At 69.5% G+C, this 57671-nt stretch carries 51 protein-coding genes (1 of these 51 only partly in view); 44 read left to right on the plus strand and 7 right to left on the minus strand.

Translation table 11 applies throughout. The features are described 5' to 3' along the window. The first annotated feature begins 124 nt into the window (after positions 1-124). From ACWF82_RS21350 to ACWF82_RS21450, 21 genes are all read left to right on the plus strand, one after another. On the plus strand, positions 125-1603 hold the full coding sequence (locus tag ACWF82_RS21350; protein WP_452503611.1) for a glyceraldehyde-3-phosphate dehydrogenase: 1479 nt from the start codon (positions 125-127) through the stop codon (positions 1601-1603). Between the two features lie 234 nt (positions 1604-1837). Next, positions 1838-3205, plus strand: a complete 1368-nt coding sequence (locus ACWF82_RS21355) for a hypothetical protein (protein ID WP_452503613.1) — start codon at positions 1838-1840, stop codon at positions 3203-3205. Positions 3206-3281: 76 nt separating this feature from the next. After that, positions 3282-4520, plus strand: a complete 1239-nt coding sequence (locus ACWF82_RS21360; protein ID WP_452503615.1) for an AAA family ATPase — start codon at positions 3282-3284, stop codon at positions 4518-4520. After that, positions 4517-5740, plus strand: coding sequence for a vWA domain-containing protein (locus ACWF82_RS21365; protein WP_452503617.1), 1224 nt, complete (start codon positions 4517-4519; stop codon positions 5738-5740). The genes ACWF82_RS21360 and ACWF82_RS21365 overlap by 4 nt, the downstream gene beginning before the upstream one ends. Before the next feature lie 256 nt (positions 5741-5996). Beyond that, positions 5997-8219, plus strand: coding sequence for a SulP family inorganic anion transporter (locus tag ACWF82_RS21370; protein ID WP_452503618.1), 2223 nt, complete (start codon positions 5997-5999; stop codon positions 8217-8219). 240 nt (positions 8220-8459) lie between these two features. Beyond that, positions 8460-10694 carry a SulP family inorganic anion transporter gene (locus ACWF82_RS21375; protein WP_452503620.1) on the plus strand — a complete coding sequence of 745 codons (2235 nt, stop codon included), beginning with the start codon at positions 8460-8462 and terminating at the stop codon, positions 10692-10694. Between the two features lie 31 nt (positions 10695-10725). Beyond that, a complete protein-coding gene (locus ACWF82_RS21380; protein WP_452503622.1) occupies positions 10726-11202 on the plus strand; it encodes a TIGR02611 family protein in 477 nt (158 codons plus the stop codon). After that, positions 11199-11810 carry a (2Fe-2S)-binding protein gene (locus tag ACWF82_RS21385; protein WP_452503624.1) on the plus strand — a complete coding sequence of 204 codons (612 nt, stop codon included), beginning with the start codon at positions 11199-11201 and terminating at the stop codon, positions 11808-11810. Before ACWF82_RS21380 ends, ACWF82_RS21385 begins: the two co-directional genes overlap by 4 nt. Positions 11811-12021: 211 nt before the next feature. After that, the gene (gene thrS, locus ACWF82_RS21390) at positions 12022-14088 is read left to right on the plus strand and encodes a threonine--tRNA ligase (protein ID WP_452503626.1); all 2067 of its coding nucleotides are present in this window, start codon (positions 12022-12024) and stop codon (positions 14086-14088) included. Further along, the gene (locus ACWF82_RS21395) at positions 14085-14687 is read left to right on the plus strand and encodes an HIT family protein (protein WP_452503628.1); all 603 of its coding nucleotides are present in this window, start codon (positions 14085-14087) and stop codon (positions 14685-14687) included. Before thrS ends, ACWF82_RS21395 begins: the two co-directional genes overlap by 4 nt. 5 nt (positions 14688-14692) lie before the next feature. After that, positions 14693-15373, plus strand: coding sequence for a phosphatidylinositol phosphate synthase (gene pgsA, locus ACWF82_RS21400; protein ID WP_452503630.1), 681 nt, complete (start codon positions 14693-14695; stop codon positions 15371-15373). Further along, on the plus strand, positions 15370-16293 hold the full coding sequence (locus ACWF82_RS21405; protein ID WP_452503631.1) for a phosphatidylinositol mannoside acyltransferase: 924 nt from the start codon (positions 15370-15372) through the stop codon (positions 16291-16293). Before pgsA ends, ACWF82_RS21405 begins: the two co-directional genes overlap by 4 nt. Next, on the plus strand, positions 16290-17414 hold the full coding sequence (locus tag ACWF82_RS21410; protein ID WP_379308790.1) for a glycosyltransferase family 4 protein: 1125 nt from the start codon (positions 16290-16292) through the stop codon (positions 17412-17414). Before ACWF82_RS21405 ends, ACWF82_RS21410 begins: the two co-directional genes overlap by 4 nt. After that, on the plus strand, positions 17414-18460 hold the full coding sequence (locus ACWF82_RS21415) for an NUDIX hydrolase (protein WP_452503711.1): 1047 nt from the start codon (positions 17414-17416) through the stop codon (positions 18458-18460). The genes ACWF82_RS21410 and ACWF82_RS21415 overlap by 1 nt, the downstream gene beginning before the upstream one ends. A 56-nt stretch (positions 18461-18516) precedes the next feature. After that, positions 18517-18642 (plus strand): hypothetical protein, encoded by a 126-nt coding sequence (locus ACWF82_RS21420; protein ID WP_452503633.1) that lies wholly within the window; start codon positions 18517-18519, stop codon positions 18640-18642. 21 nt (positions 18643-18663) lie between these two features. Beyond that, positions 18664-19473 (plus strand): winged helix DNA-binding domain-containing protein, encoded by an 810-nt coding sequence (locus tag ACWF82_RS21425; protein ID WP_452503635.1) that lies wholly within the window; start codon positions 18664-18666, stop codon positions 19471-19473. Positions 19474-19623: 150 nt separating this feature from the next. Beyond that, positions 19624-20544, plus strand: a complete 921-nt coding sequence (gene pdxS, locus ACWF82_RS21430) for a pyridoxal 5'-phosphate synthase lyase subunit PdxS (protein WP_378847483.1) — start codon at positions 19624-19626, stop codon at positions 20542-20544. Between the two features lie 134 nt (positions 20545-20678). Further along, positions 20679-21413 (plus strand): sulfite exporter TauE/SafE family protein, encoded by a 735-nt coding sequence (locus ACWF82_RS21435; protein ID WP_452503637.1) that lies wholly within the window; start codon positions 20679-20681, stop codon positions 21411-21413. A gap of 77 nt (positions 21414-21490) precedes the next feature. Continuing rightward, the gene (locus ACWF82_RS21440; protein WP_452503639.1) at positions 21491-22273 is read left to right on the plus strand and encodes an inositol monophosphatase family protein; all 783 of its coding nucleotides are present in this window, start codon (positions 21491-21493) and stop codon (positions 22271-22273) included. A 27-nt stretch (positions 22274-22300) separates the two neighbouring features. Continuing rightward, the gene (locus ACWF82_RS21445; RefSeq protein ID WP_452503641.1) at positions 22301-24250 is read left to right on the plus strand and encodes a nucleotidyl transferase AbiEii/AbiGii toxin family protein; all 1950 of its coding nucleotides are present in this window, start codon (positions 22301-22303) and stop codon (positions 24248-24250) included. A gap of 160 nt (positions 24251-24410) precedes the next feature. Further along, on the plus strand, positions 24411-24908 hold the full coding sequence (locus ACWF82_RS21450; protein WP_452503643.1) for a hypothetical protein: 498 nt from the start codon (positions 24411-24413) through the stop codon (positions 24906-24908). Positions 24909-24982: 74 nt separating this feature from the next. Here ACWF82_RS21450 and ACWF82_RS21455 read toward each other — a convergent pair whose 3' ends face one another. Beyond that, a complete protein-coding gene (locus tag ACWF82_RS21455; RefSeq protein ID WP_452503645.1) occupies positions 24983-25597 on the minus strand; it encodes a hypothetical protein in 615 nt (204 codons plus the stop codon). Between the two features lie 79 nt (positions 25598-25676). Between ACWF82_RS21455 and ACWF82_RS21460 the strand changes: the two genes are divergently transcribed. The 3 genes from ACWF82_RS21460 (at position 25677) to ACWF82_RS21470 (ending at position 28411) form a co-directional block, all read left to right on the plus strand. Beyond that, positions 25677-26498, plus strand: a complete 822-nt coding sequence (locus tag ACWF82_RS21460) for an acyl-CoA thioesterase (RefSeq protein ID WP_452503647.1) — start codon at positions 25677-25679, stop codon at positions 26496-26498. Positions 26499-26942: 444 nt separating this feature from the next. Beyond that, positions 26943-27563, plus strand: coding sequence for a pyridoxal 5'-phosphate synthase glutaminase subunit PdxT (gene pdxT / locus ACWF82_RS21465; protein ID WP_452503649.1), 621 nt, complete (start codon positions 26943-26945; stop codon positions 27561-27563). Positions 27564-27655: 92 nt separating this feature from the next. After that, positions 27656-28411, plus strand: a complete 756-nt coding sequence (locus ACWF82_RS21470; protein ID WP_452503651.1) for a YebC/PmpR family DNA-binding transcriptional regulator — start codon at positions 27656-27658, stop codon at positions 28409-28411. A gap of 61 nt (positions 28412-28472) precedes the next feature. Here ACWF82_RS21470 and ACWF82_RS21475 read toward each other — a convergent pair whose 3' ends face one another. Then, complete coding sequence (locus ACWF82_RS21475) at positions 28473-28973, minus strand: SRPBCC domain-containing protein (protein WP_452503653.1); 501 nt, start codon at positions 28971-28973, stop codon at positions 28473-28475. 105 nt (positions 28974-29078) lie between these two features. Here ACWF82_RS21475 and ACWF82_RS21480 point away from each other — a divergent pair, with 105 nt between their 5' ends. The 5 genes from ACWF82_RS21480 (at position 29079) to ACWF82_RS21500 (ending at position 32591) form a co-directional block, all read left to right on the plus strand. Continuing rightward, positions 29079-29588, plus strand: coding sequence for an O-acetyl-ADP-ribose deacetylase (locus ACWF82_RS21480; protein ID WP_452503656.1), 510 nt, complete (start codon positions 29079-29081; stop codon positions 29586-29588). A gap of 173 nt (positions 29589-29761) precedes the next feature. Continuing rightward, entirely contained in the window at positions 29762-30331 is a 570-nt protein-coding gene (gene ruvC / locus ACWF82_RS21485; RefSeq protein WP_189024891.1) for a crossover junction endodeoxyribonuclease RuvC, read from the plus strand. Then, complete coding sequence (gene ruvA / locus ACWF82_RS21490; protein WP_379032241.1) at positions 30328-30927, plus strand: Holliday junction branch migration protein RuvA; 600 nt, start codon at positions 30328-30330, stop codon at positions 30925-30927. The genes ruvC and ruvA overlap by 4 nt, the downstream gene beginning before the upstream one ends. Positions 30928-30930: 3 nt before the next feature. Continuing rightward, positions 30931-32025 (plus strand): Holliday junction branch migration DNA helicase RuvB, encoded by a 1095-nt coding sequence (gene ruvB / locus ACWF82_RS21495; RefSeq protein ID WP_452503658.1) that lies wholly within the window; start codon positions 30931-30933, stop codon positions 32023-32025. A 53-nt stretch (positions 32026-32078) separates the two neighbouring features. Then, positions 32079-32591 carry a GtrA family protein gene (locus ACWF82_RS21500; protein WP_379311299.1) on the plus strand — a complete coding sequence of 171 codons (513 nt, stop codon included), beginning with the start codon at positions 32079-32081 and terminating at the stop codon, positions 32589-32591. Positions 32592-32710: 119 nt separating this feature from the next. Here the strand turns inward: ACWF82_RS21500 and ACWF82_RS21505 are convergent, their stop codons facing one another. Continuing rightward, a complete protein-coding gene (locus tag ACWF82_RS21505) occupies positions 32711-33289 on the minus strand; it encodes a DivIVA domain-containing protein (RefSeq protein WP_452503660.1) in 579 nt (192 codons plus the stop codon). A 221-nt stretch (positions 33290-33510) separates the two neighbouring features. Here ACWF82_RS21505 and ACWF82_RS21510 point away from each other — a divergent pair, with 221 nt between their 5' ends. The 6 genes from ACWF82_RS21510 (at position 33511) to ACWF82_RS21535 (ending at position 40821) form a co-directional block, all read left to right on the plus strand. Beyond that, positions 33511-34998 (plus strand): flavin-containing monooxygenase, encoded by a 1488-nt coding sequence (locus ACWF82_RS21510; RefSeq protein ID WP_452503662.1) that lies wholly within the window; start codon positions 33511-33513, stop codon positions 34996-34998. A 156-nt stretch (positions 34999-35154) separates the two neighbouring features. Beyond that, positions 35155-35496, plus strand: a complete 342-nt coding sequence (gene yajC / locus ACWF82_RS21515; protein ID WP_452503664.1) for a preprotein translocase subunit YajC — start codon at positions 35155-35157, stop codon at positions 35494-35496. Between the two features lie 105 nt (positions 35497-35601). Then, a complete protein-coding gene (secD, locus tag ACWF82_RS21520) occupies positions 35602-37290 on the plus strand; it encodes a protein translocase subunit SecD (RefSeq protein WP_452503666.1) in 1689 nt (562 codons plus the stop codon). Further along, complete coding sequence (secF, locus tag ACWF82_RS21525; protein ID WP_452503667.1) at positions 37287-38465, plus strand: protein translocase subunit SecF; 1179 nt, start codon at positions 37287-37289, stop codon at positions 38463-38465. Before secD ends, secF begins: the two co-directional genes overlap by 4 nt. Before the next feature lie 23 nt (positions 38466-38488). Continuing rightward, positions 38489-40201: an ABC transporter substrate-binding protein gene (locus ACWF82_RS21530; protein WP_452503669.1), complete on the plus strand. Its 1713-nt coding sequence runs from the start codon at positions 38489-38491 to the stop codon at positions 40199-40201. Between the two features lie 47 nt (positions 40202-40248). Beyond that, positions 40249-40821 carry an adenine phosphoribosyltransferase gene (locus ACWF82_RS21535; protein WP_378847008.1) on the plus strand — a complete coding sequence of 191 codons (573 nt, stop codon included), beginning with the start codon at positions 40249-40251 and terminating at the stop codon, positions 40819-40821. Positions 40822-40825: 4 nt separating this feature from the next. Here the strand turns inward: ACWF82_RS21535 and ACWF82_RS21540 are convergent, their stop codons facing one another. Next, positions 40826-41437, minus strand: coding sequence for a GNAT family N-acetyltransferase (locus tag ACWF82_RS21540; RefSeq protein ID WP_452503671.1), 612 nt, complete (start codon positions 41435-41437; stop codon positions 40826-40828). Between the two features lie 88 nt (positions 41438-41525). Then, positions 41526-42632, minus strand: coding sequence for an NAD(P)/FAD-dependent oxidoreductase (locus tag ACWF82_RS21545; RefSeq protein WP_452503673.1), 1107 nt, complete (start codon positions 42630-42632; stop codon positions 41526-41528). 237 nt (positions 42633-42869) lie between these two features. On the opposite strand from ACWF82_RS21545, the gene ACWF82_RS21550 reads away from it, so the two are divergent. Next, the gene (locus ACWF82_RS21550; protein WP_452503675.1) at positions 42870-44447 is read left to right on the plus strand and encodes an ABC-F family ATP-binding cassette domain-containing protein; all 1578 of its coding nucleotides are present in this window, start codon (positions 42870-42872) and stop codon (positions 44445-44447) included. 190 nt (positions 44448-44637) lie between these two features. On the opposite strand, the gene ACWF82_RS21555 is transcribed toward ACWF82_RS21550, so the two are convergent. Further along, on the minus strand, positions 44638-45189 hold the full coding sequence (locus tag ACWF82_RS21555; RefSeq protein ID WP_452503677.1) for a hypothetical protein: 552 nt from the start codon (positions 45187-45189) through the stop codon (positions 44638-44640). 113 nt (positions 45190-45302) lie between these two features. Between ACWF82_RS21555 and ACWF82_RS21560 the strand changes: the two genes are divergently transcribed. From ACWF82_RS21560 to ACWF82_RS21570, 3 genes are all read left to right on the plus strand, one after another. Then, complete coding sequence (locus tag ACWF82_RS21560) at positions 45303-46241, plus strand: hypothetical protein (protein WP_452503679.1); 939 nt, start codon at positions 45303-45305, stop codon at positions 46239-46241. Between the two features lie 26 nt (positions 46242-46267). Beyond that, a complete protein-coding gene (locus tag ACWF82_RS21565) occupies positions 46268-47584 on the plus strand; it encodes an adenylosuccinate synthetase (RefSeq protein ID WP_452503680.1) in 1317 nt (438 codons plus the stop codon). A 109-nt stretch (positions 47585-47693) separates the two neighbouring features. After that, the gene (locus ACWF82_RS21570) at positions 47694-48323 is read left to right on the plus strand and encodes an NUDIX domain-containing protein (protein WP_452503682.1); all 630 of its coding nucleotides are present in this window, start codon (positions 47694-47696) and stop codon (positions 48321-48323) included. 44 nt (positions 48324-48367) lie between these two features. Here ACWF82_RS21570 and ACWF82_RS21575 read toward each other — a convergent pair whose 3' ends face one another. Continuing rightward, the gene (locus ACWF82_RS21575; RefSeq protein ID WP_452503684.1) at positions 48368-49096 is read right to left on the minus strand and encodes a metallophosphoesterase family protein; all 729 of its coding nucleotides are present in this window, start codon (positions 49094-49096) and stop codon (positions 48368-48370) included. 183 nt (positions 49097-49279) lie between these two features. On the opposite strand from ACWF82_RS21575, the gene ACWF82_RS21580 reads away from it, so the two are divergent. The 5 genes from ACWF82_RS21580 to ACWF82_RS21600 all read left to right on the plus strand — a co-directional run. After that, on the plus strand, positions 49280-50956 hold the full coding sequence (locus ACWF82_RS21580) for a fatty acyl-AMP ligase (RefSeq protein WP_452503686.1): 1677 nt from the start codon (positions 49280-49282) through the stop codon (positions 50954-50956). Positions 50957-50984: 28 nt separating this feature from the next. Then, a complete protein-coding gene (locus ACWF82_RS21585; RefSeq protein ID WP_452503688.1) occupies positions 50985-51251 on the plus strand; it encodes an acyl carrier protein in 267 nt (88 codons plus the stop codon). A gap of 70 nt (positions 51252-51321) precedes the next feature. Further along, positions 51322-55590, plus strand: a complete 4269-nt coding sequence (locus ACWF82_RS21590; RefSeq protein ID WP_452503690.1) for a type I polyketide synthase — start codon at positions 51322-51324, stop codon at positions 55588-55590. A gap of 119 nt (positions 55591-55709) precedes the next feature. After that, complete coding sequence (locus ACWF82_RS21595) at positions 55710-56720, plus strand: alkaline phosphatase family protein (RefSeq protein WP_452503692.1); 1011 nt, start codon at positions 55710-55712, stop codon at positions 56718-56720. A 162-nt stretch (positions 56721-56882) separates the two neighbouring features. Further along, positions 56883-57671: the beginning of a RelA/SpoT family protein gene (locus tag ACWF82_RS21600; protein WP_452503694.1), read on the plus strand. The gene runs 1581 nt beyond the window's last position; 789 of the gene's 2370 nt are visible here — the first part of the coding sequence; the start codon lies at positions 56883-56885; its stop codon lies beyond the right edge, outside the window.

Genomic DNA, 57671 nt, shown 5'->3' on the forward strand with positions numbered 1-57671 from the left:
ATAGTAGTGCGCGACCCGACCTGACGTGGCCTGCACCTCACCGGTGGGGAGCCGGTCTCGGTGATATCGCGGGCGTCTTTAGCATCGATGGTGACTACCTATCGAGGAAACCTGAGGACGTGTGTTGACCACCGAACAACTTGACCGCTGGAATGCTCAGGAAGCCGCTGCCGAGGCGATGATCCCGATCATCGGCACGCTGTACCGCGCGAAGGGTGTGACAATCCTGCTGCACAGCCGGTCGCTGGTGAACAAGTCGGTGATCAGCATCCTGCGGACGCACCGTTTCGCCAGGCAGATCGCCGGTGAGGAACTGTCCGTCGACGAGACCCTGCCGTTCCTGCAGGTGCTCAGCGAGCTGGATCTGGGGCCGTGCAAGATCGACCTCGGTCAGCTGGTGATGACCTACCGCGCCGACGATCGCGGCCTGTCGATCCCGGAATTCACCGCGGCGGTGCTGGCCGAGGTGATCGGCGGCAACAAGGCCGAGCCGCAGGGCCCGCGCGATGTCGTCCTCTACGGCTTCGGCCGCATCGGGCGCCTGGTCACCCGGCTGCTCATCGAGAAGGCAGGGTCCGGCAACGGGCTGCGACTGCGCGCCGTGGTGGTGCGCAAGGGCGGCGACGACGATCTGGCCAAGCGCGCCTCGCTGCTGCGCCGGGACTCGGTGCACGGCCACTTCAACGGCACCATCAAGGTCGACGCGGACAACAACACGCTCACCGCGAACGGCAACGTCATCAAGTTCATCTACAGCGATGACCCGACGACGATCGACTACACCGACTACGGCATCGACAACGCGATCCTGATCGACAACACCGGTCGGTGGCGTGACCGCGACGGCCTGTCCCAGCACCTGCGCCCCGGCGTCGCGAAGGTCGTGCTGACCGCGCCGGGCAAGGGCGACGTCCCGAACATCGTGCACGGTGTCAACCACCGCGACCAGGACCTGACGCAGCAGATCTTCTCCTGCGCCTCGTGCACCACCAACGCGATCGTGCCGCCGCTCAAGGCCATGGACGACGAATTCGGCATCCTGCGCGGGCATGTGGAGACGGTGCACTCGTTCACCAACGACCAGAACCTGCTCGACAACTACCACAAGGCCGACCGCCGTGGCCGGTCCGCGCCGTTCAACATGGTGCTCACCGAGACCGGCGCCGCGTCCGCCGTGGCGAAGGCGATGCCGGACTTCAAGGCCAAGATCACCGGCAACTCGATCCGCGTGCCAACGCCCGACGTCTCGGTCGCGATCTTGAACCTGCAGCTCGAGCAGGAGACGACGAGGGAGGACGTGCTCGCCTACCTGCGTCAGGTCTCGCTGGCGGGTCCGCTGAGCCGCAACCTCGACTACACCGCCGCCAACGACGTGGTCTCGAGCGACTTCATCGGGTCGCGCGCGGCCTCGATCATCGACGCCAACGCCACGATCGTCGAGGGTGACACCGCGATTCTGTACGTCTGGTACGACAACGAGTTCGGCTACTCGTGCCAGGTGGTGCGGACCGTGCAGTACATCTCGGGCATCGAGTACCCGACGTATCCGCAGGTCGGCGCCCCGTCCGAGGCGCGTGAGCTGGCCGCCGCCGACGCGGGGTAATCAGCACAGCGACACCCGAGCGAGATGGCGCCCGACCTCTGGTCGGGCGCCATCCGCTGTCGTGAGCCGAACCTCGGCGCTTGTCGGGTAGTTGATCATTGTGCATACTTGGCGCATGACATCTCGTCGAAAGGGCGTTCTGCGCCCGGGCCGTTGAGCCCGACGCCGGTCATCGAACCGGCTTCTCTCCCAACACATCACGGGGACCATTCCCGTCTTTCCTTCTGGCTGCGCGTGCGCGAGTTCGCGGTGCCGCCCACCATGATCGACATCGCGACCACCCGGCGCCGGGTGGGGGACTGGGCCGGGGCCTGTGCCGCCGCGCACGTCGATGCCGATATCGATCTGCGGTCGCTGGCGCGTACCCATGGCCGGGAACTCGCCGCGCGGGTGCGGGCTGATCTGCGTCATCTGGCGCCGGACCTCTTGCGCTGGCATCTGCCCAGAATCGCTCCTGACGGATTGCTCAGGCCGGGACTGACGATGGTGCTGGCTCGCTACGATTCCGCCGAATTCCCCAGCGGGGGAACGACTCCCGTGTACTTGGTGGTTCGCACCGCGCCCGCGTGGGCGGATTCGGGCCAGCGGATCGGTCTCGCGCTGTGGGACGGATCGAGGTTGGCGTCCGGCTCGACCATGCACCCGCATCCCCGGCCCGACCGGCGCTTCCGGCTCGACCTCCACCGTCACCTGTGGGACACGCGCAGGACGGGCGAGCTGCGGATGCGCTCGGGTGCAACGCAGTTCGCCGCGCCCGGTGACCGCAACGGTGCCACTGCCACCACCTTGTCGGCTGTGGACCCCGGGCTCCTCGCACGGGTGCCGCAGGATTGTGCCGTCGACAGATGGGCGGCCGAGGCGGCAATTCTGCTGCGTGCCGAGCAGTCCCGGACCGGCCAGGTGCTGGTGCGCTGCGGCGCGCGGCACCGCCTGGTCCTCGATCTGACTGCAGACGGGGACGAACCGCCCGCATTGCGGATCGCGGAGAAATACCCGCGCGGCGGTGTGTCCGCGCTGCCGGTCCTGCCCGACGCGGCGACCTGGGTGCTGCCCGATCTGGCGTTGATCCGCGCGGGTGCGATCACGGCCGATCGGCTGCATCCCCTGGTCGCCTCGGCGCTCGACCCGGACTGTTCACCGACCGACCCACCTCGGATCAGCGCAGGTGAGCGGCTCGTGGAATGCCGCGGCGAACTCCACCGGATCGGGTTGGTGAACGGGGTGCTCGCCGCACTGGATCACCATCCGGCCGAAATCCGGCGCGAGGAACTACTGGTCGCCCTGACCGGCACCCCGCTGCCCTGCCTACAGGCCATCGACCAGGCGCATCGCCATCCGGATTGGCTCGTCGGCGTGCGTGAACGACTGGACCACGGCGACACCGCCGGTGCGCTCGCTGTCGTCGAAGACCTCCTCGGGCCCGACGCACTGCTGCGCGACGGTCCGCTTCTGCACGCACTGGAAGCGTCCGCGCAGCGGCGGATCACCTACGGCCTGTTCCGGGCCGGGCTACCCGCGCCAGGTCACGGTCTTCTTCGCCACCCTGCCGACCGCGCTCGCCGCGAGCACGGCGCGCACCCCCGCCACGCGACCACGATCTGACGAGCACCGCGGCCTGCCCTGCGCGGCGGGCCTCGCGCATCCATCGAATTCTTCCGAACCCAAAGGTGATTCACGCATGTCTGTTCACACCCTCCGCGCTCCGCTCCCAGCCATCGACTCCCAGCTCGACGTCGCGGGCGACCTGCTGGCTCTGCTGAGCGAGGTAACCACCGAGCCGCGCCCCGATACCCGACTGGAGGCACTGACGCTGGCCGTGGCCGCCGACCTGCCGGTACTCCTGTGGGGCGAGCCCGGAATCGGTAAGACCGCCGCCCTGACCCAGCTCGCCGACTCCCTCGACCTGCCGCTGACCACGGTGATCGCGAGTGTGCATGAGCCGTCGGACTTCTCGGGCCTGCCCATCATCGGCGACGATCCCGCGGCCCATGGTGTCCCGATGGCCCCACCGGACTGGGCCGTTCGGCTCGCCCGTACCGGTCGCGGACTGCTGTTCCTCGACGAACTGTCGACCGCGCCGCCCGCCGTCCAAGCCGCCCTGCTGCGCGTGGTCCTCGAGCGCAGGATCGGCGCGCTGCAACTGCCTCCCGGTGTCCGCATCGTCGCCGCCGCCAACCCACGCTCCTCGGCCGCCGACGGCTGGGAGCTGAGCCCACCGCTGGCGAACCGTTTCGTGCACCTGCAGTGGACCCACGACCACGATGTCGTCGTCCGCGGCCTCGGCGGCACATGGCCACGGGCGACACTGCCCCGGCTCGCGCCCGAAAAGCTGCCGGAGGCAGTCGCTTTCGCCCGGCGCGCGGTGTGCGGGCTGCTCGCGGCCCGGCCGAAACTGGTGCATCAGATGCCCACCACCGAAACCCGAAGGGGCGGTGCCTGGCCGTCGCCGCGCAGCTGGGAGATGACCCTGCGGCTGATCGCCTTCGCGACCGCGGCCGGCGCGAGTCGCGATGTGCTGTCGATACTGGTCCGGGGCACAGTCGGCGACGGTCCCGGCTTCGAATTGCTGACCAGTATCGACCGGATGGATCTCCCCGACCCGGAGGCACTGCTCGCCGATCCGGACGCCGCCGAGCTGCCCGAGCGGGGAGATCTGCGCCAAGCCGTGCTCGACGCCGTGGTGGCCGCTGTCCGCAAGCGCCCGGAGAAGTCCCGCTGGGACGCCGCGTGGGAACTCCTCGTCAAGGCGGTGGACACCGGAGCCCCCGACCTGGTGGTGGTGCCCGCGACCACCCTCGCCACCTTGCGCCGGGACAACTGGGAGGTTCCGGCATCGATCGAACAGCTGGCCGCCATGGTGTCGGTGTCCCAGCGCGCCGATCGCGCCGCGGCCCGTGTCGCCGAGGTTCGCCGATGACAGCCGAGATCACCGGTCTGGACTACGACAAGCTGTATGCCGCTCGGCTGCACGCGGTCTCGGCCCGTCCGTACCTGGCGACGGCCCTGTACGCACTGCACATCGTCGAGTCACAGCGGGTACCGACGATGGCGGTGGACAAGCACTGGCGGTGCTACGTGTCGCCCGCGTTCGTCGACTGCACGCCGGAGGAGGAGCTCGCCTCGGTGCTGGTGCACGAGGTCTCGCATCTGCTGCGCGACCATCACGGGCGCAGCGATCGATATGCCCGCGCGCACGACCTGACCGGTCCCGCGGAGCGTCTGCGGATGAACATCGCGGCGGACGCCGAGATCAACGACGACGCGTTCGGTGCCGGGTTGGTCTGGCCGACAGGGGCGGTCATGCCGGCGACCCTCGGTCTGTCCGCGGGCAAACTCATGGAGGACTACCTGCGCGAGTTCAGCCTGGGGCACCTCACCCAGGACTTCGCCTGGCTCGACTGCGGCAGCGGCGCGGACGGCCTCGACCGCGAATGGGAACTGGGGCCAGAGGGTGCGGACGGGCTCAGCGAACAGGAACGCGCCGCGGTCCGATTCCGGGTGGCGCAGGGCATCGTCGGCCGCCCGGGGAACACGCCCCAGGGGTGGCAACGGTGGGCGGAGAAAGCGTTGCACCCGCCCCAGCCATGGCGGGACCTGCTGGGAGCGGCACTGCGCTCCGCCGCGTCGGCACCCGGCGTCGGCGCGGACTACACCTACGGGCGCCCGGCACGCCGCTCGGCCGCGCTGCCCGGCGTCGTGCTGCCGAGCCTGCGCCGCATGCCACCCCGGGTCGCCGTCGTCATCGACACCTCGGCATCGGTCAGCGATACCGAACTCGGCAGCGCGCTGCTCGAAGTAGCCGCCATCACCCACGCCGTCGGCGGCCGCCGCGACCTTGTCACCGTCTTCTCGTGCGACACCGCGGCCCGCATCGCCGTCCCGCTGTGCCGCGCCGAGGGCATGGCGCTGATCGGCGGCGGCGGCACCGACCTGCGAACCGGTTTCACCCGAGCCCTGCGCACCCGCCCCGACGTGATCGTCGCCCTGACCGACGGCCAAACCCCATGGCCGGCAACACGTCCCACCTGCCGCACCGTGGTCGGCCTGTTTCGCCGGGAGGACTCGTGGCGCGAGGACAACCCGGACTATGTCCCGGACACCCCACCCGCCTGGGCGAGGGTGGTCGACATCGGCTGAGGACCGGATCGACTCCGCCTACACACGGGTGGGCGCGCGACGTATTGCGTGTGGCGCACGTCACAGTTGAGTCGCGATTCGTCCCATTCGCCTCGAGAGCTTTCCCTACGCTTGGGTAATTCTTTACTATTGGCGCGACCCTGTGTCTCGGGTCGGTTCTCTTCGAGCAGTGCCGCCGTTCGCTCGCAGCTCAGCATCAATTGCCAGTGCATGTTCGACCGATGAACCGGGCGCCAGTCCGCCCCGGCGAAGGAGAATGATGACCGACAATGATCCTGCTACCGCGGCGGCAGCGCGCCCGCTGTCGCGCGATGCGCTGAAACTTGTTCTCCAGCATGATCTTCCGGCATCCGTCGTGGTCTTTCTCGTCGCGTTGCCGTTGTCGCTTGGTGTGGCGCTCGCCTCCGGGGCACCCGTCGTCTCCGGGCTCATCGCCGCGGCCGTCGGTGGCGTCGTCGCCGGGTTGCTAGGCGGTTCGGCGGTGCAGGTCAGCGGGCCGACCGCCAGCCTCGCCGTCGTCGTCGCGGCCGCCGTCCAGCAATTCGGCTGGGCCGCCATGTGTTTCATCACCGTCGGAGCGGGCGTGCTGCAGATCCTGTTCGGGCTCAGCCGGATCGCGCGCGCCGCGCTGGGTATCGCGCCGGTTGTGGTGCACGCCATGCTCGCTGGGATCGGCGTGATCATCGCGCTGCAGCAGGTGCACGTGCTCCTCGGCGGGGCGACGGTGAGCTCGCCGTGGGCGAGTATCGCCGCACTGCCGCAGCAGGTGATGTCGGTGCAGAAGGGTGACCTGTTCGTCGGACTGCTGGTGATCGCCGTGCTGATCGGGTGGCAGTATTTGCCGCGCCGGGTGCGGGTGGTGCCCGGCCCGCTGGTCGCGGTGGTCGTGGCGACGGTGGTCTCGCTGGTGCTGCCGTTGACGGTGGAACGGGTGCGCCTGGACGGCTCGCTCCTCGACGGCATCGGCCTGCCCGCGCTGCCGCACGGCGGCTGGCTGCCCATCGCGCTCACCATGCTCACCGTCGCGCTCATCGCCAGTGTGGAGACCCTGCTCTCGGCCGTCGCGGTCGACAAGATGCGACCCGATCAGCGCACCGACTTCGACCGGGAACTCCTCGGCCAGGGTGCGGCCAACATGGCCTCGGGCGCGCTCGGCGGCCTGCCGATCGCGGCGGTCATCGTGCGCAGCATCACCAACGCCAACGCCGGGGCGCGCAGCAGAGCCGCCACCGTGATGCATGGCTGCTGGGTGCTGGTGTTCGCGATCGCGCTGGTCGGCCTGGTCCGGCAGATCCCGACGGCGGCGCTGGCCGGGCTGCTGGTGCTGATCGGGGTGCAGCTGGTGAAGCTGGCCCACATCCGGCGGGCCCGCCGCACCGGCGACATCTACGTCTACCTGGTCACCGTGATCGCGGTGGTCTCGCTGAACCTGTTGCAGGGCATGGTGATCGGCCTGATCGCCTCGTTCGCGCTGCTGCTGTGGCGGGTCGTGAAATTCACCATCGCCGCGACGCCGCGCACCGACGGGACCTGGCTGGTGCGCATCGCGGGCACCTGCACCTTCCTGGCCGCGCCCCGGCTCACGGCCGAACTGGCGAAGGTGCCCGCAGGCGTGGACGTGACAGTGGAACTCAGCGTCGACTTCCTCGACCACGCCGCCTGCGAACTGCTCTCCGAATGGGCTGACGCTCGCGAATCCGGCGGCGGCACAGTCGACTTCGTTGAACTCGGCACCGCGCGCATGGCCCGCGCCAACGACGGACCGCCCGAACACGGGCACGCGCGCAAAGCGGTCGACGAGGCCATCCGGCCATGGCGGCGCAGCGGCGGCGTCGACCCGATCGCGGCGGGCATCGCGGCCTACCACCGCGGGCACGCGCATCTGATGCGTCCGCACCTGGCCGGGCTGCGGCACCGGCCCGACGCCGACACCTTCTTCCTCACCTGCGCCGACGCCCGCGTCGTGCCCAACGTCATCACCAACAGCGGCCCCGGCGACCTGTTCACCGTCCGCAATGTCGGCAATCTGGTGCCGGTCGGCGGCAGTGACGTCTCGGTGGAGGCGGCGCTGATCTACGCACTCGACAAGCTCGACGTGCGCTCGGTGGTGGTGTGCGGGCACAGTGGCTGCGGCGCGATGGAAGCGCTGTACGCGCAGGTGCAGGCCGGGCCTGGACTCGACGACTGGCTGGCCAACGCCCAGCCGACGCTGGCGGCGTTCCGCGGCGGCCATCCCGTCGCCGAGGCGGCGCGGCTTGCCGGTTTCGGCCCGATCGACCAGCTGGGCATGGTGAACGTCGCCAGGCAGGTGCAGACGCTGATCGACTACCCGGCGGTGCGCAGCGGCATCGTGGAGCGCGGCGTCGCGGTGTCGGGGCTGTTCTTCGACCTGGCGACCGCGCGGGTGATCGAGATCACCGTCGACGGGATCGCCGAATTCGACGACACCCGAAGCGATGTCGCGGCCGAGCCGGTGTGAGCGGGGTTTGCTGTGGTTCACACCACAGCGGGCCTGCGCTTATGGCGACACCCACTCTTCTTGCGGCACACTGGTTTTGCCAAGTCTTTACCAATACTGTGGTGACACCTTGACCCGGTTCGCCGTCGTACCGGGGTCACCCGTGCTTCATCGCTGGCAGCTACTCGACGGTCCGCGGACCGTCCTCGACACGTTGATCATCCATCGACTACGGCCGCGCCGAGTCGACGAAGGAGAACCATGTCTGTTGCAAACGACCTAGCTCCACCCGCCGCACCGGCGTCGCCGACGCCCGACCCAGCGCCGTCCTACTGGCGCGACACGGTCTTGCGCCACGATCTGCCCGCCTCGATCGTGGTATTTCTGGTCGCTCTGCCGCTCTCGCTCGGCATCGCGGTCGCCTCCGGCGCTCCGGTCGCGGCGGGCCTCGTCGCCGCCGTGATCGGCGGTATCGTCGCCGGGCTGTTCGGCGGATCGATGCTGCAGGTCAGCGGCCCCGCCGCGGGCCTGACCGTCGTCGTCGCCGAATCCATCGCCCAATTCGGCTGGCGTGTCACCTGTTTCATCGTCGTCGGTGCCGGGCTATTACAGATCCTGTTCGGGCTGAGCCGGATCGCGCGCGCCGCGCTGGCGGTCGCCCCCGTGGTGGTGCACGCGATGCTCGCGGGCATCGGCATCACCATCGCCCTGCAGCAGATCCACGTGCTGCTCGGCGGCTCCTCGCACAGCACCGCCTGGCGCAACCTGATCGAGCTGCCGGGACAGCTGATGTCGCTACACGGTGGCGACGTGCTCGTGGGCGCCCTCGTGATCGCGGTGATGCTCGGCTGGAAGTACATGCCGCCGAAGCTGCGCGCGGTGCCCGGCCCGCTGGTCGCCGTCGTCGCGGCCACCGTGCTCTCGCTCGTCCTGCCGGCCGAGGTCGAGCGCATCGTGCTCAGCGGCTCGCTCTTCGACGCGCTGCAGCTGCCCGAACTGCCGTCGGGGAACTGGTCGGCGGTCGCGATGATGGTGCTCACCATCGCGCTCATCGCGAGCGTGGAAAGCCTGCTGTCGGCCGTCGCCGTGGACAAGATGCACACCGGCCCGCGCACCGGGTTCGACCGCGAACTGATCGGTCAGGGCTCGGCGAACGTGCTGTCGGGCCTGGTCGGCGGCCTGCCGATCACCGGCGTGATCGTGCGCAGCGCGACCAATGTGCAGGCGGGCGCGCGCAGCAGGGCCTCGGCGGTCATGCACGGTTGCTGGATCCTGCTGTTCTCGGTGGCGCTGGTCGGCCTGGTCGAGCAGATTCCGAAGGCGGCGCTGGCCGGGCTGCTCATCGTCATCGGCATCCAGCTGGTGAAGCTGGCCCACATCCGGCTGGCCCGGCGCACCGGCGACCTGCTGGTCTACCTGGTCACCGTGCTCGGCGTGGTGTTCCTGAACCTGCTCGAAGGCGTGATCATCGGGCTCGGACTGGCTTTCGGCCTGCTGCTGTGGCGGGTCGTGCGGGTGCAGGTGTCGGCGGCGCCGCTGCCCGACGGCGCGCGCTGGCTGGTCCGGATCGACGGCTCGTGCACCTTCCTGGCCCTGCCGAAGCTGTCGGCCGAGCTCGCGAAGGTGCCCGCCGGCGCCGATGTCACCGTGGAGATGACGGTCGACTTCCTCGACCACGCCGCCTTCGAGGCCATCGAATCCTGGCAGCATCAGCAGGAAAGTGGCGGTGGCCGAGTCGATTTCGTGGAGATCGGCAGCGCCAAGATGGCCGACACCACCGGCGCTCCGCCCGCTCGCGGCTTCGGGCGCGCGACCTGGGACGAGCTGCTCGGCCCGTGGCGGCACCAGAAGTCCGGCAGTGACGCGCTCAACGCGGGCGTCGCGGCCTTCCATCGCAGCCACGCCCACGTCGTGCGCCCGCACCTGGACGGGCTGCGCGACCGGCAGGACCCGGATTCGTTCTTCCTCACCTGCTCGGACTCGCGGATCGTGCCCAATGTGATCACCTCCAGCGGCCCCGGTGACCTGTTCACCGTCCGCAACGTGGGCAATCTGGTGCCGACCAGCGGCGACGACTCCGTCGAGGCGGCGCTGGTGTTCGCGCTCGAGGAATTGGCGGTGCGCTCGGTCGTGGTCTGCGGGCATTCGGCCTGCGGCGCGATGAAGGCGGTGTACTCCGGGGCCGACGCCGACGGCGGGCTGAGCTCCTGGCTGCGTCACGCCGAACCAAGCCTGCACCGGTTCCGGGCCGACCATCCGGTCGCGCGGGCGGCGCGGCTTGCCGGTTTCGACGAGACCGACCAGCTGAGCATGGTCAATGTCGCCGTGCAGCTCGAGACGCTGCATCGCCATCCGTCGGTCCGCCGCGCGGTGGCCGAGCGCGGGGTCGAGGTGTCGGGGCTGTTCTTCGACATCGCGGGTGCGCGGGTGATCGAGGTGACCGTCGACGGCGTGCGCACCATCGCCGACCGGGACGAGGTCCCCGTGACGGTGTGAGCGGGGCGTCGGCGGCTCGTAGGCTGGAACGATGATGAGCAAGCCGACCGCCGCCACCTCCGATGCCCCGGCGGATTCCACCGCCGGGGCATCGGCGGGCAAGCCGGTCTTCGCAGAGCGCTGGCGCGCCTTCCGGGCGAGCATCGAGCACCGCCCTACCCTGAACCTCGGCTACCGCATCGCCGTCGGCGTGTTCGGTGGGCTGGTGCTGCTCGTCGGGATCGTCACGATCCCGTACCCGGGGCCCGGCTGGGCACTGGTGTTCGCGGGGTTCGGCATCCTGGCCACCGAGTTCGTCTGGGCCCATCACACGCTGACGTGGGTGCGCGGCAAGTACCGGATCGTCATGGACTGGTACACCTCGCGCGGGTGGACGATCAAGATCCTCGGCGCGGTGGCCACTTTCGCCCTCGTCGTGGTGACGCTGTGGCTGCTCGGAACCTTCTCGATGGTGGGAGGGTGGATCGGAGTCGATTGGCTATGGTTGCGCAGTCCCCTGATGTCGTGAGCATCGTCGCCGGACACCGGCTCACGGATCCCGCGTGGGTCTCGGCCAGGATCGGCGAGATGAGCCGCTCCTGGGGGACCGAGACGCCGCGCGTCGGCGGCACGCTGTGGTGGTGCATGGCCGCCTCGGCCCTGGTCGACCAGATCACCAGCGCCTACGCGGCCGGAACGCCGGCCCCGATCGCCGCGCTCGACAAGTTCGACTGCGAGGTCAGGCCCGATGGGGGAGTCGAGCATGTGCGCTTCCACTCGACCGTCGTCCCTGACGACGCAGCCGAGGCCGTCGGCACCGCACTGCGCGAGACATTGACGGCAGTGATCCTGCAGGTCGCCGCCGTTTCCGGAGCAGGCGTGCCCGCCCTCTGGGCCGTCGTCACCGACGCGATCGGCAACCGGGCACTCGACGCGGGCGACCAGGCAGCCGGAACCAGGCTGGCAGCCGAAATCGGCGCCCGCCTGCTCGCCCCCCGGTTCGTCACCGTCGGCGAGCGCACCTTCGTCAAACGCCTCTCCTGCTGCCTGGTCTACGAAGTGCCCGGCTGTGCCATGTGCACCAGCTGCCCGAAGCGCCCGGCGGCCGAGCGCATGGCCCTGCTGGCCCAAGCTTGATCCCCACGTAAGCGCCGAGCTCGCGAGCACATGGGTAACCCACCGGGTACGGGCGAACAGATCGTCAATGTGACCGCCTGCCGCCCGCGAAAGGCGACACCCGTCCAGAGTCTGGCCAATAGTCGCGGAGTGGCGGGCCGCCAGTAGGATCGTGGCTGCAACCGGGCGGGGGACAGTCCCGCCGGACCACAACGTCAAGGAGAGCATCCCCGTGACCACCTCTGCACCCCTCAGTCCTGTCGCCCTCGTCCGGGTGCCGGCCGGGACTACCGCGGGCGCGGCGGTGCGGGAAGCGGGCCTGCCGACCAAGGGGCCGGACACGATCGTGGTGGTCCGCGACGCCGAGGGCGCGCTCAAGGACCTGTCCTGGATCCCCACCGAAGATGTCGAGGTCGAGCCCGTCGCCGCCGACACCGAGGACGGTCGCAGCGTGATCCGGCACTCGGCCGCGCACGTGCTGGCCCAGGCCGTGCAGCAGGAGTTCCCCGACGCCAAGCTGGGTATCGGCCCGCCGATCAAGGACGGCTTCTACTACGACTTCCGCGTCGACCGGCCCTTCACCCCCGAGGATCTGGCCAAGCTGGAATCCCGGATGAAGAAGATCATCAAAGGCGCGCAGCGTTTCTCGCGTCGCGTCGTCGAGATCGACGAGGCTCGGGTCGAGCTGGCCAAGGAGCCGTTCAAGCTCGAGCTGATCAGCGACAAGTCCGGCATCGACGACCCGGAGATCATGGAGGTCGGCGGCAACGAGCTGACCATCTACGACAACCTGGACCCGCGTACCGGCGAGAAGATCTGGGGCGACCTGTGCCGCGGCCCGCACATCCCCACCACCAAGTTCATTCCCGCCTTCAAGCTGACCCGCAGCTCGGCCGCCTACTGGCGCGGTGACCAGGACCGCGAGGACCTGCAGCGCGTCTACGGCACCGCCTGGGAATCGACCGAGGCGATGGACGAGTACCTGCACCTGCTGGCCGAGGCCGAGCGCCGCGACCACCGCAAGCTGGGTCTCGAGCTGGACCTGTTCAGCTTCCCCGACGAGCTCGGCTCGGGCCTGCCGGTGTTCCACCCCAAGGGCGGCATCATCCGCAAGGAGATGGAGGAGTACTCGCGTCAGCGTCACATCGACGCGGGCTACGAGTTCGTCAACACCCCGCACATCACCAAGGGGCATCTGTTCGAGGTCTCCGGTCACCTGGACTGGTACAAGGACGGCATGTTCCCGGCCATGCACCTCGACGCCGAACTCAACGAAGACGGCACCGTGCGCAAGCCCGGCCAGGACTACTACGTCAAGCCGATGAACTGCCCGATGCACAACCTGATCTTCCGCGCGCGTGGCCGCTCCTACCGTGAGCTGCCGCTGCGGCTGTTCGAGTTCGGCTCGGTGTACCGCTACGAGAAGTCCGGCGTGATCCACGGCCTGACCCGCGTGCGTGGCATGACCCAGGACGACGCGCACATCTACTGCGCCAAGGAGCAGATGCACGCGGAGCTGACCAGCACGCTGCAGTTCGTGCTGTCGCTGCTCAAGGACTATGGCCTCGACGACTTCTACCTCGAGCTGTCGACCAAGGACCCGAAGAAGTTCGTCGGCTCCGACGAGCTGTGGGAAGAGGCCACCGAGACCCTGGCCAAGGTCGCCGAGGCCTCGGGTCTCGACCTCGTGCCCGATCCGGGCGGCGCGGCGTTCTACGGCCCGAAGATCTCCGTGCAGGCCAAGGACGCGCTGGGCCGCACCTGGCAGATGTCGACCATCCAGCTCGACTTCAACCTGCCCGAGCGGTTCAACCTGGAATACACGTCCTCCGACGGCACCAAGCAGCGTCCGGTGATGATCCACCGTGCCCTGTTCGGCTCGATCGAGCGGTTCTTCGGCGTGCTCACCGAGCACTACGCCGGCGCGTTCCCCGCCTGGCTCGCGCCGGTGCAGGTCGTCGGTATCCCGGTCGCGGAAAACTTTGCCCCGCACCTGGATGCGGTGATCGAGCGGCTGCGGGACGCGGGCGTGCGCGCCCAGGTCGACCGCAGCGACGACCGGATGCAGAAGAAGATCTTCAACCAGACCGCGCAGAAGGTGCCGTTCATGTTGCTGGCTGGCGCGCGCGACGTGGAGGCGGGCGCGGTGAGCTTCCGGTTCCGCGACGGCAGCCAGGTCAACGGCGTTCCGGTCGACGACGCGGTCGCCACGATCCTGACCTGGGTCGGCAACCGCGAGAACGCCTCGCCCACCGCCGAGGGGTTCGAGGTCGTCAGCGCGGCGAAGGCGTCCTCATGAGTGAGAGCATCGCCTCGGAGGCCGGTTCGATCGTCGACACCGGCGCTGGTCAGCCGGACCGGCTGCAGCGGCTGTGGACGCCGTACCGGATGTCCTACATCACCGGCGAGGTGAAGCCCAAGGACGCCACCGGGCACCCGTTCACCGACATCCCGAAGATGTCCGACGAGGACGGGCTGATCATCGCCCGCGGTGAACAGGTCTACGCGGTGCTCAACCTGTACCCGTACAACCCGGGACACATGATGGTGGTGCCGTACCGCCGGGTCGCCGACCTGGAGGATCTGACGGCCGCCGAGAGCGCGGAGCTGATGGCGTTCACGCAGCGAGCCATCCAGGTGATGAAGCGGGTCTCACGGCCCGCCGGATTCAACGTCGGTCTCAATCTCGGTGGGGTGGCCGGTGGTTCGCTCGCCGACCACCTGCACCAGCACATCGTGCCGCGCTGGGGCGGGGACGCGAATTTCATCACCGTGGTCGGTGGGGTGAAGGTGATGCCGCAGCTGTTGCGCGAGACGCGGCAGCTGCTGGCGGAGGCATGGGAGGCGCATACCGCAGCCGATCGGGTGCGGGTGTCCCGCGGGTCGCAGGAGGAATAACAACCGTGCTCAGCTTCTTCGGCCGCCAGACGTTTGCGAAAGCGACTGCGCCGCTGGGCAAAGCGCTCGTCGGTACCGGGCTCACGCCGGACGCGATGACACTGATCGGCACCACCGCGACGATCGCGGCCGCGGTGACGCTGTTCCCCTCCGGGCACCTGTTCTGGGGAACGATGGTCATCTGGCTGTTCGTCATGTTCGACATGCTCGACGGCGCGATGGCGCGGGCCCGCGGCGGCGGCACGAAGTACGGCGCGGTCCTCGACGCCACCTGTGACCGGGTGGCCGACGGTGCGATCTTCGGCGGCCTGGCCTGGTGGGCGGTCTACCACGAGCACAGCAAGCAGCTGTTCGCGGCGACGCTGGTCGTGCTGGTCACCTCGCAGGTGATCTCGTACGCGAAGGCGCGCGCCGAGGCCAGCGGGCTCTCGGCCGACGGCGGGCTGATCGAGCGCCCGGACCGGCTCGTCATCGTGCTGGTCGGCGCCGGGCTCACCGGCATCGGCGGGCACTGGGGCATCGCGTGGCTTACCTGGGCCGTGTACGTGGCGATGTGGGCGCTGGCGGTGCTGAGCATCATCACGGTGTTCCAGCGGGTGCTCGCGGTCCGCAATTCGCCGGGCGCGCGGACCGTGATCCCGTCGGCGCCGCAGCAGCCGGACACGGCCGGAGGTGCGGCGTCGTGAGACTCACCGAGCGGTTGAGCGACTGGGGGTACGCCGCGGGCTGGCGGATCGTGCGTTCGGCGCCGGAAGGCCTGGTGCGCAAGGTATTCGATGTGGGCGCCGACCGTGCCGTCAAGGGCGGTGGGCCGGAGCAGTTGCGGCGCAACCTCGCCCGTGTGCTCGGGGTGACCCCGGAGCAGGTGCCCGCGGAGCTGATGCGCGCGAGTATGCGCTCCTACGCCAGGTATTGGCGCGAGGCGTTCCGGCTGCCGAGCATGGACCACAGCACCGTGGACTATTACGTCGACGGTCTCGAACACCTCGACGCGGCCCTGGAGCGGGGCCGCGGCGTCGTCTTCGTGCTGCCGCACTCGGGGAACTGGGACATGGCCGGTGTGTGGCTGGTGCAGCACTACGGCACCTTCACGACCGTGGCCGAACGATTGAAACCGGAGTCGCTGTTCGAGCGGTTCGTCGCCTACCGGGAGAGCCTCGGCTTCGAGGTGTTCCCGCTGACCGGCGGTGAGCAGCCGCCGTTCAGGCAGCTCGCGGACCGGTTGCGGCAGAACCGGATCGTCTGCCTGATGGGCGAGCGCGACCTCACCGGCAAGGGCGTGCCCGTCGACTTCTTCGGCGAGCGCACCTGGATGCCCGCCGGTGCGGCCAAGCTGGCGATCGAGACCGGCGCCGCCCTGATCCCGGTGCACGCCTGGTTCACCACCGAGGCCGACGGCACCGAGGGCTGGGGCCTGAAGACCTGCACGCCGGTGGATGTCTCCGGTGGCGTGGCCGCCGCGACGCAGGAGCTGGCCGACGTATTCGCGGCGAACATCGCCGAGCACCCGGCCGACTGGCACATGCTGCAGCCGCAGTGGGCGGCCGACCTGTCGCCGGAACGGCTGGCGCGGATCACGGCGAACCAGGGAGGTGGCGCGCGGTGAAGATCGGCATGGTGTGCCCGTACTCGTTCGACGTTCCCGGCGGTGTGCAGGCCCATGTCGTCGAACTGGCCAGGGTCTTCCTCGAACGTGGTCACAAGGTGAGCGTGCTCGCGCCCGCCTCCGACGACACCCCGCTGCCCGATTTCGTCGTGTCGGCCGGACGCGCGGTGGCGATTCCGTACAACGGGTCGGTGGCGCGGTTGTCGTTCGGTCCGATGGCCTACACCCGGATCCGGCGCTGGATCGACAGCAACGACTTCGACGTGCTGCACATCCACGAACCCAACGCACCGAGCTTGTCCATGCTGGCGCTCAAGATCGCCGAGGGCCCGATCGTGGCGACCTTCCACACCTCGACCACGAAGTCGTTGGTGCTGAGCACCTTTCAGGGTGTGCTTCGCCCGTACCACGAGAAGATCAACGGCCGCATCGCCGTGTCGGAGCTGGCCAGGCGCTGGCAGGTCGAGGCGCTGGGTTCGGACGCGGTGGAGATCCCCAACGGCGTCGACGTCTCCGCGTTCGCCCGTGGTCCGCTGCTCGACGGGTACCCGCGCGCGGGCAAGACGGTGCTGTTCCTCGGCCGCTACGACGAACCGCGCAAGGGTATGGATGTGCTGCTCGGCGCGCTGCCCACGCTCACCGAACGCCATCCGGGCGTGCAGATCCTGATCGTCGGCCGCGGTGACGAGGACCGGCTGCGCCGCGAGGCGGGTGAGCACGCCGGGCATCTGCGTTTCCTCGGCCAGGTCTCCGACGCGGAGAAGGCCGCCGCGATGCGCAGCGCCGATGTGTACGTGGCGCCGAATCTGGGCGGCGAGAGTTTCGGCATCATCCTGATCGAGGCGATGGCCGCGGGCACCCCGGTGGTGGCCAGCGAGCTCGACGCGTTCCGGCGTGTGCTGCGCGACGGGACCGCGGGCATGCTCACCCCGGTCGGTGACTCCGCCGCGCTGGCCACCGCGATCGACACCGTTCTCACCGACGACACGGCCCGCGAGCGACTCGTCCGCACCGGCACTCAGGTGGTCGCCGGCTACGACTGGCCGGTGGTCGCCGAGCAGATCCTGCGGGTGTACGAGACCGTCACCGTGGGCGACAACAGGGTCAGGGCCGCCGGATGATCACTTTCTCCGCGACAACGGTCCTCGTTCTCGGGCTGATCGCGCTGCTCGTGCTCGCACTCGGCGTCTGGGCCTACTCGACGGCCAACCGGCTCGACCGGCTGCACGTGCGCTCCGACCAGTCCTGGCAGGCACTCGACGCCGCGCTGGCCCGGCGTGCCGTGGTGGCGCGTGCGGTGGCGATGGCCATCGCCGGTCCGGTGAGCACCGATCCGCGCCGCGCCGACCGGGCCGCCCAGCTCGCGACGCTGGCCGACCGCGCCGAACGCGCCGATCGTGGTGACCGCGAGACGATCGAGAACCAGCTCTCGGCGGCGCTGTCGCTGGTCGATATCGACCAGCTGCGGCCCCAGCTCGTCGCCGAGCTCGCCGACGCCGAGGCCAGGGTGCTGATCGCGCGGCGCTTCCACAACGACGCCGTGCGCGACACCCTCGCGCTGCGTACCCGGCGCCCGGTGCGGGTGCTGCACCTCGGCGGTACCGCGCCGCTGCCGCACTACTTCGAGATCACCGAACGGGCCACCCCCGCCGCGGCCACCGGTCTCGAGGTGAACACCACGCGCACCTCGGCGCGCGTGATGCTGCTCGACGAGCAGGACCGGGTGCTGCTGCTGCGCGGCCACGATCCGCTGCTGCCCGAGGTCGCGTTCTGGTTCACCGTCGGCGGCGGGGTCGAGCCGGGGGAGAGCCTGCGTGATGCGGCGGTGCGCGAGATCCATGAGGAGACCGGTCAGCGGGTCGATCCGGCGGCGCTGCGCGGTCCGCTGTGGCGCCGGGTCGCGGTGTTCCCGTTCAACGGTGAACTCATCCGCTCCGAGGAACTGTTCTTCACCCTGCGCGCGCCGCGCTTCGAATGGCGTCCGGCCGCGCTGAACGCGCTGGAGCGCCGCACCATCACCGATCACCGCTGGTGCACTCCGGCCGATATCCGTGCCCTCGACGACATGGGTGAAGCGGTGTACCCGTATCACCTCGACGAACTGCTCGCCGAGGCCGTGACCGTGGCGGCGGACGATACCGAACACGTGGTGCGCTCGATCCGCTGACCTGCGGATCGACCGGTGCGTGTTGCCCCAGAGAGGCGACGATCGGGAGGCGATCAGTGGCAGCTCGGAGAAGCACCGCCGAGATCGGCGAGGTCGTCGGATTCCGGCTGCGCGCGCATCATCTCACCGCACGGCAGCCGAACGACGACCTCCTCGAGGTTGCCGGTGCGTGCGGAATTTAGAACAGCCCACCGGGTTCGGCGTTGCTCGCTCTGCACGCCCGCGTCGAGGACGTCACCGCCGAGCATGTCGATCACCTTGTCGGCGAGGAGAAGTCGCTGCTGCAGACCTGGTGCATGCGCGGCTCGCCGTTCTTCTTCCCGACCGCCGACGCTGCTGTCTTCACCACCGGCGTCCTGCCGACCGCCGAGACGGCGCGGCAGCATCTGATCCGCGGCATCGTCTGCCTGGCGCCTCGTAGCAAGAACACCGCGCCGTTCGTCCTGCTCGGCGAATGGCTCGGCACGCCACTGCCGCACACCGACCCCGCCACCACCCGCGCGACCCTTCTGCGCCGCTACCTGCGGTGTTACGGACCGTCGACACGCAAGGATTTCGCCGCCTGGCTCGGAATCGACGCCGGGGATGTCGACCCGTGGTGGACCAGCGTGGCGGACGAGCTCACCCCGGTCGAGGTCGACGGCAGCCGGGCCTGGATCCACATCGACGATCTGCCCGTCCTGCACTCCCCGCCCGCGGTGCACGGGGTGCGAATGCTGCCACCGAGCGATCCCTACACCCAGATGCGTGATCGGAACACCATCGTCGACCCGAAACATCAACGCGCCGTGTGGAAGACGGTCGGCGCACCCGGCACGGTGCTGGCCGACGGTGTCATCACCGGAATCTGGCGGCCACGCAAGAAGGGGCGCACGCTGACGCTGACCGTCACGACCTTCCGGTCGATGAACTCCCGGCTCAGCGCACAGCTGCGCGCGGAAGCGGCATCCGTGGCGGCATTGCGCGGCGCCACGGACGTCCACGTCGAGTTCGACGTGTCCGGCCGGGGCTGAGACGCGGGCCACTCGAGCAGGCCAGCGGCGGGCGTGGCGCGCATCGTCGCTGGTCGTGGCAAGGCCAGTGGACCCCAACTGGCTATGAAGGTCGATTTCGGACGGCTCTAGAATCGACGGTGTCCATAACGAGCGACCTGATTGGCGCACATGACACAGGAGACAGCCGTGACTACGCCTGAGACCACCAACACCGTCGGCACCGCCCGCGTGAAGCGCGGCATGGCCGAGATGCTCAAGGGCGGCGTGATCATGGACGTGGTCACCCCGGAGCAGGCCAAGATCGCCGAGGACGCCGGCGCGGTGGCCGTCATGGCGCTCGAGCGGGTTCCGGCCGACATCCGCGCCCAGGGCGGCGTCTCCCGGATGAGCGACCCGGACATGATCGACGGCATCATCTCCGCGGTGTCCATCCCCGTGATGGCCAAGGCCCGCATCGGCCACTTCGTGGAGGCGCAGATCCTGCAGAGCCTAGGCGTCGACTACATCGACGAGTCCGAGGTCCTCACCCCCGCCGACTACGCCAACCACATCGACAAGTGGAACTTCACCGTCCCCTTCGTCTGTGGCGCCACCAACCTGGGTGAGGCCCTGCGCCGCATCACCGAGGGCGCGGCCATGATCCGCTCCAAGGGCGAGGCCGGCACCGGTGACGTGTCCAACGCGACCACCCACATGCGCACCATCCGCGCCGAGATCCGCCGCCTGACCTCGCTGTCCGAGGACGAGCTGTTCGTGGCCGCCAAGGAACTGCAGGCGCCGTACGAGCTGGTCCGTGAGGTCGCCCAGACCGGCAAGCTGCCCGTCGTCATGTTCACCGCCGGTGGCATCGCCACCCCGGCCGACGCCGCGATGATGATGCAGCTCGGCGCCGAGGGTGTGTTCGTCGGCTCCGGCATCTTCAAGTCGGGCAACCCCGAACAGCGCGCCGCCGCCATCGTCAAGGCCACCACCTTCTACGACGACCCGGACGTGCTGGCCAAGGTCTCGCGTGGCCTGGGTGAGGCCATGGTCGGCATCAATGTCGAGGAGATCCCGCAGCCGCACCGCCTGGCCGAGCGCGGCTGGTGACCGGCTGCTAGCCTGCTGATCGGCGGTCGCCCCGAACTCTTCTCGGGGCGACCGTTTTTCGTTGCTGTGCGGCGGTCCCGGCGGCGGCACAACCCTGGGATTGCTCCCAGGTGGGCGTACCGTACAGTCGGTCTGTGACCGCGCTCGACTTCTTCTTGCTGGTCGTCGCGGGATTCTTCACCGGCCTGGTGGGGTTCGTCACCGGGATGGCCTCGATCGTCTCCTATCCGGCGCTGTTGGCTGTCGGGTTGCCGCCGGTCGCGGCCAATGTCACCAATACGGTCGCGATGGTGGCCGTCGGTGTCGGCGCCACCGCGAACTCGGGGCGCGAACTCACCGGGCGTGGCGCCACACTCGTGCGCTGGGCGGTGCTCTCGGCGATCGGTGGGCTGCTCGGCGCGCTCGCGCTGCTGGTCGCGCCCGCCGGTGCGTTCGAACTCGTCGTTCCGTTCCTGGTGGCCGCCGCCTCGATCGCGCTGGTGGTGCAGCCGTTGGTGCGCCGCCACGTGGGCGAACTGAACGCACCGTGGATCGTGCCGGCCGGCATTGTGCTCATCTCCGTCTACGGCGGGTACTTCGGCGCCGGGGCAGGCGTGATCTACCTGTCGATGATGCTGCTGTGCACCTCCGAATCCCTCTGGAGCGCATCGGTTCTCAAGAGTTTCCTGCTCGGCATCGCGAATCTGGTCGCCGCGGTCGGCTTCGCGGCGTTCGGTCCGGTGCACTGGTTGGCGGCGCTGGCGCTGGCGCTGGGCGCGCTGGCGGGCGGATGGTGTGGGCCGCCGGTGGTCAAGGTGATCCCGCCGAATCTGCTGCGGGTGGGTGTCGGTGTCGCGGGCCTCGGCCTGGCCGCCTACCTGGCTCGCTGACCCTGCCGGGTCCGATCGAGATGTGACCGGTACGTGTTCGCTCGCTGCGGGCCGCACTCGCCCGTACCGTGGAGACGGTGCACCACACGGATGTTGAAATCGCTATCCACGCAACAGAAGTCGCTTCGGAAGTAATCCGGTCCGCGTTTCACGGACCACTCACCCGGTACGAAAAAGTTGGCGATGATTTCGCCACCCAGGCCGATCTGGCCGCGGAGAAGGCCATCCTCGATGTGCTGGCCACGGCCTGTCCCGGCGACCGCTTCCTGGCCGAGGAATCGGGAGTGAGCGGGGCGGTGGGCAGCGACCGCACCTGGATGATCGATCCCCTCTGCGGCACCCGCAATTTCGCGGTAGGCACGCCGACCGTCGCGGTGAACGTGGCCCTGCGGACCGGTTCCACCGTCACCGCAGCCGCGGTCGGAGCTCCCTTCGCCGACGAGGTGTTCTGGACGGCCGGTCAGGGCGCCCACCTACGTGCCGACGGACACGATCAGCCGCTGCTACCCCAGTCCGAGAGCCGCCTCGTCGACGTCGATCTCGACCACCCCTTTCCCTGGTCGAGCCCCGCGAGCCTGTTCGACGCCCCCGGATTCGCCGGGGAATTCCATGCCCGCGTCCTGTCCACCTCACTGGCCCTGGCCTGGGTCGCGGCCGGGCGCCGCGCCGCCTACATCACCGGTGGAGATCTGCGCGACAGCGTCCATTTCGCCAGCGCCATCGCCGTCTGCCAGGCCGCGGGCTGCGTGGTCACCAACCTGGCCGGACAACCCCTGCACACCGAACCGCACGGCCTGATCGCCGCCGCCGACCCGGAAACCCACGGCCGCCTCGTCGCCGCGATCGCCGCCCTGCGCTGATCGGCGAGGCCGTGTGACGATGGGCGGGTGAGCACAGACGCCGACTTCCACGGCACCTTCGAAGTGCATCTGACCGTGCGCGCCGCCGACGCGGAAACCCTGTCGGCCGCCGAGGCTTTCGCGGTGCGCCGGGAGATGAAGTTCACCCACATCGTCCTCGCGCGCGGCCGTGTCGCCGATCAGCCGATGCTCACGCTGCGCCGGACCGGTGACCTCGCTCCGGTGGCCGAGGCGGCCGCGGCGGCGGCGCGGGAACTGGCGGCCGCCGGACTGCCGGTGATCCGGACGAAGATCGAGGTCCACCCGTGGGCGCGGGGAGTGCCGGTGACCGACAAGCAGGGCAGGGCCAGGGGGCCGCACCGGTACTTCGAGCACCACCTCAAACTGCTGCTGCCTCCGGATACCGCCGTGGCGGCGGTCGTGGCGGCCTGCGCCGGGTACAACGCGCATGTCTCGGCCAACGCCAGGCGGACCCGATCCGACGGCCGCGTCGAACGATTCGTGACGCAGCGGTGCCGCTCGGTCGGCAGGCACACCTCCGGCACCCTATTGCAGCTGCTGGAGTTGGCTCTGCGGGAGCATGGCTACGAGGTGCTGTCGCGGGAACACGAATACGTCGTCTACGACAGCGACGAATCGGTGGACGACGGCTGGCTGGACGGGGATCTGCCACCGGCGGAGCCGATCCCGTGGGAGCACTTCCGACTCGGACCGTGGCTGGGTGAGCAGCAGTGGGTACCCGGTCACGCGCCGCCTGCGGCGGCCGATGGATTCCCGGCGACGCTGGTTCCGGTGGTCGGCGAGGGAGTTCGGCAGCGGCCGGTCTTCGACCCCTCGGTGCAGGATCGGCAGTACGGGATGCGATTGAGCGAGCCGTATTTCGACGATCCGGCGGTCGCCGAGACCTGGCGCGCCGCGCGTCGCGCCGCGCTCGACCACGTGCTGGCCGCGGTCGCGGGCACCGCATGGGCGGAGCAGTTGATGGTGCGCGGCAGCGTGCTCCTGCGTGCCTGGTACGGCGCCGGCGCGCGGGAACCTGGCGACCTGGATTTCGTTGTGCTGACACCAGATTGGACGCTGGACGACCCGCGGACCACGACCATGCTCGACGACCTCGCCGCGGCGGCGCAGCAGACCTCGGCGCGGTCCGGCGGGATCGTCCGCATCGAGGCGGACGGGGCCGTCGCCGACGAGATCTGGACCTATGGCCGCGTACCCGGCCGCCGGCTCGTCCTGCCATGGCATACCACCGAGGCCGCGATCCCCGGCGGCACCGTGCAGCTGGACTTCGTATTCGGTGAAGTCCTGCCCGAGCCGCCGGTGCGCACCGAAGTGCCCCGAATCGGCACCGAGGGTCCCGGCGCGCTGCTGTACACGGCGAGCCCGCGACTGTCGCTGGCCTGGAAACTGCTGTGGCTGGCGAGTGACACCTACCCCGAGGGCAAAGACCTTTTCGACGCGGTGCTGCTGGCCGAACGCGCCGAACTGCCGTTCGAACTGTTCCGCGCCGTGATCGCGCCGTCCGCCCACGAACTCAGACCTGTCGTGGACTTCCTCGACGTGGCGCACTGGGCCGCGAAGGCCGACTGGACCGAATTCGCCAAAGATCATCCCGGGGTGGCCGACGATCACGACCGCTTTGTCTGGCGTCTGCTCACCGCGCTCACCCGAACCAGCAGAGACGATCTGGCCGCCGCCTACGATCGGTACGCCGCCGATTTCGCTCACTGGGCCGACCGCCTGCGCGTTGTGTACACCGACCGCGGGCTGACCGGTCTGGCCGCGGAGATGGACCGGCCTCCTCGGCCCACACTGTTTCGCCTGGTCGTGCTGCGTGAGGTCATCGGGCGCGATCGTTGCTCGCTCAGCGATGCCGCGGATCTGCTGGCGCAGTTGCCGATTCCCGAGGAATGCGAGCTGCCGACCCGCGTCGACCCGCACGTGATCGCCGTCGCATTGTCGGCCGCGCCCGCATGATCGACCCACGCCTCTCACAGACCACCGTTGCCCCGTTCTCAGAGTTTCCTCACCATCGCTGGGTAGCGTCCGGTGCCGTGGCATCGAGGCCTGCGTCGTGTGGCGCTGGTTCGTGCCGTCGCCCGGCAGGGCGAAGAGGACCCGACGTAAGGACGAGTGGATGAAGTTTGGTAGGACCGGACGTATCGCGATCGCGGGCCTGGCTGTGGTTGCGGCCCTTGGGCTGAGCGCGTGCAGCGACGACAAGGGTGACAAGCCCGCCGCGAAAACCACCACCAGCGCCAAGGTTTCGACCTCGGCCGCCGCGAACCTGCCCGCGGTGCCCACCGTCGAGGAGCTCAACGCGCAGCTCAACACCGCGCTCGACCCCTCGATCCCGAACGACCAGAAGCTCGACTTCGTGCAGGGTGGCGCTGCCGATCCCGAGCTTCCGAACCGCTTGGCGCAGGCAGCCAAGGACGCCAATGTGCAGGTGCAGGTCACCGAGGTGACCTCGTTCGGCGAGAGCGTCAACGCCAAGGCCAACTTCACGCTCAACGGTCAGACCAATGTCGTGGATGTGCCGTTCGTGGCCGAGGACGGCAAGTGGAAGGTCCAGAAGTCGTGGGCCTGCGGCATGCTGACCAACCTGGGTCAGCAGTCGGTCGCCTGCGCCTGATCTCGCAGCACAGGGCCCCGGCCGGAATCTGTTCCGGCCGGGGCCTTTCGCGTATCCGGGTGTGCGACAGCCGGTTACGTGCCGACCCGCAACGCGGCCCGGTCGGGATGGTCCCAGCGCAGCGTCCACGTGGCGGTCTCGGGATTGTCGGTGGCGTGATCGCGCAGGGCGGGCAGCGTCCAGTGCTGATCGGGTGGGGTGCGGCGCAGCGCCGCCTGCTCGCTCAGTTCCAGGCGCACGGTGAGGTCGACGTCGAGGCCGCGGCCCAGCAGCATCGGTCCGGCCAGGACGAGTACCAGGTCGGCCGGAGCCGTGCGGACCGCCGCCCGTGCCGATCGATCGCGGTCCTCGTCCCAGAGGGCGGGCAGCCAGCGGCCGGACGACCGCAGCGCGCCCAGGATCTCGCGGCGCACCGCGTCGTAGTCGAACCAGGCTGTGCGATAGGACCATTCGTCATCGCGTCCGTATTCCATCCGCAGTGACGCGGGCCGAACGAAGTCGTGCAGTGACACCACCGCCGCCGACCTGCCCCGCGCGGACAGCGTGTCGGCGATCCGCCGGGCCAGCTCGACCGGCGCCGCGGCATCGGCGCCGTCGACGGCGAGCACGCGCCGCCCTGGCAACTCGGCCAGGCGGTCGGCGACGATTCCGGCCATGGCGGCGGGGGAGGTGGGCGTGAACGACGGCACCGCACTATCACAGCAAATTCCGCGGCCCAGCGCCGAGCCGGACAGAACGGGCGGTCGGCGACGGGATAATCTCGAGCGCATGGCGACTATCGAAGAGGCGCTCGAGATCGAGCAGCTGGAACGGGACATCTTCCGTGGTGCGGCCACCGAATCCCAGCTGACGCGCACCTTCGGCGGTCAGGTCGCGGGCCGGGCGCTGGTCTCGGCGGTGCGGACCGTCGACCACTCGTTCCAGGTGCACTCGCTGCACGGCTACTTCCTGCGGCCGGGCAACCCCGAGGAACCCACGGTCTACCTGGTGGAGCGCATTCGTGACGGCCGGTCCTTCTGCACCCGCCGGGTTACCGGCGTGCAGGACGGGCAGGCGATCTTCATGATGTCGGCGTCGTTCCACCGCGGCGACGAAGGGCCGGAGCATCAGGACGTGATGCCCGAGGTCGAAGGGCCGGACCTGCTGCCCGATGCCAGCGTCACCATGAGTCCCGAGCGGCTGTGGGCGATGCGGGAGTGGGAGCACTGGGACATCCGCACGGTCCCGTCGGACCAGGTCGCCCAGCGCGAGGGCTACGTCTCCCAGCAGCAGGTGTGGTTCCGGTACCGCCACAAGCTGCCCGACGACCCGCTGTTCCACGTCTGCACCCTCGCCTACATGAGCGATATGACGCTGCTCGGCTCGTCGAAGGTGGCCCACCCCGGCGAACCGACCCAGGACGCCTCGCTCGATCACGCCATGTGGTTCCTGCGCCCGTTCCGCGCCGACGAATGGCTGCTCTACGACCAGTCCTCGCCCTCGGCCGGTTTCGGCCGCGCGCTCACCGGCGGCAAGATCTGGGATCGCGAGGGCAATCTGGTCGCCGCGGTCGTCCAGGAGGGCCTGATCCGGACGCCGCGCCACAAATAGCGGTGCGACGGGTCCGCCGACGGTCGCGTCGCTGTCCTCGAGCAGGACCAGGCGCACCTCGGGAATGCCCGATCCTGGTGCAGGCGTTGCGGATGCGCTCCATCCCGACCATCTGCGCGGTGTTGCCGGCCAGCACCGCCAGGAAGTCACCGGCAGGGTCATGCCGAGGCCGAGACCACCCGCGGTGGCGGCACCAGCACGATCGCCTCGGGGCCGTGGGAGACCGATGCCATCGCGTCCAGGGACAGACCGGCCAGCCCGGTCGAGACGATGAGCCCGCGGCGGTGCGGGACGATCGGCGCAGGTCCGGGGCTCCTGCGCGGCAGAAGCGCAATCGCCCTTGTGGGTGCCGACCTGTCCGGCGCGAATGCACCCGGTGTCGACGCAACCTTGACGGTGACCGTGAGCGGGCGCACACCGGCGCGGCTCGTAAGCTCAGCGCCTGTGAACGCATCCTCCGCTGCCGCCCGGCCGACCATCGGCGTCCTCGCGCTCCAGGGAGACGTGCGCGAACATGTTGCCGCGCTGGAACACTGTGGCGCCGACGCGGTGCTGGTGCGCCGGGAATCCGAACTGGCCGCCGTCGAGGGACTGGTGCTGCCCGGTGGTGAGTCGACCGCCATCTCCAAGCTGCTGGTGGCCTTCGAGCTGCTCGAACCGCTGCGCGCGCGATTGCGCGACGGGATGCCCGCCTTCGGCTCCTGCGCGGGCATGATCCTGCTGGCCTCGGAGGTGCTCGACACCAGGGCCGACGCCCAGCATCTGTCCGGCATCGATATGACGGTGCGCCGCAACGCCTTCGGCCGCCAGGTCGACTCCTTCGAGACCGATCTCGACTTCACCGGCCTCGACACACCGGTGCGGGCCGTGTTCATCCGCGCGCCGTGGGTCGAGCGGGTCGGTGACGGCGTCGAGGTGCTGGCGCGGGTGCCGCACGGTCCGGCGCAGGGCCGCATCGTCGCCGCGCGGCAGGGCAATGTCGTGGCGACCTCGTTCCATCCCGAGGTCACGGGCGATCTGCGAGTGCACGAACTGTTCGTGGACCTGGTGCGCAAGGCTCGGTGAACGCCCGCGTCCACGGTCGTGCGCGGTCCGAGTAGGCTGGATCGAGCTTGTCCGCCCGGGCAGACGCGCAACCGACCTGAAGGAAGTAGGGCATGAGCGGCCACTCCAAATGGGCCACCACCAAGCACAAGAAGGCGGGAATCGACGCCAAGCGCGGCAAACTCTTCGCCAAGCTGATCAAGAACATCGAGGTGGCGGCCCGCACTGGTGGTAGTGACCCTGCGGGCAATCCGACGCTGTACGACGCCATCCAGAAGGCGAAGAAGTCGTCGGTCCCCAACGACAACATCGAGCGCGCCCGCAAGCGCGGCGGCGGCGAGGAAGCCGGCGGCGCCGACTGGCAGACGATCATGTACGAGGGCTACGGCCCCAACGGTGTCGCCGTGCTGATCGAGTGCCTCACCGACAACCGCAACCGCGCCGCGGGCGAGGTCCGCGTGGCGATGACCCGCAACGGCGGCAACATGGCCGACCCGGGTTCGGTGTCGTACCTGTTCGGCCGCAAGGGCGTGGTGACCCTCGACAAGAACGGCCTGTCCGAGGACGACATCCTCGAGCACGTTCTCGACGCGGGCGCCGAAGAGGTCAACGACCTGGGTGAGTCCTTCGAGATCATCAGCGAGCCCGGCGATCTGATCGCCGTGCGCAGCGCACTGCAGGCCGCGGGCATCGACTACGACTCCGCCGAGTCCGGCTTCCAGGCGTCGGTGTCGGTCGCGGTCGACGCCGAGGGTGCCCGCAAGGTGCTCAAGCTGGTCGACGCGCTCGAGGACAGCGACGACGTGCAGAACGTCTACACCAACGTCGACATCTCCGACGAGGTCGCCGCCGAGCTCGACGACGAGTAGATCAGGCAGTACCGCGCAACCGCCCCGGCCGTGACATCGGCTGGGGCGGTTCGTGTTTCGGCTAGGACACGCGCTGCTGGTAGTAGCCGGCCATGGCCGGGTAGTAGTCGGCGAAGTCCGGTCGCTCGGTGTGTGTGCAGGCGGCGACGAACATGTCCGCGTAGTACTCCCAGCCCGGACCGATCTGCGGGATCTCGGCCAGCTGGTACTCCGAGGTGAGGTGGTGGACCAGACGCACCTCGGTGGCCGCCCCGGTGTCGAGCAGCGTCACCTCCAGCTGCCACACCCCGATCTGGTCGGTCGAGGATAGGGCGAGATGGATCGGCGGCGTGCAGTCGTCGATGTTCATCCCGGTCCACGGCTCGCCCTCCTCGAACCGCATCTGCACGCTGATGGTGTTGCCGGTGCCCGCGTCGCCCTCCCAGGTGCCGTACCAGGCCACGGTCAGGTGCGGATCGGTCAACCGTGCCCAGACCTCCTCGATCGGCAGACCCAAGGAGCGGGTGATCACCAGATCCCGGCCGTCGGATGTCGGCAGGACCTCGCCGGTGGGTGTGGGCATGCGCGGTTCTCCTCGGCTCGGGTGGAGCGACGATCGGCGACGGTGTCGACGGTACGCCGCGATATCCGGTGGTGTCGTGCACGACCCGGCCAGCACAATGGGCCGATGACACGAATCGAGGCGGTACGCGGGGACATCACCGAACAGCAGGTGGACGCGGTGGTCAACGCCGCCAACTCCTCGCTGCTCGGCGGTGGCGGCGTCGACGGCGCGATCCACCGCAAGGGTGGGCCCGAGATCCTGTCCGCGTGCCGTGACCTGCGCGCCTCGCACTACGGGAAGGGCCTGGCGACCGGTCGGGCGGTGGCGACGACCGCGGGACGGCTGCCCGCGCGCTGGGTGATCCACACCGTCGGACCGGTGTGGTCTGCCACCGAAGACCGCTCGGACCTGCTCGCCTCGTGCTATCGCGAATCCCTGCGCGTGGCAGACGAACTGGGCGCCCGGACGGTGGCCTTTCCCGCGATCTCCACCGGCATCTTCGGCTGGCCGATGGACGACGGCGCCCGCATCGCCGTCGAGACCGTCCGATCCGCCGGCACCGCGGTCGAGCACGTGCGATTCGTCCTGTTCGACGACCGGGCACTCACGGTCTTCCTCGCGGCACTGACCTAGCCGGAGCTGCCGGATCCTGCGTGACGGAAAGGTTCTCGACGCCGAACGACCGCTGGAGCCGGATCGGGTCCAGGCTCGGCGGTCGCGCCGGGGCGTTCGTGTCGCTGGGCGGTGGCCGCGGCGGCATGCTCTAGACTTTCGAACAATTGTTCGTGTCTTCGAAGGGGCTGCCGGTGCGGGTGATGGGCGTCGATCCCGGGCTCACCCGGTGCGGGCTCAGCATGGTGGACAGTGGGCCGGGGCGTAAGGTCGTCGCGCTCGATGTCGGGGTGGTGCGAACACCGCCGGAGGCGGAGCTGGCGCTGCGGCTGATGGCGGTCGCCGATGCCGCCGAGGAGTGGATGGATACGCACCGTCCCGAGGCCGTCGCCATCGAACGAGTCTTCGCCCAGCACAACGTGCGAACCGCGATGGGGACGGCGCAGGCGGGTGGCGTGATCGCGCTGGCCGCGGCACGGCGCGGGATCAAGGTCGCCTTCCACACACCCAGTGAGGTGAAGGCCGCGGTCACCGGCAACGGCACCGCCGACAAGGCACAGGTCACCGCCATGGTGACCCGGATTCTCGGGTTGCAGGTCGCCCCGAAACCGGCCGACGCCGCCGACGCGCTCGCCCTGGCGATCTGTCATTGTTGGCGGGCGCCGCTGATGGACCGGATGGCGGCCGCGCAAGCGCAGGCGGACGAGGTCCGCCGCCGCTACGAACAACGGCTGGCCGAACAACGGAAGGTGGTGCGCGGGTGATCGCGTCGGTACGCGGCGAGGTACTCGAGATCGCGCTCGACCATGTGGTGATCGAAGCCGCGGGGGTCGGGTACCGGCTCAATGTCACGCCGGCGACGCTGGCCGGGCTCAGTCGCGGGGAGGAAGCCCGGCTGTACACGGCGATGATCGTGCGCGAGGACTCGATGACGCTGTTCGGCTTCGCCGACACCGAGGCCCGCGACCTGTTCGGCCTGCTGCAGACCGTCTCCGGCGTCGGCCCGCGGCTGGCGATGGCCGTGCTGGCCGTGCTCGAGCCCGAGGCGCTGCGGAAAGCGCTGGCCGAGAGCAATGTCGCCGCGCTGACCAGGGTCCCCGGCATCGGCAAGCGCGGTGCCGAACGCATGGTCGTCGAACTGCGCGACAAGGTGAACCTGGTGCCGGTGCCAGCGGGCCCGCCCGGTGCGCAGGTCCCGGTCACGCCGGTGCGCGAGCAGGTCGCCGAGGCGCTCATCGGCCTCGGTTTCCCCGCGAAACAGGCCGAACAGGCCGTCGACACCGTGCTGGCCGACCAGCCCGCCGCCACCACCTCCGTTGCCCTGCGCGCAGCCCTCGGCCTGCTCGGTAAGAACAGGTAGGTCATGGACGACTTCGGCACCGACGACTTCGAGACCGACGAATCCGCGCTCACCGCACGGTATCTGCACTCCGACGGCGAAGCCGAGACCGGCCTGCGCCCCACCTCGCTCGACGACTTCATCGGCCAGCCCCGGGTCCGCGAACAGCTCGCCCTGGTGCTGCGCGGCGCTCAACAGCGCGGCGCCACTCCCGACCATGTCCTGCTGTCGGGCCCGCCCGGCCTCGGCAAGACCAGCATGGCGATGATCATCGCCGCCGAGCTCGGCACCGCCCTGCGCATCACCTCAGGACCCGCCCTGGAACGCGCGGGCGATCTCGCCGCCATGCTGTCGAACCTGGTCGAAGGCGATGTGCTGTTCATCGACGAGATCCACCGGATGGCCCGCCCCGCCGAGGAGATGCTGTACCTGGCGATGGAGGACTTCCGCGTCGACGTGGTGGTCGGCAAGGGTCCGGGCGCCACCTCGATCCCGCTCGACATCGCTCCCTTCACCCTGGTCGGCGCGACCACCAGGTCGGGCGCGCTCACCGGCCCGCTGCGCGACCGCTTCGGCTTCACCGGTCACATGGATTTCTACGAACCCGGCGAACTGCTGCGGATCCTGCAGCGCTCGGCCCGCATCCTCGGCGTGCGGATCGACCACGACGCCGCCGCCGAGGTGGCCGGACGCTCGCGCGGCACGCCACGCATCGCCAACCGCCTGCTGCGCCGCGTGCGCGACTTCGCCGAGGTCAGGGCAGACGGCGTGATCACCCATCCGATCGCGATGGCGGCGCTCGAGGTCTACGACGTCGACGCGCTCGGCCTCGACCGGCTCGACCGTGCCGTCCTCGGCGCGCTGGTGCGCGGTTTCGGCGGGGGACCGGTGGGTGTGTCCACGCTCGCGGTCGCCGTCGGCGAGGAAGCGGCCACCGTGGAAGAGGTGTGCGAACCGTTCCTGGTGCGCGCCGGACTGGTCGCCCGCACACCGCGCGGCCGGGTCGCCACCGCCGCCGCGTGGGAGCACCTCGGGCTGGTGCCGCCGCCGGATCTGGTCATCGGCGCCATCGAAGTGCGTGGCCGCGAACCACACCCGAGCATGGATCTGCTCGACTGAGCCGGGCGACACCGGGCGGGCACGGTGCCGGATCGTCGTCTACTGTCGGCCCTGTGGCAGTCCATGCGGTGGTGCAGCGCCTTCCCGAGCCGTTGCGTTCCCTGCTCCTGAAGCATCGGGAGCTCCTGAAGTTCGCGGTGGTCGGCGGGATCACCTGGTTCATCGACACCGGCGTCGTGTACGCGGTGAAGCTGACCGTGCTCGGCGACAAGCCGCTGACCGCGCGGTTGCTCGGCGCGCTGATCGCGACGATCGCCTCCTACATCCTCAACCGCGAATGGTCCTTCCGCACCCGCGGCGGCAGGCAGCGCAGTCACGAGGCCGCGCTGTTCTTCACGATCAGCGCCCTCGGCATCGGCGTCACCATGATTCCGCAGGCGATCTCGCTGTACGTGCTGAATCTGCGTGTGCCGCACGTGGATCCGGTGGTGCAGGCGGTCGCCAACTTCGTGTCCGGGCAGATTCTCGGCGTGCTGCTGGCGATGGCGTTCCGCTTCTGGGCGTTCCGGCGCTACGTCTTCCCCGACGACCTGCGCGAAGCCGAACTGCACAGCATCCAGGGCTGAGCAGTATCGTCGGCGGCTGGTGCCGCGGGTTCTCGGCCTGTTCCCTCGATCTTCCCTCCCGCCGGGCACTCCTTCGTCGCACCCTCTGGTCAGTCCAGATCGAGGCGGCCGAGAACCGCTCAGTGCCTGTGCTCGGCGTGCTCGAGCGCGGTGATCACCAGATCGATGAACGCGTCCACTTCCTCGCGGGAGTACCCGCGGGTGCCCAGCCGGGTGTCGGTGAACCGGACGCCGCGCACGTCTTCCGAGGTCAGGCTGCCCGGACCGTTGTGGGCCAGCGTCGCGGCGACCAGATCGAGGAACGCGTCGACCTCTTCCTCGTGGTATCCGCGCCTGCCTACCGCCGACTGGCTGAACCGCATGCGGTGCACGTCGTCGGGGGTGAGCATCTCGGCGACATCGTCGCCGAGCCGGGCCGCCGGCACCGGGGCGCCGCCCTTCTGGCGGTATTCGAGTTCGGTCCTGACCCGGTCGAGGAAGTCGTCGACCTGATCGGCCTGATAGCCGCGGCCGCCGAAACGCGGTGCGCCGAAATGCACGTGACGGATGTCGTCGGCGGTGAGGACGCCCTGTCCGTCGAGGGTGGCCGAGACCAGTTCCAGGAACGCGTCGACTTCCTCCGCGTGGTAGCCGCGATGTCCCAGGGTCGGCATGGCGAAGTGGGTGCGGCTCACGTCGTCGGGCGTCACAGCCGTCATTGTGTCAGGATTGCCCTTCTATCCCACGGGTTTTCGTCATCGCGCGGCAACTCGGACGCCGTCGATGAACAGCCGCCGTATCGCGTGACTGTACACCGTCATCAGCGCTGGATCCGGGGGTTCGCATGCCGTGCGCGATGCCCGCCACCACCACCCCCATCGCCACCGACGGAATGATGTGTCATTCTGTAACAGACACCTGATGTATGTGGAGGTTCGGCGTGGCACCTCAGTTGGACGCGGTCGTGGTCGGGGCAGGATTCGGCGGCATGGGCGCCGGTATCGAGCTCGACCGGCTCGGACTGCGTGACTTCGTGATTCTGGAGCGCGAGGACGACCTCGGCGGTACCTGGCATGTGAATCGGTATCCCGGCCTCGCGGTCGACATCGCCTCGGTCACCTACTCCTACTCCTTCGAGCCGAATCCGCACTGGACCCGGCTGTTCGCCCCCGGCGCCGAGCTCAAGAAGTACGCCGAGCACGTCGCCGACAAGTACGACCTGCGCAGGCGGATGCGGTTCGGCACCACCGTCGACGGTGCTCGCTGGGACGAGGACAACCAGCAGTGGGTGGTCTCGATCGCCGGCGGGCAGACCCTCACGGCGCGCTACCTGCTCGCGGCGACGGGTTTCCTGTCCCAGCCCTACACCCCGCCGTTCCCCGGCATCGAGTCCTTCGCGGGCAAGATCATCCACACCACCGACTGGGACGCCGGCTACGACCTGACCGGTCGCAAGGCCGCCATCATCGGCACCGGCGCCACCGCGGTCCAGCTCGTGCCCGAGGTGGCCAAGAAGGTCGACGCGCTGACCGTCTTCCAGCGCACGCCCATCTGGGTGGTGCCCAAGGTCGACGCCCCGATCCCCGGCGTCGTCCAGGAGATGTTCGCCAAGCTGCCGCTCACCCAGAAGGCGGCCCGGCTGGTCAACACGGGCATGCTCGAGGCGCTGATGGTCGTCGGCGTGCTGCACTACGCGCAGGCCAAACCGCTGAACAAGGCGGCCGCCGCGCTGGCCAAGGCGCACCTGTTCGCGCAGGTCCGCGACAAGGACACCAGGGCCAAGCTCACCCCGCACTACGACTTCGGCTGTAAGCGCCCGACCTTCTCCAACCAGTACTTCAAGACGTTCAACGCACCGCACGTGCGGCTGGAGACGAACTCGATCGACCATGTCGAACCCGACGGCATCGTCACCGCCGACGGGCACAAGACCGAGATCGACACCCTGCTGCTGGCCACCGGCTTCAACCTGTGGGACGTGAACTTCCCGGCCATCGAGATCGTCGGCCGCGACGGGGTGAATCTCGGAAAGTTCTGGCGCGACAACCGTTTCCAGGCCTACGAGGGCATCACCGTGCCCAAGTTCCCCAACTTCCTCAGCCTCAACAGCCCCTATTCCTACAGCGGGCTGTCCTACTTCACCACCATCGAGGCCCAGATGAAGCACATGGGCAGGTTGTTCACCGAGCTGTTCCGGCGCGGGGAGCGGACCTTCGAGGTCACCGAGCGGGCCAACGCCGAGTTCCTCGACCGGGTCACCGGCAAGCTGGGCAGTTCGGTCTTCTACGGCGGCGACTGTGCCACCGCGCGCAGCTACTACTTCAACCAGCACGGTGAAGCGGCGCTGCTGCGCCCGACCAGCACCGCCAACGCGCACCGCGAGGCGGTCACCTTCCCCCTCGACGACTACACCTACGGCCGCGCCTGAGCGGCCGCGGCGCACCACCCGGCCCCGGTTCGCGTCATCGCGGACCGGGGCCGTTTTCCCTCGCGCGTCGGTGTCCGGTGTGTCGCCGCGGCGGGGAACTGGCAGACTGTCAGGCGTACTTGCACGTCCACCACTGACTAGGGACTGACTTCGACGATGGACTTCCTGTTTCCGCTGCTGATCCTCGCCCTGCTCGTGCCGATGTTCTTCGGTATCCGCAAACAGAAGCGGGAGGCCGAGAAGGTCTCGAGCATGCAGGAGGGTCTGAAGGTCGGTGACCAGGTCATCACCACGTCGGGCCTGTACGGCACCGTCGTAGACCTCGACGACACCACCGTCGACCTGGAGATCGCCGAGGAGGTCGTGACCACCTGGCTGCGCCAGGCGATCCGTGAGGTGCGTGCCGAGGAGCAGGCGGCCGAGGAAGCCACCGCCGCGACCGACGCCCCCGTCGAGGAGTCCGCGGATCAGACCGAGACCCGGCTGACCAAGGACTGATCACTCCCGTCATCGCCGGTGCGCGCGCTCCGCGTCGCGCACCCGGCGCGGGCACCGCCGTGCCCACCGTTCCGACCTCGACTTCCGCCTAGGAGATGACCTGCTGTGCCACCTTCCCAGGGATCGGCGCATCCGTTCCGGCTGCTCGGCGTCTACGCCGCGCTGCTGGCCGTGATCTACGCGCTGGTGTTCTTCACCGGTGATCATTCCCCCACGCCCAAGCTCGGTATCGACCTGCAGGGCGGCACCCGCGTCACCTTGACCGCGCGCACCCCCGACGGCAGCAGGCCGAGCCAGGACAGCCTGAAGAAGGCCCAGGAGATCATCGAGAACCGGGTCAACGGTCTCGGCGTCTCCGGCTCCGAAGTGGTCATCGACGGCGACAACATCGTCATCACGGTGCCCGGCGAGGAAAGCCAGCAGGCCCGCGCGCTGGCCACCACCGCCAAGCTCTACATCCGTCCGGTGCTGGCGGCCACCCAGCCGCAGGCCGGTGGCGCCCAGGTGCCCCCGACCCAGCCCGGCGCCCCGCAGACCCCGGCGACCGACAGTCCGGCGCCCGCCGAGACCACCGCCCCCGCGGCGGGCGAGCCGACCACCCCGGCCCCGCAGTCGCGGGTGTTCCCGGCGCAGGCGCCGCCGACGCCGACCCCCACCCCCGGTGGCGGCAGCATCCAGCAGCAGCAGGCCAAGGAGATCGCCGACGCCAAGGCGCTGCGGCAGAGCACCGATCAGGCCGTGCAGCAGGTCGCCCTGGCGAGCATGGACTGCACCAAGCCCGACCCGCTGGCGGGCAACGACGACCCGGCGCTGCCGCTGGTCACCTGCTCGCAGGACGGCACCGAGGTGTTCCTGCTCGGCCCGAGCCGTATCGACGGCCAGGAGATCGCCGACGCGACCTCCGGCCTGAACGCCCAGCAGGCCCGGCACGAGGTGAACCTGCAGTTCAAGTCCGCCGGCGAGGATGCCTGGGCCGACCTGACCAAGGAATACGTCTACAAGCGGGTCGCCTTCGTGCTCGACTCGAAGGTGGTCAGTGCCCCGCAGGTGCAGCAGGGTCCCCAGCTGGGCGGGCGCACCTCGATCTCGGGCAGCTTCACCGCCGACAGCGCGGCCGAGCTGGCCAACACGCTGAAGTACGGTTCGCTGCCGCTGTCGTTCCAGACCTCGGAAGCCGAGACGGTCTCGGCCACGCTCGGGCTGTCCTCGCTGAAGGCGGGTCTGCTGGCAGGCGCGGTCGGCCTGATCGCGGTGCTGCTGTACTGCCTGCTGGTGTACCGCATGCTCGGCCTGCTGGCCGGGTTCTCGCTGCTCGCCGCCGGTGCCGCCGTCTACGGCATCATCGTGCTGCTCGGGCGCTGGATCGGCTTCACCCTCGATCTGGCCGGTATCGCCGGTCTGATCATCGGTATCGGCCTCACCGCCGACTCGTTCGTCGTGTTCTTCGAACGCATCAAGGACGAGATGCGCGAGGGCCGCAGCTTCCGCTCCGCGGTGCCGCGTGGCTGGGCCAGGGCGCAGCGCACCAACCTGTCCGGTAAGACCGTCAGCCTGATCGCCTCGGTCGTGCTGTACCTGCTCGCCGCCGGTCAGGTGAAGGGCTTCGCCTTCACCCTCGGTATCACCACCGTCCTCGACGTGATCGTGCTCTACCTGGTCACCGCACCGCTGATGATGCTCGCCGCGCGCTCGCCGTTCTGGGCGAAACCGTCGGTGAACGGTCTCGGCTCGGTGCAGCAGATCGCCAGGGAACGCGGTGCGGGCCAGGCTCGGCCGAAGGAGATGTCACGATGAGCAACACCCATCCCACCGAGGACACGGTGTACCTGGACAAGGCCGAGCCGTCGCAGGGCCCGAAGCACGGGTTCTTCGAACGCCTCTACACCGGCACCGGCGGATTCCGGATCGTCAACCGGCGCAAGTTCTTCTACGCGCTGTCCGCGGCGCTGCTGCTGATCTCGCTGCTCAGCATCGCGGTGCGCGGCTTCACCCTCGGCATCGACTTCGAGGGCGGCTCGCGCATCCAGATCCCCGCGGCCGACAACGTCAGCACGCAGCAGGTGGAAGACGTCTACTCCCAGACGCTCGGCCACGGACCGGTGACGGTGCAGAAGGTCGGCTCCGGCGAGGCCGCCACCATCCAGGTGCGCTCGGAAACCCTCGACGCGACCCAGACCGAGCAGATCCAGACCGCGCTGTTCGAGGCGTTCCAGCCGAAGGACTCCAACGGTCAGGTCAGCCGCAACGCCATCAGCATCGCCGAGATCAGCGAGACCTGGGGCGGGCAGATCACCCAGAAGGCCCTGATCGCGCTGGCGGTGTTCGTCGCGCTCACGATGATCTACATCGCGATCCGCTTCGAGCGGGACATGTCGATCGCGGCGATCGTGTCGCTGTTCTTCAACCTCATCGTCACGGCGGGCATCTATTCGCTGGTCGGGTTCGAGGTGACCCCGGCCGCGGTGATCGGTCTGCTCACGATTCTGGGTTACGTGCTCTACGACAACGTGGTCGTCTTCGACAAGGTCGAGGAGAACACCCGTGGCGTGCTGCACCTGAACAAGCGCACCTATGCCGAACAGGCCAACCTCGCCGCCAACCAGACCCTGATGCGCTCGATCAGCACCACCGTCATCGGCATCCTGCCGATCATCGGCATGCTGGTGATCGCGGTGTGGCTGCTCGGCGTCGGCACGCTGAAGGACCTCGCGCTGGTGCAGCTGGTCGGCATGATCGTCGGTGCCTACTCCTCGATCTTCCTCGCCGTCCCGGTGCTGGTGTCGATCAAGGAACGCTGGGGTCCGGTGGCCGCGCACACCAAGAAGGTGCTCGCCAAGCGGGCCGGTGGCGGCGTGAGCCCCCGGGTGCCGGTGGCCGCGGGCGCCACCCGTGGCCCGCGACCGGCCGACGCGTCGGCGCCGCGGCCCGGTGCGCGACCCAGCGGGAAGCGGCACAAGCGAAGGAACTGACGGCGACAGCAGGGGGTCTCATCATGCGACGCGGCACGATTCGGCTGATCACCGTGCTGGCCACGGCGGCCGTCACCACCGGCCTGGTGGCCGGATGCTCGAGCAAGAACCAGGTGCCCTCCATCGGGTACGCCGTCGACGCGGCGGTCGCCAGCTACAACGGCGGCAGCACGCTCGGGGCGAGCAGCGGCGCCGCCGCGGTGTTCGGGCGGGTGCTGACCGGGTTCTTCTACACCGGACCCGACGGCCAGCAGGTCGCCGACACCGACGCGGGCACCGCGAAGGAGGTGCCGGGCGAGACGCAGACCGTGCAGTACCGGCTCAACCCGGACGGGGTGTACTCCGACGGGGTGCACACCTCCTGCGACGATCTGGTGCTGGCCTGGTCGGCGCGCTCGGGCCGGTTCACCCGCCCTGGCGACCGCGGCCCGGTCCCGCTGTTCGACGCGGCGAGCACCGTGGGCTACGCCGACATCGAACGGGTCGACTGCCAGCCGGGCTCCAAGGACGCCACCGTGGTGTTCCGTCCCGGCAGGCACTACCTGCCCTGGCGGACCCTGTTCACCGCGGCCGAGCTCATGCCGGCGCACGTGGTGGCGCAGGCGGTCGGTGTGCCGAACGTGGTGAACGCGCTGCAGACCGGCGACGGCGCCGTGCTCGGCCGGATCGCCGACTTCTGGAACTCCGGCTGGGCGATGAAGCCGGGTGGGCTCGACCTCACCAAGTTCCCGTCCTCGGGGCCGTACCGGATCGAATCCTTCAGCGTGAAGGACGGTTTGGTACTCGTCGCCAACGAGAAGTGGTGGGGGAGCGCGCCCGCGACCAGCCGGATCGTGGTGTGGCCCAAGGGCACCGACTACGCCGCCAAGGCGAAGGAGAACGCGCTCGGCGTCGTCGACCTGGGCGCCGGGTCGGTGTCGGACCTGAAGCTCGACGGTTTCGCGGAGCGGACGGTCGCGAGCCGCGGCGCCGAACAGCTCGTGCTCGCCACCGACGGCGTCTTCGGTGCGCCGGAGGTACGCCGCGCGTTCGCTCAGTGTGTGCCACGGCAGGCGCTGTTCGACACGCTCGGCAAGGCGGGGGAGGTACCGCCGAGCGGGCTCGGTGCCGGGCCGTTGAACGCCCATGTGGTGCAGCAGGATTCGCTGTACTACCCGGCGGTGATCGGTGCCGCCGACCGCTACAAGGGCGCCGACATCCCGGCGGCCACCGCGACCCTGGCCTCGGCGCGCGCCGCGCAGCCGACCGTCCGGATCGGTTACCTGGCGCCGGACGCGCGCCGAGCCAAGACGGTGGCGATGATTGCCGATTCCTGCCGTGGTGCCGGCATCAGCGTGGTCGACGCGGGCGCACCGGATTTCACCCCTGTCCGGCTGTCCGAGGGTGCGGTCGACGCGGTGCTCGGCGGCACCGCCGCAGTTCCCGGCCCTGCCGGATCGACCACCGGCGTCGCGGCGTTCGCGGCGTTGCGGACCGGTAGCGGCCTCAATGTCGGTGGCTTTGCTAACGGTCGCTACGATGCGATCACCGATCAGCTTGCGGGAGAGGCCAACTCGACCTTCACGCTGAACCTGCTGACCGAGGCCGAGAACCTGCTGTGGGCGCAGCTGCCGAGCATTCCGTTGTTCGCGACGCCGCGCACCATCGCCTTCGGCACCGGCATGCAGAACGGGATCGCCGGGCCGACGCAAGCCGGTACCGGCTGGAACATGGATCGCTGGGTGTTGCAGCGATGAGTAGTGGTGGCAGTCACGCGGGACGTGACCGTGACGGAGAGGTGTCGATGAGCAAGCACGCGGTGGTCGAATCCGACGACCAGGTCAGTGAGCGGACCAGCAGGGCCGCCGACGCGGTGTCGCGGCTGACCCGCTGGCACGACGACTTCCCCACGCCGGGAGTGCGTTTCGCCGATCTGACCCCGGTGTTCGCCGACGCCGAGGGCTTCCGGGCGGTCATCGACTGCTTCGCCGCCGTGGCCCCCGACGCCGATCTCGTCGCGGGTGTCGACGCGCGTGGCTTCCTGCTCGGTGCCGGCGTCGCCGCGACGCTTGGCACCGGCGTGCTGGCCATCCGCAAGGGCGGCAAGCTGCCGCCGCCGGTGGTGTCGCGCGAGTACCAGCTCGAATACGGTTCCGCCGCACTGGAGATCCCGGCCGACGGGGTCGAACTGGAGGGCAAGCGCATCCTGCTGCTCGACGACGTGCTCGCCACCGGCGGCACCCTCGCCGCCGCGGCCGCGCTGTTCAAGGAGGTCGGCGCCGAGGTTGTCGCGGCCGCTGTCGTGCTGGAACTGGAGTTCCTGAAGGGCCGCGAGCACCAGGGCGATTACCCGCTGACGTCGATCGTCAAGCTGTAGGCCGTCAGCGGGGTGCGCGCCACATCGGCCACAGTGGCGGCCCGTCGGGAATGCGGAGCTCGCCGGTGACGGTGAAGCCGAAGCGTTCGTAGAGCGGGACGTTGTCGGGGTTGCTGGATTCGAGGTAGGCGGCGGCGCCCTCGGCGTCGATGCGGGCGAGCCGCGAGCGCAGCAGGGCGCTGCCGAACCCGGTGCCGCGGGCGTCGGGCGTGGTGCCGACCATCGCCAGGTACCAGTGCGGTTCCTTCGGATGGTGGTGCTTGATCAGGTCACCGAGGGATTTGGCCGCCTGGGTGCGCCGTCCGAACGCACGGACCACGCCGGGCATGGCACGCAGGTCCGCGGCGATGCTGCTCTGCCAGCGGTTCGGCGGGGTCCACATCGCCACTCCGGCGACGGTCCCGTCCGCGCGCACCGCCAGGTCGGACGCGCCGGCCGGGAAGAAGACGTGCCGCGCCATCGCGGCGAAGAACCGGGGGAGTCCGGTGGCTCGCCTGCCCTCGTCCGGCAGGACCCAGCTCATCACCGGGTCGTGCCGGAAGGCCGCGCCGAGCGCGTCTGCGGCTGCCCGCACGTCACCCCGCTCGGCGGCGCGTACTCGCTTCGGCTCCGACATCACAGTCCTCCGGTTTCACTGGTGCAGCCTTCGATGGCGGGAATCGCCCGGAGCCCACGTTAGCCTTCCACTCCGACAGGACCGGTCCTCACGACCATCGGTAGCGAACCGGTCCGAGCTGCCCGCCGCGCACGGTCGCCCGGCAGATCTGTTCCTTCAGCAGGGCGGCGCCGCCGTGGGTGAGGACCAGCTGGGGGAGTGGGCGGTCGGTGAAGTCGGTGAACTGGACGAGTGCGTTCTTCCGTCCCAGGCTCACCGCCTGACCGATGTACTTGCGGCGCAACGGTTTCGGTGCCAGCCCGGCGCGTAGCCGCAGGACCGTCTCGGCGGCGTGGATGCCGGACGGGATGGCGGCCTGGCAGCTCATGCGCAGCGGGTGGGTCCCGAGGGCGACACCGTCGCCCGCGCCGACGACCGCCGGAGACGTTGTGCTGACCAGGTTTTCGTCGACGAGCAGCGCGCCGGAACCGTCGACCTCCATGCCGCTGCCGCGCGCCAGATCCGACGGGGCGAAGGCGGTGGTGGTGACGGCGAGATCGGTGGCGAGCACCGTGCCGTCGGTCAGGGCGATCTTGCGGTCACCGATCTCGGCGACCGCGACCTGTTCGACGACGGTGACGCCCAGTTCCGCCAGTGCGATGCGCAGCAGTGCCCGCGCCGCGGCGGGCAGGCTGTGGCCCAGCTCGCCGGTCACCAGATGGACACGCGCCGAACCACTTTCGGCCAGCTCGGCGGCGGCTTCGATCCCGGTGAGGCCGCCGCCGACCACGGTGACCACCGCCCCGGGTGGCAGCGCACGCAAGCGGTGCCGGGCGCGCTCGGCTTCGCTCCAGGTGCCGAGGGCGACCGCGTGTTCGGCGGCACCGCGGATATCGTGGGCGTCGGAATGGCTGCCCGGGGTGTAGATGAGGTGGCCGTAGGACAGTTCGCGCCCGGAACCGGTGTGGACCACATGATTTCGCTCGTCGATCGCCGTCACCGTGTCGATCGTCAGGTGCACGCCGGCGGGCAGGACGGCGCGCAGTGGCCGTCGCGCCGGATGATTGCCCGCCACGTATTGGTGCAGCCGGATGCGCTCCACGAAATAGGGGCTCGGGTTCACCATCGTGACGCGGACACCGTCGGCAGCGGCCAGTCGCTTCGCGGCGCTGATCCCGGCGTAGCCCGCGCCGACGATGACGACGTCAGCGCTCATGTCCTCCCCCTTGTTCGCGATCGCTTTCCACGATAAGTGAGCCGCACCGCGGTCCCAGCCGCCGGTGAGCGGGCTCACGGTGCCGAAAATAGGGGTGGCGCGACGGTGCGCCCGAGTGCTATCAATGAATGGTCTTGTCCCCGACGATCGGAGTCACGCGTTGATTTCTTGAGGTAGCGCTCCCGGACGGTCCGCATTCTGCGCACCGTGTTTCCGTCGCACCTCAAGGGGATCCGCATGACCTCTCTTTCCTTTTCCGACCTCACCTTCCACTGGCCGGACGGCACCGTTGTGTTCGACGGTCTCGACGCCGTCGTCGGTCCGGGCCAGATCGGCCTCGTCGGCAGCAACGGTGCGGGCAAATCCACGCTGATGCGGCTGATCACCGGCGCGTTGCGCCCGCTGCGCGGATCGATCACGGCGCCGGGACGGATCGGCTATCTGCGCCAGGACCTGGGCATGCAGATTGGGCAGCGGGTCGAGACGGTGCTCGGCATCGCCGAGGTGCGGGCCGCGCTGCACCGCATCGAAACCGGCACCGGTGAGCCGGCGGACTTCGACACCGTCGGCGTGCAGTGGCAGATCGAGGACGAGGCGATCGCGCTGCTCGGCAAGCTCGGCCTCGACTACGTCGCCGGTTCCGTCGACGACCTGGACCGCACCCTCGACACCCTCTCCGGTGGCGAAACCGTGCTGCTCGGGCTCGTCGCGGAACTCCTGCGCGAACCCGATGTGCTGCTGCTCGACGAGCCGACCAACAATCTGGACGCGGTCGCCCGCGCCCGGCTCTACGAGGTGATCCGGCAGTTCGCCGGCACCGTCGTCGTGGTCAGCCACGATCGGGAGCTCCTGGACCGGATGGACGGCATCGCCGAGCTGCGGGCCGGTGAGATCCGCTCGTTCGGCGGCAATTTCAGCGACTACGAACGGATCATCGACCAGGAACAGGAGGCGGCGCGGGCAGCGGTGCGTGATGCGCGCAGCGATGTGCGCAAGCAGGCGCGGGAACTGGTCGACGCGCGGACCAAACTGGATCGCAGGCAGCGGTTCGCGCAGAAGATGCAGGACAACAAGCGGGTGCCGAAGATCGTGGCGGGACTGCGCCGCAACGCCGCCGAGGTGTCGGCGGGCAAACTGCGCACCTCCCACATCGAGAAGCTCGACACCGCGCGCGAAACCCTCGACCACGCCGCGGAATTGGTGCGCGCGGATCGCGAGATCAGGATCGAGCTGCCCGGCACCCGGCTGTATCCGGGGCAGGACGTCGTCACGCTCGAGCAGGCGCGGCTGGCCAACGGCCCGGTGGTGGATCTGCGGGTGAGTGGTCCGGAGCGGATCGCGCTCACCGGCCGCAACGGTGCGGGCAAGACGACATTGCTGCGCCGGATCGTGGCGGAGCAGCCGACGGTGGCGTGGCGGCTGCTGCCGCAGCGGCTGGACGTGTTCGACGAGCAGCGCAGCGTGTTCGAGAACGTGGCCGCGGCCGCACCACACGCCACCGCCGAGCAGATCCGGGGTCAGCTGGCGCGCTTCCTGTTTCGCGGCGGCGACGCCGATATCGCGGTCTCGGCGTTGTCCGGCGGGGAGCGCTTACGAGCCGCACTGGCGACACTGTTGCTGGCCGAACCCGCGCCGAAACTGCTGATGCTCGACGAGCCGACCAACAACCTCGACCTCCCCAGCCTCGCACACCTGACCCAGGCGCTGGCGAGCTTCGAGGGCGCGCTGATCGTGGTGAGCCACGACGCGCGCTTCCTCGAGGACATCGGGGTGACGCGCACCCTCGACCTCACGCCCGACGGGCTCGTCGAATAGGACGGCGGCCCGGCATTCCCCGCCGGGCCATCGACCTAGAACCCGGCGGCCCTGCGCACGATCGCCGGATATCGGAGCATGGTGGGGCCCAGCCACAGCGCGACCGCGGTGATCGCGAGCCACGGCCGCAGGTGCGGGCGCAAGCGCCGGCCCCTCCCGGATCGGCGTCAGGAGTTACCTCCGGTGGCGCTCAGTCCAGGAGGTCGGCCGCGCGATTGACCTCGAGTGCCTTGCGCAGCCACCGCTGTAGTTGGTCGAGGTCATCGCAACCGAGAATTCGCTCGCGGACCTCGATAGGAACAGTGATCCCACGAGCATCGAGCACCGTCAGCACGGAGTTGGCCTCTCCGCGGGCCTCTCCGCGCGCTTCGCCTTCCGCGAAGTACTTGCGGGCGAACTCGCTGCGGTATTCGTAACCTTGGAGCCCGGCGGCCATCAGTGCCTCCCACTCGGATCGCGCTGCTGCGGGCAGCGTCGACAGGATGAAGTCATAGTACAGCGCGGCACGGTCGCCACCCAGGGTGCCGAGGGCCGCTGGCAGTGCTTTCCAGATCTCGCGGTGTTCGGGATGTTGCGCGTGGGCCAGCGCGGACAGCACGGCCAGTTCGGGTAGATCCGCCGCCGCTTCGAGGTCGGTGACGACCGGGACGCCTGCCGGGTCCAGGACCAGCGCTTGTCCGGGTCCGGTCGCAGCTGGACCTCCACGACCACCGCCAGGATTCGCCGCCCGCCGCGAAGGCATGTGCCAGAAGGTAGCGGACGGTACCGACAGGGAGCGAATCTGCTGGGGGCTCTTGACGATCGTTGTTTTGGTTGAATAGACTAAAACAACGAAAACGAGAGGGAGTGGTTCTGATGGGGTACGGGCATTGGGATGACAGTGCGTATCGGGCGGGGAAGACGTTCCGGGCGCGGGCTGGGGTGGATGACTTCGGGTATACGGCCGAGATGCGGGAGCAGCCGTATGACACGTGGTGTGCGCATCCGTTGCTGGATCCGTTCGGGGTGGGGGTGCGGGAGTGCCGGGATTCGGCAGAGCATGGGAACTCGTTGCCGGTGGCGGTGTTGTTCGACGTGACCGGGTCGATGGGGCGGGTGCCGCGGATCATGCAGGACAAGCTCGGGAAGCTGCACGGGCTGTTGAAGAGCAAGGGGTATGCGCAGGATCCGCAGGTGCTGTTCGGGGCGATCGGGGATGCCGATACCGATCGGGTGCCGTTGCAGGTGGGGCAGTTCGAGTCCGACAACCGGATGGACGAGCAGCTGCGGTCGATCCTGCTCGAAGGCGGTGGTGGCGGGCAGAAGTCCGAAAGCTATGAGCTGGCAGCCTATTTCATGGCCGAGCATGTCGCGACCGACGCGTGGGAGAAGCGCGGGAAGCGGGGGTATCTGTTCGTGATCGGCGACGAGCTCAACAAGCCGCGGCTGGCCGCCCGGCACATCCGGTCGGTCATCGGCGATCATGTGCGGCGCGATGTGTCGGTCGAGTCGATCTACCGCGAGCTCGCGCAGCGGTGGCACATCTACTACATCCTGCCGAATCAGTCGTCGTACTACCGGGATCCGGAGATCGCCGAGCACTGGCGGGGACTGCTCGGGCAGAACTTCCTGAAGCTCGACGATCCCGGCGCGGTGTGCGAACTGATCGCGCTGACGATCGGGCTGGGGGAGGACCGGGTCGACGTCGACACCGGACTGGCCGACCTGCGCGATGTCGGGTCGGTGGCCGAGGCCGATGCCGTCGGCCGGGCGCTGGGGTCGAAGCCGGTGCGGGCGCTGCCCTCCGGTCAGTGAGGTGCGAGAAGGGAAGGGGCGCTGCGATGTTCGGTGCCGGGCACATCGTCGTCGTCGATCTGGGATTCGGCGACGCGGGTAAGGGCGCGACCGTCGACTGGCTGTGTGCAGCGGAGGCGGGCCTCGAGGTGGCGGCCGTCGTGCGGTTCAACGGCGGTGCGCAGGCCGCGCACAATGTCGTCGCCGACGGCCGCCACCACACCTTCGCGCAGTTCGGCGCTGGGACCTTCCACGGTGTGCCGACGCTGCTCTCGCGGCACATGCTGGTGGAGCCGATCGCGCTCGCCGCCGAATCCGAGCAGCTGGCCGCGCTCGGTGTGCGTGATCCGCTGGGACTGCTCGCCGTCGACGGTCGCGCCCTGCTCACCACGCCGATCCACATCGCGGCGAACCGTGCGCGCGAGGACGCGAGGGGTTCCTCGCGGCACGGTTCCTGCGGTCGTGGCATCGGCGAAACTGCCTGGTACGCACTGGAACACGAGGCTCCGACCGTCGCAGACTGCCGGACGCCCGTCGTCCTGCGCGCCAAGCTGGATCGGCTGGCCGCGCAGTACGACGAGCTGATCGGCCCGAGCGCGCACGGCTACGAATCGATCGACGCCCTGGTCGCCATGTACGGCGACTTCGCCAGGGCGGTGCGCATCACCGGCGACGGTGAACTCGCGCGCGCCGCCGCACGCGGGAGGCTGGTGTTCGAGGGCGCACAGGGCGTTCTCCTCGACGAATGGCGCGGATTCCACCCGCACACCACCTGGTCGACCGTCGAACCGCGCCATGCCCGCACCATGATCGCCGGCATCGGCGGCGCCGCAACGGTTCTGGGTGTCACCCGCACCTACATGACCAGGCACGGCGCGGGCCCGCTACCGACCGAAGCGCCGTTGGGAAACCCGGAGCCGCACAACGGCACCGGCCTGTATCAGGGCGCGTTCCGGCAGGGCCACCTCGACCCGATCCTGTTGCGGTACGCGATCGAGGTCTGCGGCGGGATCGACGGATTGGTCGTCAACCACCTCGACGTGCCCGGAACGCTGTGCGCCGCAGCGGCATACGACACCACAGCGGGCATCGTCACCGACCTGATCGCGGGCCGATGGCGTGATCTCGAACACCAGCATCGGCTGACCGACCAGCTGTCCGAGGCGAGTCCGATCCTCGAACCGATCCACGGTGACCCGGCGGACTGGCTCGCCGACCGGCTGCGCGTTCCGGTCGTGCTGACCGGCCACGGCCCGGATCGGCGTGACCGTGTTGCGCGTGATGAATCGGCGTTCGGCGCTGCGTCCACGCCTGCGCCGGTTGGCGCGGACGGCGGGGTCGCGACGGCCGAACAGTCCGCATGAGTGAACGTGCGATGGCGGGCCGTGGGGTGCGCAGGAAGGGGGCCCGCGCTGCGGACCGGGGGCACCGCAGCTTCGCATCCGGGGCGCGCGTGCGGCAGGATGGGACGACGTGGAGCAATCCGTTGTGTCGATCGATGTCGTGACGTTGCGGTGCTGGGATGCCGACAGCGGGGTGCGCATCGGGATCGCCGCGCGCGAGTTCGCGCCGTTCACCGGTGAACTCGCGCTGCCCGGTGTGCTGCTGGGGCGAGGGGAACGCCTGGCCGAGGCCGCCCGGCGTGCGGTGCACACCAAACTCGGCGTGCCGATGGCGGCGATCGGCGCGGTCGGTCAGCTGGTCACCTTCGACGAGCCGCACCGTGATCCGCGCGGGCCGACGCTGGCGATCGCCATGTGGGCCGTCGTCGCCGAGCACGAAGGGCCCGCCGAGTGGGTCGATTTCGACGAGGTTCCCCCGCTGGCGTTCGACCACAACCGCATCGTCGAGACCAGCCGCGGGCTGCTCGCCGGGATGCTGTGGAAAGACCAGGCCCTCACCCGCGCACTCGCGGGCGAAGAGTTTCCCGCGACCCGTGCGGTCGATCTCAGCACCTCCCTGCACGGCACCCGCCCCGACCCCGCGAACCTCAACCGGACTCTCGCCGCGATCCCGGGTCTGGACCGCACCGGCGAACGGCGACGGGTGAAGGCCACCGGGCGACCCGCCGTCGTGTGGGCGTTCAGCGACAGCGAGACATAGCGGACGGCCAACGGCCGGCCGGGCGTTGTGCGGCCCTCCACGGGCTAGGCCTGATCTGCGGGCAGGTCGTAGAGCGTGTAGGTCCGGCGCAGCACCGGGTACGAAACATTGCGCACGGGAACGCCTCCCGCCGTCTGGCCGAACTCGCTGCCCGCGTGGGCGTGGCCGTGCAGCGCGAGTGTGGCGCGGCCCGCGTCGATCGCCTCGCCCATGGCGTGACAGCCCAGTCCGGGATAGATGGACGTGGGTTCGCCGACGAGGGTGTCGACGACGGGGGAGAAGTGGGTGAGGGCGATCCGGGTATCGCAGTCCAGGCCTTCGAGAGCCCGGCGGAGGCGTTCGGCGTCGATCGGACCACGGCGCATCCTGGCCCGGTGCTCCGCCGACCCCGAGCCGGGATTGCCGGGGTGATCGGGGAATCCACCGGAACCGCCCATCACCCCGGCGATCCCGATCTGGTGCCCGCGGATCGTGAGCATCGTCGAATCACCTTCCAGGACAACGACACCGGATTCGGTGAGCCGCCGCGTGATCCACTCGCCGCGGTTTTCGTCGTGGTCGTGATTGCCCAGGACGGCGATCACCGGAACCGGGAGATCGGCGAGTTCGGCGCAGAGCAGTTCGGTGTTGGCCCGGGTACCGCCCTCGGTGAGGTCACCGGCCAGGAGCAACAGATCGGCGTGGCGATCGAGTCGGCGAAAGCCGGGCCGGAACTTGCCCGCGACGGCGGGCCGCAGGTGCAGGTCGGCGGTGGCGGCGAGACGGATCGGCACGATGTTCCCCACCTGCCAAGGCAGCCACAGCGGGGCGCGGCTGTCAATGCGATTCTCCTTCACCAAGGGGTCGGGACAGCCCACCCTGAGGGTTCGGCGGGTGGCCCCTGAGGTCTCTTCCGGTGTGCGGCCGAGGAGCGCAGAGTAGTAGCTACCCCACCGACCTCCGAAGGAAACCACGATATGCACTCCAGCTACGTGCACCACGTCAGGCAGCAGTTTTCCCGGTACGCGGACACCCGTTCGTACATCTACCTGCGGGAATCCGGGCGGGAGCTGGTAGAGGAGGTCGTCACCTACCGTGAACTCGACCGCGATGCCCGAGCGTTTGCCCAGTGGCTGTCGGAACGGCCCGAGTCGGCGCAGCCGGTGGTGTTGCTCTATCTCGACGGGATGGAGTTCCTGCGTGCCTTCCTCGGCTGCCTGTACGCCGGTGTCATCGCCGTCCCGGCGCCGCTGCCGCACGAGGACCGGGCCGCGCAGCGGGTGGGCGGCATCATCGCCGACTCCGGGGCGCAGCTCGTGCTCACCACCACTGACTTCGCACCGCTGGTCGCCACCAGCACCACCGCGACCGTTGTCGCGACCGATCAGCCGCTCGGCGACGCCGACGCCTGGCAGCTACCCGACCTCGACCTGGGCACGATCGCCTTCCTGCAGTACACCTCGGGATCGACGGGCACGCCCAAGGGCGTCGTCGTCACGCACCGCAATCTGCTGCACAACTTGGCGGCGATCTCCGCAGGGGGGCTGACCGCGGACTCGACCGGCGTCAGCTGGATCCCGCAATTCCACGACATGGGCCTGATCGGCATGCTGCTCGGCACGGCGTACTCCGGCGCGAACCTGGTGTTCATGGCGCCGACGACGTTCATCAAACACCCGGTGCGCTGGCTGCAAGCCATCGACCGGTACCGCGCGACGTTCACCGGCGCCCCGAACTTCGCCTACGACCTGATCCTGCGCCGGGTCAGCGACAAGCAGCTCGCCGAGCTCGACCTGAGCACCCTCGAAGTGGCGCTGAGTGGCGCCGAGCCGGTGCGGGCCCGGACCCTCGACGCGGTCCTGGAAAGATTCGCCCCCGCCGGGCTGCGCCCCACGGTGTTCCTGCCCGCCTACGGGCTGGCCGAGGTGACGCTGCTGGCCAGCGCCGCGACGATGGGCGCGCCGCTGGTGCGCTACGACCGGGCAGGCGATGCCCCACTGGTCAGTTGCGGGCGCGCTCCCCACGGCCTCGAGATCCGCATCGTCGACCCCGCGACTCGCGAAGAACTGCCGGACGGCGCCACCGGGGAGATCTGGGTGCGCGGGGACAGCGTCGCCGCCGGGTACTGGAACCGGCCTGCCGAAACCCGCGAGGTCTTCGACGCTCATCTCGGCACCGAAGGCCCGTTCCTGCGGACCGGCGACCTCGGCCTGCTGCACGACGGCGAACTGTTCGTCGCGGGCCGCCTCAAGGACCTGCTGATCGTCAACGGCCGCAACATTCACCCGACCGACGTCGAGGAACTCGTACAGAACCTGCACCCCGCGCTGGCAGGTAACGCGGGCGCGGTGGTCTCGGTCGACGTGCTCGACCGGGAACGGCTCGTGGTGATGCAGGGCGTGAAACCGGACCTGCTCGGCGAGACCACGCTCGCCGGACTGACCTCCGCGATCAAGATCGCGGTGGCCCGCGGGTTCGAGGTGCCCGCGCCGAATGTCGTGCTGGTCGCCGCCCGATCCGCACGCTCGGTGCATCGCACCACCAGCGGCAAAGTCCAGCGTGGCTCGATGCGCGAGGCGTTCCTGACCCATAGCCTCGAACGGGTTCTGCACGAGGATCTCGAGCCGGCGCTGAGCCGATCACTGACCGTCTGATCGATCCGTACCCAGCCAGGAGCCGACCATGTTCAGCACCACCACCCACACGTCGAACACCATCCAGGACTGGCTCGTCGAACGGGTCGCCGACTACCTCGACCGCACCCCCCACCAGGTGGATCCGGCGACTCCGCTGGCCGAACTCGGGATGGACTCCGTCTCGGCGGTCTCGCTGTGCGGCGAGATCGAGGACCGCTGGTCCCTCGAGATCGACCCGACACTGGTCTTCGACTATCCCACCGTCGCCGCCATCGCCGCCTACCTCGCTGACGAGTTCGTCCTCGCGGCATGAGCGGTCAGCGCCCGGAGGCGGCAGCTCGCGTCACCACGGAAGGCGCCCGAGCATGCCGAAAGGACACAGCATGAGCGACATCGCGATCGTCGGTCTCGACTGCCGCTTCCCCAGGGCCGCCGATCCCGCCGCGCTGTGGCAGCTGCTGATCGACGGCCGCGACGCGATCTCGGCGGTGCCCGCGAATCGCTGGCACGCCGAGGACTTCCACGACCCGGCGGGCGGGCCCGGCACGATCAACACCCACAGCGGCGGGTTCATCGACGACGCCGACGCCTTCGACCACGAGTTCTTCGGGATCACCCCGCACGAGGCCGAGGCGATGGACCCGCAACAGCGGCTGCTGCTGCAAGCGAGCTGGCGCGCCTTCGAGGACGCGACGCTCGACCCGAGGGCCCAATCCGGTTCGCGCACCGGGGTGTACATCGGGGTGATGGCCAACGAATGGGCCAACCTGCAGATGTCGGATTACGCCGCGATCACCCCGCAGCACGGCTCGGGCAACGGCTACTTCATGACCGCCAACCGGCTGTCCTACCAGCTCGACCTGAAGGGGCCGAGCCTGGCGGTCGACACCGCCTGCTCGTCGTCGCTGGTCGCGGTCCATCTCGCCTGTGCCGCACTGGCTTCCGGCGAATGCGATCAGGCCGTGGCCGGTGGCGTGAATCTGGTGCTCACCCCGGCGGTCGGCGTGTTCTACACCCAGGCGGGGCTCTCGGCGCCCGACGCACGCTGTAAACCGTTCAGCGGCAACGCGGATGGGATCGTCCGGGGCGAAGGCGTCGCGGTGCTGGTGCTACGCCGCCTCGCCGACGCGCAGGCCGCGGGTCTGCCGATCTACGCGGTGATCAAGGGCAGCGCGGTGAACTCCGACGGGCGCAGCAACGGCATCACCGCGCCGAACCGGTGGGCGCAGCAACAGGTGATCGGCGAGGCGTACCGCCGGGCCGGCGTCGAGGCCGGAGCCGTCGATTTCCTCGAGGCGCACGGCACCGGGACGGTGCTCGGGGACATGATCGAGGTCAAGGCGCTGGGCGGGCTGCACGGACGCGATCGCGCGAAGCCCTGCGGAATCGGTTCCATCAAAGGCAATCTGGGCCACACCGAGGGCGCGGCCGGTGTCGCCGGAATCATCAAGGTCGCGCTGAGTCTGCATCACGGCATGGCGGCGCCGACCAGGTTCGCCGATCAGGAGAATCCGCGGTTGCAGCTGGAACGCAACGGGCTGCGCCTGCTCGCCGAACCGATGCCGCTCGACGGACCGTCGCTGGCCGGGGTCAGCAGCTTCGGCATCGGCGGCACGAACGCCCACCTCGTGCTGGGTGGTGCGCCGGTGGCGGAGGATGCCGGGGCGGGTGGCGGTGGGGTGCTCACCGTGTCGGCCGACACTGCGAAAGGGCTGGAGCGCAACGCGCTTCGCGTGGCGCGGATGCTGACCTCGGTTCCTGGGGATCGGTTCGCGCAGGTCTGCTGGACGAGCAATCGGGTGAAGTCGTCGGGGCGGCATCGGCTCGCGGTCGTCGCCGCCGATCCGGCGGAGGCGATCACGCGCCTGCGGGCCGGTGCGGAATCCGGTGTGGCGGGGCCGGTCCGGGTCGGCTGGATGTTCACCGGACAGGGATCGCAGTTCGCCGGTATGGCGCGGCCGCTGGATGCCGTGAGCGGGTCGTTCCACCGGGCGCTGCGGACCGTCGACGCGGCGATGACGGCGCACCTCGGCTCCTCGATCCGCGAGCTGCTGCTCGACGACACCGCCGTCATCGATCGCACCGAACTCGCGCAGCCGGCGATCTTCGCCATGGAATACGCACTGGCGCAGGCACTCGCCGACGCGGGGGTGCGCCCCGCCTGGGTGATCGGGCACAGCATCGGGGAATTCACGGCGGCGGCCGTGGCCGGAGTCGTCGACCTCGAAGACGCGTGCCGTCTGGTCGTCGCCCGTGGCCGGCTGATGCAGCAATTGCCCGACGGGGGTGGGATGCTCGCGGTCCGTGCGACGCGCGCACAGCTCGCCGACCTGCTCGACGGCGAGCGCGACGTGGCCGTGGCTGCCGTGAACGGGCCGACCGATCTCGTGCTTTCCGGCGCCGCGACGGCGCTCGACCGGATCCGGACGGTCCTGGCCGAGCATCAGGTGGTCGCCAAGCCGCTCACCGTGTCCCACGCGTTCCACAGTCCGCTGATGGCGCCGATGCTGGAGAAGTTCGCGGCTGTCGCCCGGGAATGCACCTACCGGGCACCGGCTCTGCCGATCTACTCGACCGTGCGCGGGCGGCTGCTCGACCCGGCCGAGGCGATGGACGCCGCGTACTGGGTCGAACATGTCGGCGCCACTGTGCTTTTCGGTGACGCGCTGGCGGCGGCGGTCGAGGCCGACCCCACCCACGTCGTCGAGATCGGCCCGCGCCGCATGCTGATCCCGCTCGTCGGGCGGCTGCGCCCCGATCTGTTGCCGCGGAGCCTGACGCCGAGCCCGGGGCCCGGCGCGACCGGCCGTGAACTCGCGGAAACCGTTGCCGCGCTGCACCGCGACGGTCTCGACCCCGACTGGGATCACCTGTACGACGCCGAACAGCGCGTGCGCCGTCGGCTGCCGGTCTACGACTTCTCGACCGAGCACCGCTTCTGGCTCGAACCGACCACTCTGACCACACCTGCCACCCCGGCGGAGGACACCACCATGGACCAGGACACCACCATGGACCAGATGATCGCGCTCTTCCGCGAACAGAACGCGCTGCTGGCGAGCATGGCGCCGGGCGCGACGTCGACCCGCGCGCCGGGCGCCACCGCCCCCCTCGCCTCGCCACAGGCGGGTCCCGCCGTCGATCCCGGCGCGATCGCGGGCATCGTGCGTGCGGAGTGCGGCCGGGTCAGCGGGTACTCCGTCGACCGGCTCCGCGATACCGAAACCCTCACCGGCGAGCTCGGATTCGACTCGATGATGCTGTCGGACCTGTTCGGTGGTCTGATGCGCAAGGTGCCGGGACTGCAGGTCGACCCGTCCTGGCCGAGCGCCGCGACCACCCTCGGCGACGTCGTCGGCTACGTCACCGGTCAGGTCGCCGGGACACCCGCTCCGTCGGACGTTTCCGCTCCGGCCCCGGTTCCCGAACCCGCGCCGGTGGCCGTCACCCCCGAGTACCGGATCGCCGACTTCCCGGAGGTGCGGGCGATCGAGGACCGGCTCACCGGCGCGGCGGCGCTGGGACTGGACAACCCGTACTTCCTGGTCAACGACGGCGTCACCCGCGACACCTCGCTGATCGACGGTGTTCCGGTGGTGAACTTCTCCAGCTACAACTATCTGGGGCTGTCCGGTCACCCGGCGGTCGTCGCGGCGGTGCAGGACGCCGTCGCCCGCTACGGCAGCTCCTGCTCGGCCAGCCGGGTGCTCTCCGGCGAGAAGCCGGTGCACCGGGAACTCGAGGCCGAACTCGCCGCGCTGCTGAGGACCGAGGACGCGATCGCGCTGGTCGGCGGCCACTCCACCAACGTCACCATCATCGGGCACATTGTCGGTCCCGACGACCTGGTGATCCACGACAGCCTCGCCCACGACAGCATCCTGCAGGGCTGTGTGCTGTCCGGCGCGACGCGAAGGCCGTTCCCGCACAACGACCATGCCGCCCTCGACCGGCTCCTCGGCGAGCTGCGGCACCGCTACCGCCGGGTCCTGATCCTCATCGAGGGCGTCTACAGCCAGGACGGCGACATCCCCGACCTGCCCGCGATCATCGAGATCAAGAAGAAGCACCAGGCGCTGCTGATGATCGACGAGGCGCACAGCGTCGGCGTGCTCGGCGCGCACGGCGGTGGCATCGGCGAGTACTTCGACGTCGACCGCGGCGACGTCGAATTGTGGTCGGGCACCATGTCGAAGGCATTGGCCGGGTGCGGGGGATATGTGGCGGGCAGCGCGGAGCTGATCCGCTTCCTGAAATACACGACGCCCGGGTTCGTCTACAGCGTCGGCATGACGCCGATGAACGCCGCCGCCTCGGCGGAAGCGATCCGGCAGCTGCGGACCGACGGCACAGCGCTGGAGCGTCTGCGGCACAACGCGCGACTGTTCCTCGAGCTGGCCCGCGCCGCCGGGATCGACACCGGCGACAGCAACGACACCCCGATCATCCCGTGCATCGTGGGTGATTCGCTCAAGACGATGCGACTGTCGAACACGTTGCTGCGCCGTGGGATCAACGTCAATCCGATCATCTACCCCGCGGTGCCGGAAGACCTCGCGCGGCTGCGCTTCTTCGTCACCGCCTGCCACACCGAAGAACAGATCCGCGACACCGTCGCGATCCTCGCCGAAGAGCTCGGCACCACGACCTAGCCTGCCGCCGTTGGCTTGTCGTTCAGCGAGGCGACCGGCATGCGCGGCGCCGGTGAAACGTCGATGAACACCGTCGCGGCGGCCGCGCGGGGCCGTCCGCGCTCCCGCATCGTGAGGACATGCGCGAGCTGTCGGCCCCCGCGAAGGTCCTCGTGGCACTGGCCACCGCCCTGGTGACCATTCCGCTGCTGTGCTCGGCCGCCGGCTCCGACACCACCTTCGACGATCCGGGTGCCGCGATCGATCCGGCGGCCGCGTTCGGCATGCCGCGCCGGGGTGGCCCAGTGGCGAAGGTCGTCGTCATCGGGATCGACGGACTGCTCTTCGACAAGGCCGACCGTGCCCAAGCCCCGCGACTGCGGCACCTCGCCGCACAGGGTCTGCTCTCGCGCGGCAGCATCGCCGGGCACATCACCATCTCCGGGCCGTCGTGGGCGAGTGCGCTGACCGGGGTGTGGGACACCGCGCACGGCATCACCGGCAACGAGTTCGACGCGAGCCCGTTCCTGGCCCACCCGAGCGTCTTCACCCGCATCGAGCGCGCCGATCCCGCCCGGCACACCGTGTCGATCGGCACCTGGCACCAGATCGCGACCATCGCCGCCAGTGGTGACCGGCGGGCCGACGTCGCCCTGACCACCACGCCCGACCCACGCGACAGCGACGAGGCGCGCACCGACGCGGCCACCGCGACCGAGGTGGTCGCCGCGATCGAGCGGACCGGGCCCGATCTGGTGTTCACCCACCTCGATCAGGTCGATCTCGCCGGTCATCGGCACGGCGGCGCGTCGCGCGCCTATCTCGCCGCCATTCGCCGCGTCGACGTGCTGGTCGGGCAGATCGTCGCCGCCGTCGACCGGCGCGCCGCCGAGCAGCCACGCGAACAGTGGACCGTGCTGGTCACCACCGATCACGGCCACCTGCCGACGGGTGGGCACGGCGGCCAGACGCCCGCCGAGACCGCCAATTTCGTCATCGCCCGCGGCGCCGGCTTCACCTCCGGCACCACGACCAGCGCGTACACGCTGATCGACATCACCCCGACCGTGCTCGACCTGCTCGGCGTCCCACCCGGCCGCCTCGACGGTCACAGCCTGCGCACGCGGCGGGAACCGATCGACGAACGCTGATCGAACCGCAGGTCGGAGGCCGATTTCGGGCCGAGTCGGTACCGCCGCACGCCCGTGACCGCCGGGAATGGAACGCCCGGTCGGTGTGGGGACTAAAGTTGGTGGTCCGGGCGGTTGCAGCACTCGGCCGAAGGGTCCGAATGCAGCGTGAGAGGCGGTGGCATGACTCGACAACTCGGCGAGGCGAAGGTTGGGCAGGAATCCACCAACGCCCCGCGGACCGACGGTGCCCCGGCGACCCCCGCACCAGCCAAACAGTCCCCGACCGCCTCCGTGCCCAGTTCGGCATCGCGGCGCGTGCGGGCCAGGCTCGCGCGCCGGATGACCGGCCAGCGCGGCATCGCGGCGGTGAAGCCGGTCCTGGAACCGCTGGCCACCGTCCACCGGGAGCTGTACCCGAAGGCCAATCTGGCGCTGCTGCAGCGCGCCTTCGACGTCGCCGACGAACGGCACGCCAAGCAGTTCCGCAAGTCGGGCGACCCGTACATCACCCACCCGCTTGCGGTCGCCAACATCCTCGCCGAGCTCGGCATGGACACCACCACGCTGGTCGCGGCGCTGCTGCACGACACCGTGGAGGACACCGGCTACTCGCTCGAGCAGCTCAAAGAGGAGTTCGGGCAGGAAGTCGCCCACCTCGTCGACGGCGTCACCAAGCTCGACAAGGTCAACCTCGGCGCGGCCGCCGAAGCCGAGACCATCCGCAAGATGATCATCGCCATGGCGCGGGACCCGCGCGTGCTGGTGATCAAGGTCGCCGACCGGCTGCACAACATGCGCACCATGCGTTTCCTGCCGCCGGAGAAGCAGGCCAAGAAGGCCAAGGAGACCCTCGAGGTGATCGCGCCGCTGGCGCATCGCCTCGGGATGGCCACGGTCAAATGGGAGCTCGAGGACCTCGCCTTCGCGATCCTGCACCCCAAGAAGTACGACGAGATCGTGCGCCTGGTC

The organism is Nocardia sp. NPDC055053, from assembly GCF_053608285.1.

Excerpts from the sequence above, each read along its gene's own strand:
- ACWF82_RS21360 (WP_452503615.1), top strand. The coding sequence starts at position 3,282 with ATGTCTGTTCACACCCTCCGCGCTCCGCTCCCAGCCATCGACTCCCAG.
- ACWF82_RS21365 (WP_452503617.1), top strand. The coding sequence starts at position 4,517 with ATGACAGCCGAGATCACCGGTCTGGACTACGACAAGCTGTATGCCGCT.
- ACWF82_RS21370 (WP_452503618.1), top strand. The coding sequence starts at position 5,997 with ATGATGACCGACAATGATCCTGCTACCGCGGCGGCAGCGCGCCCGCTG.
- ACWF82_RS21375 (WP_452503620.1), top strand. The coding sequence starts at position 8,460 with ATGTCTGTTGCAAACGACCTAGCTCCACCCGCCGCACCGGCGTCGCCG.
- ACWF82_RS21380 (WP_452503622.1), top strand. The coding sequence starts at position 10,726 with ATGATGAGCAAGCCGACCGCCGCCACCTCCGATGCCCCGGCGGATTCC.
- ACWF82_RS21395 (WP_452503628.1), top strand. The coding sequence starts at position 14,085 with ATGAGTGAGAGCATCGCCTCGGAGGCCGGTTCGATCGTCGACACCGGC.
- pdxS (WP_378847483.1), top strand. The coding sequence starts at position 19,624 with ATGACACAGGAGACAGCCGTGACTACGCCTGAGACCACCAACACCGTC.
- ACWF82_RS21450 (WP_452503643.1), top strand. The coding sequence starts at position 24,411 with ATGAAGTTTGGTAGGACCGGACGTATCGCGATCGCGGGCCTGGCTGTG.
- ACWF82_RS21460 (WP_452503647.1), top strand. The coding sequence starts at position 25,677 with ATGGCGACTATCGAAGAGGCGCTCGAGATCGAGCAGCTGGAACGGGAC.
- ACWF82_RS21470 (WP_452503651.1), top strand. The coding sequence starts at position 27,656 with ATGAGCGGCCACTCCAAATGGGCCACCACCAAGCACAAGAAGGCGGGA.
- ACWF82_RS21475 (WP_452503653.1), bottom strand. The coding sequence starts at position 28,973 with ATGCCCACACCCACCGGCGAGGTCCTGCCGACATCCGACGGCCGGGAT.
- ACWF82_RS21480 (WP_452503656.1), top strand. The coding sequence starts at position 29,079 with ATGACACGAATCGAGGCGGTACGCGGGGACATCACCGAACAGCAGGTG.
- ruvB (WP_452503658.1), top strand. The coding sequence starts at position 30,931 with ATGGACGACTTCGGCACCGACGACTTCGAGACCGACGAATCCGCGCTC.
- ACWF82_RS21505 (WP_452503660.1), bottom strand. The coding sequence starts at position 33,289 with ATGACGGCTGTGACGCCCGACGACGTGAGCCGCACCCACTTCGCCATG.
- yajC (WP_452503664.1), top strand. The coding sequence starts at position 35,155 with ATGGACTTCCTGTTTCCGCTGCTGATCCTCGCCCTGCTCGTGCCGATG.
- secF (WP_452503667.1), top strand. The coding sequence starts at position 37,287 with ATGAGCAACACCCATCCCACCGAGGACACGGTGTACCTGGACAAGGCC.
- ACWF82_RS21530 (WP_452503669.1), top strand. The coding sequence starts at position 38,489 with ATGCGACGCGGCACGATTCGGCTGATCACCGTGCTGGCCACGGCGGCC.
- ACWF82_RS21535 (WP_378847008.1), top strand. The coding sequence starts at position 40,249 with ATGAGCAAGCACGCGGTGGTCGAATCCGACGACCAGGTCAGTGAGCGG.
- ACWF82_RS21540 (WP_452503671.1), bottom strand. The coding sequence starts at position 41,437 with ATGTCGGAGCCGAAGCGAGTACGCGCCGCCGAGCGGGGTGACGTGCGG.
- ACWF82_RS21545 (WP_452503673.1), bottom strand. The coding sequence starts at position 42,632 with ATGAGCGCTGACGTCGTCATCGTCGGCGCGGGCTACGCCGGGATCAGC.
- ACWF82_RS21550 (WP_452503675.1), top strand. The coding sequence starts at position 42,870 with ATGACCTCTCTTTCCTTTTCCGACCTCACCTTCCACTGGCCGGACGGC.
- ACWF82_RS21555 (WP_452503677.1), bottom strand. The coding sequence starts at position 45,189 with ATGCCTTCGCGGCGGGCGGCGAATCCTGGCGGTGGTCGTGGAGGTCCA.
- ACWF82_RS21560 (WP_452503679.1), top strand. The coding sequence starts at position 45,303 with ATGGGGTACGGGCATTGGGATGACAGTGCGTATCGGGCGGGGAAGACG.
- ACWF82_RS21565 (WP_452503680.1), top strand. The coding sequence starts at position 46,268 with ATGTTCGGTGCCGGGCACATCGTCGTCGTCGATCTGGGATTCGGCGAC.
- ACWF82_RS21580 (WP_452503686.1), top strand. The coding sequence starts at position 49,280 with ATGCACTCCAGCTACGTGCACCACGTCAGGCAGCAGTTTTCCCGGTAC.
- ACWF82_RS21585 (WP_452503688.1), top strand. The coding sequence starts at position 50,985 with ATGTTCAGCACCACCACCCACACGTCGAACACCATCCAGGACTGGCTC.
- ACWF82_RS21590 (WP_452503690.1), top strand. The coding sequence starts at position 51,322 with ATGAGCGACATCGCGATCGTCGGTCTCGACTGCCGCTTCCCCAGGGCC.
- ACWF82_RS21595 (WP_452503692.1), top strand. The coding sequence starts at position 55,710 with ATGCGCGAGCTGTCGGCCCCCGCGAAGGTCCTCGTGGCACTGGCCACC.